Origin of the sequence: Rhizobium sp. CIAT894 (assembly GCF_000172795.2) — a bacterium.
Lineage (GTDB): Bacteria > Pseudomonadota > Alphaproteobacteria > Rhizobiales > Rhizobiaceae > Rhizobium.
Genome location: NZ_CP020949.1, coordinates 115344 through 173014, shown reverse-complemented (window position 1 = coordinate 173014; position 57671 = coordinate 115344). Strand labels below are relative to the sequence as shown.

The window sequence follows — 57671 nt, the reverse complement described above, 5'->3', positions numbered from 1 at the left end:
GCATCGGCCCGGACTGGACCGCCGAGGATGGCGAAATGCCTGCCGACGAGCCAGCCGCTCCGGCCCCGGCGACGGGTCCGGTGGAAACCGATCTCGACATGCCGCGTCTCGGCGAGACCATGGAAGAGGGCCGCGTTGCCAAATGGCTGAAGGCGCCGGGCGACAGCTTCGCGCGCGGTGAGGCGATTATCGAGATCGAGACGGACAAGACGATTGCCGAATTCCCGGCGCTGATGGATGGAACGCTTGTTTCCATTCTGCGGGGCGACGGGGAAATGGTCACAGTTGGAGAGCCCATCGCCCGCATTTCGATAGCGGCATCGGACGCTCGGGAGGCGAAACCAGCTGAGATCGAAGCCTCGGTCGTCGCGGCTGTCCCCGTTCCGGCACACGCCAATATTCGGCAGCGCGCGACTGGCGGACCGGTTCGTGCAACCCCCGTGGCACGTCGCCTAGCCCGCATCAACGGCGTGGATCTCCAGACCCTTGCGGGCACGGGGCGACGGGCGCGCGTGGAAAAAGCCGATGTGCTTGCAGCCTTGTCAGAAAGTCCACAGACAAGCGGCAAGTCGCTGGACGGTGTCCTGTTTGCCGACCTTCCACGCGGCCGCATGGCCTATCTCGATACGGGCAAATCGGGTGCGCGCACGGCCCTTCTGCTGCATGGGTTTGCGGGCGACCGCACGACTTGGGCAGCCATTGCCTCTGGCCTGAAGCGCGCCGGACATCGTGTGCTCATTCCCGACCTGCCCGGCCATGGGCTGACGGAGATTGCGGCCTCCACCGCGGTGGATCTATCCGCCGATCTCGCCGCGTTCCTCCAGCGCGTTGCACCGGCCGGGTCGATCGATATTGTCGCGCATTCGCTCGGGTGCGTGGCGGCCGTGGATTTCGCGGTGACGGCGCCGGATCGTGTCGGATCGCTGACGCTTCTCGCCCCTGCCGGTCTCGGGCCGGAGATCGATGGTGATTTCGTCCACGGCATGGCGCGGGCAACGGTTGCGGCGGAAGTGTCGCATCTCCTGCGGCGGCTGTCGGTCAACCCCGTGCCGCTTTCGGATGGCGCACTTGCAGTCCTTGCCGGGGATCTCGCCAAGGGGCGTCTGGCAGCGCTTGCCGCCGCTATTGCCGGTCCATCCGGGCAAAAGGTGGACAGCTTCGCCAAGCTCGAAAAGCTGGCAGCGAGCGTGGAAACCCGCGTCATCTTCGGTCTGGAAGACCGCATCATTCCGTGGCGGCATGTCACGTGCGTATCGCCGCGTGTCGCCATCCATCTCCTGTCCCGCTCCGGCCATATGCCGCAATGGGACCAGCCGAAGGATGTGCTTGATATCCTTCTTTCCGAAAGAGCATGAGGTCTATCGATGAGCACTGCAACAGACACTCTGAAAGACGCCCAGCGGCGGATTGGTACCTTTGCCAGGACCAGCCCAGAGTTATTCGGCGGCTTTGCCCGCATCAGCAAGGTGGCGACGACTGCAGGCGCATTCTCGTCGGCGCAGCGGGAACTGATCGCGGTCGCCATTGCCGTGTCGAAGGGGTGCGAGGATTGCATCGTCTATCACGTCGATGCCGCCATGAAGCACGGGGCAACCGAGGCGGAACTGGTGGAAGCGCTTGAGGTGGCTGTCGAAATGGGTGGCGGTCCGGCGGTGATGTATGGCGCAAAGGCGCTGGAAATCCTGCGGGCACTGCAATAGCGGAAGAGGTCTGCCGCTCTGGAGGGATCGGCGGGGGAGGAGAAGACAATGGCCTATTTTCTGACGGCTGATGGCGGCACCGAGAGCCTGCGCGCACGGGTTTACGATCTGTCCGGCACCTGCCTCGGCAGCGTCGCCGTTCCCTATGAGACGAAGTTTTCGAGCGGCGCGCGCGCCGAGCAGAATCCGGAGGACTGGTGGAGCGCCTTTGTCACCGCCTCCCGGCAGGCCATCACTGAGAGCCGGATCGATCCGGCGGCAATCGAATCGATCTGCCTTGCGACGACGAGTTGCACGGTGGTGGCGCTGGACCGTGACGGTCGGGCGCTGCGTCCCGCCATCATCTGGATGGATGTGCGCGCCAATGCGGAGGCCGATGCAGTGCTGGCCACCGGCGACGACGCGTTGATCACCAATGGTGGCGGCAAGGGACCGGTCTCGGCCGAATGGATGGTCCCTAAGGCTTTGTGGATCGCCCGCAACGAGCCGGAGATTTTCAAGGCGGCGCATACTATCTGCGAATATCAGGATTTTATGACGCTCCGGCTGACCGGCGAGCGGGCCGCCAGCCTCAACAACGTCGCCCTTCGCTGGCATTACCAGACAGATCGCGGCGGATGGGCGACATCGCTGGTCGAGGCCCTCGGCATACCCGAACTGATGCAAAAGTGGCCGCAGCGCGTGGTCGCTCCCGGCGAGGTGGTCGGTACGCTCAGCGCCAAGGCGGCCGATGCGCTCGGTCTGCCCGCGACCGTCAAGCTCGTACAGGGCGGTGCGGATGCGCTGATCGGCATGATCGGCCTTGGCGTGGCGCGGCCGGGGCAGCTTGCGCTGATCACCGGATCGTCGCATCTGCAATTCGGCGTCTCCGAGACACCGCTCAATGCACCGGGAATCTGGGGAAGTTATCCCGATTGCGTCTATCCCAAGCGCTACATCGTCGAAGGCGGTCAGACCTCGACAGGCTCGATCATCGCATGGCTCGGGCGCCTGATGAACGGCACGATGGATCTGGACGGGATGAACCGCAAGGCTGTCGCGCTGGAGCCCGGCTGCGACGGTCTCATCGTGCAGGATCACTTTCAGGGCAATCGCACGCCCTATACCGATCCGCTGTCGCGCGGCGCCATCGTCGGACTGACGCTTGCGCATGAACCGCATCAAATCTTCCGCGCGATCATGGAAGGAATCGGTTTCGGCACCCGCGCCATTCTCGATGCCATGGCTGATGCAGGCTATCGCGGCAGCGAGATCACGGTCGGCGGCGGGGCAGGTGCCTCTGATCTCTGGTTGCAGATCCATGCCGATACGGCCGGGCTCCCGGTCTGCGTACCGGCGTCGCGCGATGCGCCCTCCGTCGGCTCCGCGGTTCTGGCGGCGCATGGTGCTGGCCATTTCGCCACCATCGACGATGGGATCGCCGCCATGGTGAAACCCGGAAAACGCATTGAGCCGCGCCCGCGCGAGGCAGCGCTCTACAACGAGATCTACCAGCAATACCGGGCGCTTTATCCCGCCTTGAAATCCATTCGCGAGCTGAGGGGAACCACGACATGACGGGCGACGCGGATTTCAGGCTGGACGGCAAGGTTGCGGTGGTGACGGGTTCTGCCCGCGGTATCGGTCGTGCGGTGGCCGAACGCCTGGCGGCTGCTGGTGCGCATGTGGTGATTGCCGACCTTGATGATGCGGAAGCGGCTGTGACGAGTGCTGCCATCGAGCGGGCATGCGGCAAGGCGAGCGCCATTGCGCTCGATGTCACGGATCGCGATGAGATTGCCGAGGTGGTCGAGCGGCTCTACGCTGCACACGGCAGGATCGATATTCTCGTCAACAATGCGGGTATCGTACGCAACGCGCCGGCCGAGGAAATGAGCCTCGACGACTGGAAATCCGTCATCGACATCGATCTTGGCGGGGTCTTCAATTGCTCACAGGCCTTCGGGCGGCGCATGATTTCGGATGGACGCGGCGCGATCGTCAATATCTCGTCCATCTGCGGTGAGGTGACGGTCTATCCGCAGCCACAGGTCTCCTACAATGCGGCGAAGGCTGGGGTGAACCTCCTGACCAAATCGCTGGCGGTCGAATGGGCCAAGCAGGGCGTGCGCGTCAACGCTGTCGCTCCCGGCTATGTCGGCACCGAAATGACGCTCAAGGGCCGAAGCAATGAGGAATGGTTTGGCACCTGGATGCGCATGACGCCGATGGGTCGTCTCGGCGAACCGCGAGAAATCGCCAATGCCGTTCTTTTTCTGGCCGCCGACGCATCGAGTTACATCACCGGAACGGTGCTGACGGTCGATGGCGGATATACCGCGATGTAATCTGGAGGAGTTTGAAAAATGCATGAACAGACAAGAACGGTGCTGGTGACAGGCGCCAGCCGTGGTATCGGCAAGGCGATCGCCGTTGGCATGGCCAAGCGTGGCTATGATGTGGTGATCAACGATATCGAGCGGCAGAGGGACGCGCTGGCGGAGGTAGCAGTCGAGATCGAGAGCTTTGGACGCAGGGCACTAATCGTGTTTGCCGATGTCAGCAACAAAGCGGATGTTGGCCGGATGGCGGGGGAGGTCCGTGCGGCCTTCGGGCACCTCGACGCCGTCGTCAACAATGCCGGCATTCTGATTTCCGGCGATGTCGAAGGTCTCAAGGAAGAATACTGGGACAGCGTTATGGACGTGAACGCCAAAGGCACGTTCCTCGTCATCCAGTCCGTTCTACCCATGATGAAGGCCCGGAAATACGGCCGCATTGTCAACATAGCCTCGATCGGGGGCAAGCATGGCGCGCCGGAACAGGCGCATTACTCCGCATCAAAGGCAGCAGTGATGGGCTTCACCCGCGTTCTAGCGCAGGAGGTCGGTGTCGACGGCATCACGGCAAATTGCGTCTGCCCCGGCATCATCCTGACCGATATGGGTCGCGTCAATCTCGATGATCCGGCCGTGCGCAAAGGTTGGCAGGACAAAACCGCGATGCGCCGGATCGGAGATCCCGAGGACGTCGTCGGTGCGGTGGCATTTTTCGCATCCGGCGATGCCGCCTTCATCACCGGTCAGACACTCAACGTCGACGGCGGTATTGTATTGAGTTGACGGATGCCGCAAGACGACTGCTGCAAGACACCGCGCAGCCACTCTTGAGAATCGCTACCACTTGCGGCTTTGCGGACGTGAATGCCATGCGCAGGGTCTTCGCGAAGACCATCGGCGTAATCCCGAACGAATACAGAAGTCGTTTCCAGACATCGTCGACGCCATCAAAGGCCGCGCCGATCACCCACGTTCCAGGGCACTCGGGGAGCGAGCTCGCGATTGAGATTGCATTAGCTGCCGCCCACGGGAGGTCTCGCCAGACAAGGAGCGCGATCGATTCGAGCTTACGGGATGGAACAGGAAACAGTCCGAATAGCACGGTATAGCGCCCCATATTTGTCGGCGGCAGGCTTGGTGTACATCAGCCATTGTCAGGATAGACGGCGCGCTATAAATTTTGAAGCGCCGGGGAAACTAAAGTGGACAAGCGCAAATCGCGCTGCGGTGTCGCCGGGTGACGTCGCCCGCAACGACCGGCTAGATTTGGGGGCATAAGCGGTTTACACCACTTCCCTGCGCTACATTCGAACTCTTCCCGTTGTCGATCATCATGATGTCTTAGCTGTTCCTTGTGTAAGACGGGAATCGCAAGCGAACAAATGAGATTTCCTTAACTGGCATAAGGCAGATTGACGATGTTGGATCGATTTCAGCTTGAGGCACTTGCCGAAGTCCTTCGTAACACAAGCTTCGAGCGGGCGGCCAAAGTACCTTCGGATTACGCCTTCGGCAGTCTCGCAACATATTAGAGCGCTTGAGGAAGAGGTCGGCGCGGTCTTAATCGTCCGCGACCATCCGTGCCGGCCTACCTATGGCGCCTCCGAATTCTTCAGTGGTCGGTTTCTAGTTGCCGGTTGCACCATACAGCCGATACTCCTTAAAGGCTTGAACCGCCCTCCGCCTCGCATTCCTGCGCGGTGGAGGACATGCTTCGTGGGCGTGCCTCAGGCGGCGTTGAGTGTCTGTTCACAGCGCAGCAACATGCCGTAGAGATCGCGGGGTTCGTCGGGGTCGGCGAGGAGGTCGAGTTCGGTGAACATCTCGAACTGCGTGATCTTCTCCCGTACGTAGCGAAGGGCCGAGAAGTCTTCGATGGCGAAGCCGACGCTGTCGAACAGCGTGATCTGGTCGGCGCTTGTACGGCCGTTCACCTGCCCGGTCATCACCTGCCAAAGTTCGATGACAGGATGCTCGGCCGGCAACTGCTGGATTTCGCCTTCGATGCGGGTCTGTGGCGGATATTCCACAAAGATGTCCGAGCGCAGGAGGATATCCTTGCTGAGTTCCGTCTTGCCGGGGCAGTCGCCGCCTACGGCGTTGATATGGATGCCCGGGCCGACATGGTTATCCGACAGGATGGTCGCGCACTGCTTGTCTGCCGTCACGGTGGTGACGATGTCGGCCCCCTCAACGGCTTCTTCAACTGACGAGCAATGCTCGATCATGAAGCCGAGACCAGCGAGATTTCGGGCGCATTTCCGCGTTGCCGAGGGGTCGATGTCGTAGAGCCGAAGCTTATCGACCCCAAGGAGTGACTTAAACGCACGGGCTTGGAACTCGCTTTGCGCGCCATTGCCTATGATCGCCATCGTCCGGGCGTTCGGACGAGCCAGATATTTTGCGGCGACTGCGGACGTCGCTGCCGTGCGCAACGCGGTAAGGATTGTCATTTCAGTCAGCAGCATCGGGTAACCGTTACCGACATCAGACAACACGCCGAATGCTGTTACGGTCTGGCGGCCGTCGCGGGTGTTCTTCGGATGACCGTTCACATATTTAAAGCCGTAGAGCGTTCCATCGCTCGTCGGCATCAACTCGATGACGCCTTCTTCCGAATGGGAGGCAACACGAGGCGTCTTGTCGAAGACCGGCCACCGGCGGAAATCTTCCTCGATGACGGCCGCCAGTTCCACGAGGAACCGATCGATACCAACCTTAAGGACCAGCTTCATCATGTGATCGACGCTGACGAACGGGACGATGTTCAGTCTGTGCTCAGTGTTCATTTTGTCCTCCAAAAAAAGATCAGCGATCGTCAGCCTGCGAGGGTCGGGCGATCCATCACCCGCTTGCCCATCAGGCTGGCGACTAGATCGACGAGCAGTTTGGCGGTCTTGCCGCGTTCGTCGAGAAACGGATTGAGCTCGACGATGTCGAGGCTCGTCACGAGGTTGCTGTCATGGAGCATTTCCATGATCAGATGCGCTTCGCGGTAGGTCGCTCCGCCAGGCACTGTAGTGCCGACTGCGGGTGCGATGTCGGGCTCCAGGAAATCGACGTCAAAGCTCACATGCAGGAGGCCGTTGGCGGCCTTCACCTTTTCGATAAAGTTCCTGACGAGAACAGCGACGCCGTGTTCATCGATCACGCGCATGTCGTGGACCGTGATGCCGGTGCGCTTGATCGCGGCTTGCTCGGCTGAATCGACGCTTCGAATGCCAATCATGCAGACGTTTTCAGTGGGGACCGCATGCACCAGTGTGGGAAAATATCCGTCGAAACCAGCCTGGCCAGTGTAATAGGCGACCGGTGTTCCATGCAGATTACCGCTTGCTGTCGTCTCAAGGCTGTGGAAATCGGTATGGGCGTCGAGCCAGAGAACAAACAGCGGCCGGCCAAGCTCTGCAGCCCGGCGGGCAAGTCCTGGTACCGTACCGGCGGATATCGCGTGGTCGCCGCCCAAGAATATGGGCATGCCATTGGCGCTGTGTTCGTAGGCAGCAGACGACAGCGCCTCGACCCAGGCAACGGTCTCCCCAAGGTGATGTACTGCCGCATTGGGATGGGGCATCTCGTCGAAGGTTCGAGGTGTGAGGTTTCCGACGTCCTTTACGGTATGCCCCAGTTCTTCAAGCGCTGCGCGAAGGCCAGCGATTCGAAGAACGCTCGGCCCCATTTCACAGCCAAGCTGCCCCGCTCCAATTTGCAAGGGGGCGCCGATCAGCGTGCATTCCATGACTTACTCCCGTTTGACTTTGGGCAGAGTAACCGGCGAGACTGGCAGATTGAATATTGAAATTTGGCAGAACGTAATGCTATTCTGCTCAAGTTGATTGGCACATGGACCAAAGTGGCATGGATGACCTCGATCAAAAAATCGTAACACTCTTGCGCGGGAATGGACGGCGAAGCGTTTCGGATCTTGCTCTTGAGACCAGTGCATCGCGTGCGACGGTGCGAGCCAGGATAGAGCGGATGGAGCACGATGGAACCATCCTCGGCTATACGGTTATGCTTCGAGCAGATGCCCTTGAGGACGTTGTGCGGGGGGTCATGATGATCGAGATTGAGGGCCATGTAACGGATCGCGTGATCCGCACCCTCGGAGGTTTTCCGGAAATTTCGCAGATCCACACGACAAATGGCCGTTGGGACCTCTTGGTGGAACTGAGCGCCTCAAGTCTCACCGATTTCGACGCCGTGCTTCGCAAGATCCGGCTCGTTCCAGGCATCACTAACAGCGAGACGAATTTGCTGTTGTCGACGCCTCGATCCACAAGGGCGAAGCTTTAAAGACCTTTCGAGCCAAGCCGTCGAATTTCACGCTTATTGTGCCCACCCCGCATCAACACCTTAGCGAAGCTCAAGATTCCCGATGTTCACAACTCTATGGTCGATCAGGGCCTGACTTCGATCGCCCGGCACCGTCATCAGTGCAGGATCTGGCTTAGGAACAGGCGGGTGCGTTCGTGCTGGGGATTGTCGAAGAACTGAGCGGGGATGTTCTGTTCAACGATCCGGCCCTCGTCCATGAAGATCACGCGGTTTGCCACCTGGCGGGCAAAGCCCATTTCATGGGTCACGCAGATCATCGTCATCCCTTCTTCGGCGAGCGAGACCATGGTGTCGAGCACTTCTTTGACCATCTCAGGATCGAGCGCCGAGGTCGGCTCATCGAACAGCAGTATTTTCGGCTTCATGCACAGCGAGCGGGCAATCGCAACGCGCTGTTGCTGACCGCCCGAAAGCTGGCCTGGGTACTTGTTGGGCTGCTCGGGGATCTTGACGCGCTTCAGGAAGTGCATGGCGACCTCTTCAGCCTGCTTCTTTGGCATCTTGCGCACCCAGATTGGGGCCAGCGTGCAGTTTTCCAGGATGGTCAGGTGCGGGAAGAGGTTGAAGTGCTGGAACGCCATGCCGACTTCACGGCGCACTTCGTCAATCTTTTTTCGTTGGTGAGCTCGATGCCATCAACGACGATCGTACCCTTCTTGTGTTCTTCCAGCCGGTTGATGCAGCGGATCATCGTCGATTTTCCGGAACCGGACGGCCCGGCGATGACGATGCGTTCGCCAATTCCCACATCGAGATCGATATCCTTAAGTACGTGAAATTGTCCGTACCATTTGTTCACCTCCACCAGGCGAACGGCGTGTCTCTGTGCGTACATCATTTCAAGACCTTATAATGCTGCCACAGCTACACGAGCTGTGATCCGTTGTATTCGTTGCGGGAGCACTTCAAGATCCATGTTGGACATGCCTCAACGCCCCGGAATGGCTGTTCGCGCTTCGATGAGCCTGAAGATTCGCCCGAAAACCGCACCGAGGACAAGATAGATGGTCCCGGCGATGAGGAAGGTCTCAAATGGCGCGTAGCTACGGGCGACAAAAACACGGGCCGATCCCGTCATCTCCATGACAGTCACGGCGCTGGCCAGAGTCGATCCCTTCATGACGAGAACGAGTTCGTTGCCAATAGCGGGGAGTACTGCGCGGTAGGCCTGCGGGAGGACGATTTTTACAAGAAGGACGCCATGACGGATGCCAAGCGCTTTCCCTGCCTCCCGTTGCCCTGATGGTAACTGTCGGATTGCACCGGCGAGCAGTTCCGCGGAATAGGCTGCGGAATTCAGGCCGATCGCTATAATCGCGCAGTAGATAGGGCTACGGAGGATTGGCCATAGGAAACTGTCACGGACGGCCTCGATCTGCCCCAATCCATAGTAGATGATAAACAATTGCACGAGCAGGGGGCTCCCGCGCACGAAAAACGTGTAGGTTGAAACAGCCAAGCGGAGCGGACGCCGTTCCGAGGTCAGACCAAGCGCAAACGGCAGGGCCAGAATTTGGCCGTGGCAAAAGCTGGCGACCGTGATCACCAGGGTGAGAAGGAAGCCGTCTTTCACGGCCATGAAGGCTGGTTCAAAAAGGTCCAGGGACAGCATATTTATCTCAAATGCGATGTGAGGCGGGACTCGTACGCCTTCAGCAGCAGGCTGGAGACCCCTGTGATCGAGACGTAAAGACCGGCTGCGGTGAGATAGAACGCGAGAGGCTGATGGGTCGCCCCCGCGGCAACTACCGATTTGCGCATGAGTTCCTCAAGCCCAACCACCGAAACCAACGCACTTTCCTTTAGAATGACGAGCCATTGGTTGCCCAGGCCGGGAAGGGCACGAGCCATCATTTGCGGCAGTATCACCAGGCGGAACGCCCGTGGCCGGCGGAAGCCTAGGGCAAGGGCTGCTTCCCACTGTCCTGCTGAAACGCTGAGCAGCGCGCCGCGCAGAATTTCTGTCAGATATGCGGCCGCGACAACGGAGAGGGCGGCGATCCCCGCGCTCATTGCGTCAACTTCGACGTAGCTTCCTGTGAGGTTCGTCAGAAGGACCGTGCCGCCGTAGAAGATAAGGAAGATGACCAGAAGCTCCGGGAGTCCCCGGATCAGGCTGACATAGCCCATGATTATGCGGCGGGTGACGCGGTTTCCGTAGATCGCCAGAGGGGCAAGCACCACGGCGATCAATGAGCCGGCAACCAAACTACCGACGGCGACGCCGAGCGTCATCAGCAGTCCCTGGAGGAGCTGCTCCTTGTACTGAAAGACTGCATCAAGCATTGACGATCCCTTTGGAGAGAACGGCCGCATGGTCACAAAGCGCGGCGAAGAACTCCGCAGAGAAGCCGATCATGTTTTCAAAATGCTCGACCAGGATGTTTTCATCCGGGGAATGCAGCATCGCGCCGTGATGAGTGAGCCCTGCGCCGAAGAGCGTTGCGCCGAACTTATGGACGAATGGATAGGCCAATCCTGATGCGGCTGAACTGGGCTGAATCACCGCGGGGCGATCAAACCACTTCTCAAGCAGCTTTGCACCGAATTCGACGGCAGGATGCGACGGATCGCTGCGAACCCCCAAGACCTCGGCGTCCAGGATGTTCAGCTCGAGATCCTCGAAGCCAGTCCGGTCAAGGTGCAGCCTAAGCAGCTCGGCGATCTTGATGGGCTCTTGGCCTGGAGCCAGGCGGAAATCCAGCTTCACAACCCCGGAGCACGGAAGCACTGTCTTGGCACCTTCGCCGCCATACCCTCCGTGGAAGCCGTTCACATTGAGGCATGGCTCGAAATTGAGATGCTCATAGAATGTCGATCCATCGATCCCACTCAAAAGTCTGCGGCCGCCGGTCTCCTCTTGCAGGTCTTCGAGGGCGAAGGGCGGCCAGGCTGCAAGCTTGGAACTGCGCGCGTCCGGCGCGAGTACAGCATCGTAAAATCCATCAATAAGAATTCGGCCCGCGGTATCGCGAAGGGATGAGACGGCCGCCGCCAGCCGCCACAGAGGATTGTCAAAGATCGCACCAAGACTGGAATGGAGGTCTGCTCTGGCAGTTCGGCAATGAAGCTCGACCGCCAGGATCCCCTTAAACCCCATCAGGATAATGGGGCGCCCTGTTTTGTCGACCTCGCCGAACTCCCACCAGCAAAGATCCGCCCGTGTGTCGGGAAACCTCTTTTCGATGAACCCAAGGAGCGACGGGCTTCCGATCTCTTCTTCGCCTTCCACGATCCAGATGATCTTGAAAGGCAACGGTTCCATATGCTTGGCGCGGAAGGCCCGCCATCCGGCAAGGCGACTGACAAACTCGCCCTTGTCATCGGCCGCGCCGCGCCCGTATAGGCGCCCGTCGCGCTCAACAAGATGGAACGGCTTTGCTGTCCATAAGTCGATCGGGTCTTCAGGTTGCACATCGTAGTGGTTGTAGATAACGAGGGTGAAAGGGCCGTCGCCGATTTCTCCGACTACGAAGGGACCGACGCCTCCCGAATGCTGCTCAGTCTGAAAACCGGCTGAGGACAGCAGCTCTTCAATCTGTTGCGCACAACGCTCGAGTCCTTCTCCTCGTGCACTTACGGATGGAATGGCGACAAGGTCGGACAAATCCTTCCTTGCCGCAGCTACGATTTCGGGGGATGGGCGCATTTTAACTCCTGCTTGGGAGGCGACTTATCGCCTCCCTCTGGTCGTCACTTCTTGGAGAGGTCGTAACGAAACCATTTTTCGGCAATGGACTTGATCGTTCCGTCTTGCAGCATTGACTGCACCGCGCCATCGATCTTTCCTTTGAGCTCGGTCTTACCCTTGCCCATGGCCACGCCTTGACCCTTGCCAAACTCTGAAAAATCTGCGCTCGTTAAGAGCGGGCCGGCGTAGATCAGCTTGTCCGCACCACGGTCCTTCACGAGCGGCTCCCAAGCGGAACGCTCCATCAGGCCAGCATCGATACGGCCCGCGATCAGGTCGTCCGCTATCTGATCCGGACGGTCATAGACGCGGATATCGGCATCCGGGAAGTTTGCGCGGATAACCTGCTCATGGGTCGTGCCGGTCTGGACGCCGATCGCAGCCTTTGCTAGGGCGCCTTGCAGGTCCGATGCGGACTTGGCATCAGCCGTTTTGCTTCCGGCGGCGGCGACGATGGAATTCGGCGCGTCTGCATAGGCGGCAGAAAAGTCGACCTTCTGGGAGCGTTCGTCGTTAATCGAGACGCCCGAAATCACCAGATCGAACTTGCCAACCTGGAGGCCCGGCAGAAGGCCGTCATATGCCTGGTTCTGCCAAGCGCACGTGGCGGCGATGCGTTTGCAGATTTCGTCGCCGACGTCCTTGTCGAAGCCGACGATTTGTCCGCTGGCATCGACCGACTCCCACGGGGGATAGTCGGCACTGGTGCCAATGCGAAGATCCTCGGCCGATGCGGCAGTGGCAAGGAATGCGAAGCCAAGTGCGATAGTCATTCGTTTCATGAGATTCCCCTTTTGTGGAAACGAAAACATCCTCCGCTTTGCAGGGCGGATGGAATTGTTTGAAGTGGATTGGATCGAGCGGCCGATATGGCGCTTTCCTTGACGAAGAGCGAAACTCTGCCGTCAGGATTGCGGCGAGGTCATCGGCATTAGCGACAATCAGGTCATAGAGCTTTGGCAGAACGGCCGCGCGCTACTTGCCGGTCTTTGGCCTAAAGCTCTGGGTCTGTAGGGGGCGTCGATGGAGCGGGCTGTCTCCGCGCGGTTCATATCCGGCAGAGTGGCGATAACATCGCCATTCGACCGGTTGGTGACCTCCCAAGTCTTGCCGCTGTCGCTCTTCAACCCATTCTCCGATCAACGCCTTATCGGCGGCCAGCGACGGGTCCTAGAGCTTGGAAAGCAGTTCGTCAGAAATGGTCATGGGTGCGGCTTCCGCAGCGCATTCGCGCTATGTGTCTTCGATAATGGCATCGCTTCGAAGAACACGCCGTCTTCGATTGCGATCGGGAGGAGGAAGCGAATGACGTTGCCAAAGACGTCGCAGTTCAAGAGATCAGGGCCTGCCCATTGCCTTCTCGCGCACCTTGTTGGTGAAATCGGCATTCGGAGTAGCTTGCGGCCTCATCAGTTAGGCGTACCGTTAGCATCAGTTCTTCGACCAATGGGCGCCCACAGATCTACGTGTACGGCCCCTGTTAGCTAATCGCGTTGGACGGCTCTCGCGTTGATTATGCCAACCCCAGTGTTCCGTCGGACTAGGATCGAAGTCAGCCCCTGATCACTCCCCGACGTCAGCTGGGATTCCACTAGGCGGCTCATGACCGTATTCAGTTTCGTACTCGTACGAATCACAGAACAGCTTTCCGTTGCGACCCCAGTCTTCTCGGCTTATTTCGGTGAAGGTAAAGTTGATTGTTTCCGGACGACATTTGGCGATCCTAGAAAACTCTCGCGTTAGCACTTCGGCCAACTCTCGCTTCTGTTCCAATGTCCGGCCGGGAAACCAATCAACACGAATGAATGGCATTTGGATCTCCTTTTCCGCGAGGACGATTTGCCCCTCACGGTGCGATGTCGCCAAGAGGGTAAATTCATCATGGTTCGTTACCCGAATGGTTCCCCCATTCCTAATCGGATTTCGCATTTCCGCATTATTCGATTTTCCTATGCATATCGGCAGCTGCCGTATTCGAACTTCATGGGGGTCCCCAAGAGGGTGATGTGGCACGGAGAAAGCGCGGCGGAAATAGTCGCGAAACGCATTCATTGCGGGATAGAATTCCGTCCTCCTGCGCCAGGCAAGAGCGATGTCCATCGATCGGGACAATCTTTTCGATCAGCTCGCCTTCAAGCGACCAAGCCCGACGGATCATGTCGGACAGGATCGTGACTCCCTGTCCATTTGCAACCATGGACCTGATAGCTTTCGTCGATGATGTTATAAACTTCACTCTCGGCCGGTGGGGAGTCTGACTCCAGTACTGAAGCGTGTATGCGCTGCTTCATCGACCGACAGCATTATGTACGGTTCATCCGCGATCTCCTTTAACTCGACATTGTCGCGAGAGAGGAGGCGATGTTTCGAAGAAAGCCACAACCTACGCTTTGAGCTTAGATGCGTTTCCGCAGCCAAGTCCGGATTGACGTTGTTTGAGGTCAGAAAGACCGCGATGTCATAGCGGTTGGCCAGCAGTCCTTCTTCGATAGGCTCTCGTGCCATCTCAAAAAGACGGATTTCAAGCTTGGGAAGCATTCGCGACACCCGGTCGATGTGGTAGGGCAGGGAAAAGCCGAGAACTGTGTAAGTCGCCGCGACATTGAGGGCTGCGTCCGAGTCTGCTGAGGGAGCGCGAACAGACATCGCCTCCTCCTTCCCCCCAGCGTCAACTCCACACCTTGTCCTGTGGGACGAAAAGTTCAATCCCCACTGCCTGCTCAAGATCCTTAATGGCCGCCGTGATCCGCCGACGAGTTTTTTCGCTCTCATTTCAACAAAATTGGGCCTAAACGTTGTGAAATACCTGTTTCCGTAACCGCTTGGAGGTATTCCCGCTATCTGAAATCCAGATATCCTCGATCAAATAATTGAATTTCCTTATTTTATTATTTGCGCTACCTTTACCCTGGGCGAAGTATGCGCCCGATTAAGCATTAGATCCCTCTGACGGAAATGGCTGTTCGGCTCGAGACCCACGGTTTTCGGCGGGCCGATCCCTGCGCTGACAGGGACCGAGGACGTTCAAAGTGCAATCGCGGATGTTACTTCGTGCCAGTGAATGGCATCGTGCGAGAGCTAATAATGCTGCATCGACCTGAGTAGCACGGCCGCAGGTCGTACACGGCTTTGCAGCCAGAACCTGATGGTCGGTAGGTGGATGTCCATGCGAGTTTCTCTTCGTCACTTTCGATTCTTCGTAGCGGTTGCCGAAACCGGGCAAGTGTCGAAGGCGGCAGCGGCACTTTTCACATCACAGCCCTCGGTTACAGAAGCGATCAAAACGCTCGAGAGCGACATGGGAGTAAAGCTATTCGACCGCAGTTCGAAGGGCGTCACGCTCACCTATGAGGGAGGGATCTTTCTGCAACATGCGCGGAACGTGCTCGCCGCCGCAGTCAATGCGATGTTGGCGCCTCAACTGGTGCAAAGGGACATGGCCGGCGAGTTGACGCTGGCGTGCACTCACACTGTGACAGGCTACTTCGCAACACCTTTGCTCTCACGGTTCCGTCGGATTTTTCCGGAGATCAAAGTCAACCTTGTTGAATTCAAGCGCGCCGAGATCGAGCGGAGGATCCTGGAGGGTGATATTGATCTGGCGATATGCCTGCTTTCCCCGCTCGAAAGCGGTGATCAGATTGAGACCGAATTGTTGGTCCGATCTAAAAGACGGCTTTGGTTGCCGGCAAATCATGGGCTGCTTGACAACAAGAGCATCTCGTTGCGCGATGTCCAGATGGAGCGGTATATCATGCTTGCAATCGACGACGCGGAAGAGACCACGTTGGCGTATTTCAGGGATGCTGGTCTAGAGCCAAATGTCGTATTTCGTACAACCTCCATGGAGGCGATCCGCAATCTTGTGGCGGAGGGCTTTGGCGTTACGATCCTGTCTGACATGGTCTATCGACCTTGGTCGCTTGACGGCGTCCGGCTAGCTGCAGCGTCGATCTCCGGCGAGGTGCCGAGTATGGACATTGGGCTTGCCTGGAGTAGGAATTCGGGTTTAAGCCGCGACGCAAAACTGTTCGTTGATGTGTGCCGTTCGGGCTCGGGCGTCCTCGCTGGAACTGTCTACGACGAGCCACTTTGATCATTTCTCGCGAAGCGGCCTAGTCATTATCAGAAATCCTGAATTTCAATATCCTGCAATATGATTATCAACCGGCTACCGCTGCCTGTACCCTTGTATTTTCAAACTATCCGAGGAGGAAAAGGCATGAGCCCGAGAACAATCGACATCAGCTGCGACATGGGTGAGGGCTTCGGACCCTGGCAGCTCGGTTCCACGAGCGACGAGCAACTGATGAAGCTCATCAGCTCTGCAAACATCGCCACTGGCTTTCACGCCGGCGATCCGAACCTCATGGATCTTTCCATTCGCCGGGCGTTAGACAACGAGGTTCAGATTGGCGCACATCCTGGTTTCCGCGATTTGCAAGGCTTTGGTCGTCGCAAGATCGAAGCCAGCGCGGAGGAAATGGTCAATGACATCATCTACCAGATCGGCGCATTGCGAGAGTTTGCCCGCTTGCATGGTGCGCCGCTTCAGCATGTAAAACCGCATGGCGCGCTCTACATGGCGCTTGCGGCAAACGACGTTGCCTCGGCTTTGTTCGTGGGCATCATGCGCCGCGCCGCCCCCGACACGTTCATTTATTGTATGGGCGCTTCCGAAACGTACAAATCTGCTTTGCGAGCCGGTCACCCGGTCATCCGGGAATTCTATGCCGACCGCGAATATGATACGACGGGCAAGATTGTTTTCACACGCAAGCCAGACGACTACAAACCACAGAAGGCCGCCGAACGGGTGATCCGTGCCTGCCTTGAAGGAAAGGTTCGCCCTGTTGATGGGACCGATATCGAGATCGCCTTCGAATCCATCTGCGTGCATTCGGATACGCCCGGCTCGGTCGAGCTCTTGATTGCGATCCGGGAAGCGCTGATCGCAAATAACATTGGGATTGCCCCCCCATCGGTTGCCGTCGCCCGAGGTGCTGCATAGCAGCAATATCATCTATCTAGTCACCACACCAAGTGAAGCGATGGGGTCGGTAATTGCCGGCCCCTTTGTCTTACCGTCTGTAAAATTGCAGCGGTCCACTCCGCAGTACCATCTCGGTTGTTGGGTAGAGCAAAATCGAACAACCAACTCCCCGGCGAACCTGCACGGGCGGGTGAATCGATCATTTGCGGCTCCAGGTCTTGCGGATGGCCGCGATCAGGCACTTCGATGCCTTGGGTAGTGAGCGATCGGCAGCAAAGAGAGGGTTACGGCACGCGCCATGCCGGCGGGGCCTCGGCCCCGCCTTATCGTGGAATAATAAACCAACCCCCGCAGTGTGAAGGACTGGATGGCTTCCACAAGGGAAAACCTGCCGTTATGCCAGTTCCTCATCCTTGACGTGGGCGATAGGCTGAAGCAGCGAAAAATCAAACTGAGTAAGGCCCGCACGCCCCTTCACCTTATTGGGCCAATCAGGGTTCGCCAAAGCTGCCTTGCCCAAGGCCACGATGTCGGCACCTTCTTCCATGACCTTTTGGGCATCGGCAAGCTGGGTCACACTTCCGTTTGCGATGATCGGAACTCCTTTGGCGTAACGTCGAGCAAGCTTGACCAGGCTGTCGTCGCCGCCCTCGAATGCAGGCTTCCAAGCTTCGAATTCCGTGACGTGGATGTAGGCAGCTCCGGCATCTGCAAGCGCGCCGAAAACCGCTTCCGCCCCGGCCTCTTTTTCCGTCCACTTGTGAGTGAAGTCATTGACCTTGCCTTGCGAGATACGCACGCCAACCGGTTTTTCCCCACTCACACTCTTCACTTCCTTGAGCACCGCAAGCGTAAGGTTCAGGCGCTGCCGGATATCGCCACCCCAGCGATCTGCTCGCTTATTGGTGTACTCGGTGAAAAACTGGTCGAGGAGGTAGCCGTTTGCCCCGTGGATCTCTATCCCATCGAAGCCCGAGACCGTCAGCGCGCGGCGAGCCGCTTGGCCGAAGCCGGCGATCGCGTCCGCAATATCCTCTTCGGTCGCCTCCAACGGGATCGGGTACTGGCCGACGCCCCGATAGAAGCCCATCTGCTCGCCCTTCGGCAGCTCGGCGGAAGGGCCGAGCGTCTTATCCTTGAAAATGTTTGCCTGACTGAGAGCGCCGGCATGCATGAGCTGCGCGAATATCTTCGCGCCATGCTCGTGAACAGCCGAGACGACTGGTTTCCAGGCCTGGGCCTGCTCGTCGTCAGAAATGCCCGGCTGGTAGGCGTAGCCCTGTGAGTACAGCCGATCCGGGTAAATGCCCTCTGACATGAGAAGACCGAAACCACCCTTCGCAAACCGCCGGTAATAGGCGACCATCCGCTGCGTCGCTAGGCCGTTCTCAGTCGCGCTCACCCGCGTCATCGGGGCCACCGCAAGCCGATTGGCAAGCTCGACACTCTTAATATCAAAACTCGTGAAAATGGTCTCAGCGCTCATTCTTTCTCGACTCCTTAAGTGAGATGATTTAATCCCCACAGTGCAGGCATTTGGAGGGACTATCGGCTAAAGACCCTGGGTCGGGTAGTCGCTATGAAGGTTGAACCGCCTTAACGATTTTGGATATACCGATGAACCTTGATGACGTTGCGGTTTTCGTTGAAGTCGCCGAAGGCAACAACCTCTCCTCTGCGGCTAAACGGCTCGGAATTTCCACCATGACCGCATCACGCAGGCTCGCTGCGCTGGAGAGCGAATTGGGCGCCAGGCTAGTTCATCGTACGACTCGGTCGGTTTCTCTGACGTTGGAAGGGGAGAAGTTTACGTCCTATGCACGGCAGATGATTGAGGCCCAAACTTCGGCTCGCGACGAATTCTGCACAACTTCTATTGCAAAGGGTGTCTTGAGGATCACCGCACCGGTCGTCTTTGGCCAATCGGTGGTGATGCCGATCATCCCGAAACTGCTCGAGCGTCATCCCCAACTCGGCGTTGACTTCACCTTGAGTGACGACATAGTCAACATCGTTGCCTTGGGGATTGATCTCGCGCTTCGGATCTCCCCCATGCGTGATTCAAATCTCATCGCTCGGAGACTGACGGATAATCCCCGCATGCTCTGCGCGGCCCCGTCCTACCTTGCGAAACGAGGGGTCCCCAAAACGCTCGATGATCTCCAAGAGCACAACTGTCTGCACCTACACCTCGTGCAGAAATGGCAATTTGAGAAAGGCGGCGAAATCCAGGCGTTCAGGCCGCGGGGAACGTTTGCCACCAGCAGCGTCGCTGCGGTCCTTGACGCCTGCGTCAGAGGGTTAGGAATCGCGTTGCTTTCATATTGGGACATCCGGTCTCAGCTTCAGTTGGGTAGCTTGGTCCAGCTCGAACTGAACGACGCGAAAGCCGAGCAGCTTGCGGTGTGGGCAGTGTTTCCCACAAACCAGCATGTGCCAGTTCGCGTGCGTGAATTCCTAGCGTTACTGGAACCGGTATTAAGGGAGGATGCGGCGCCATATCATTGAAGTGGTCGAGACCGAGGTCCCAACCACTGTCAATGCAAGAACACACACATCGCTTTAACCGATCAGTGGGCTGATTAGAGGCGGAGGCTCAGGCTGCGTCGAGACCGCTGGCAACATTCGTCTTCGGTTGGAAGGCGATCTTGAACCGGCCGATGAGAGCGAGGAGGTTGTCGGCCTCGCTTGACAAATACCGCGTCGCAGCACTGGTCTGTTCGACCATCGCTGCGTTTTTCTGTGTCATCAGATCCATTTGGTTGACTGCCGAATTGACCTCGCCAAGCGCTTTCGACTGGTCTCTGGCTGCAATGGCGATCTGGCCAACCTGTTCCGAGACGGTCACGATTTTGGACGATATGTCGGACAAGACGACCCCTGTCTGCTTCACCAAGTACGAGCCTGAGGACACTTCCTCGCTGGACCTGTCGATCAATGCCTTAATCTCGCGCGCGGCATCCGCCGAACGCTGGGCAAGCTCCCGCACCTCCTGGGCCACGACCGCGAAGCCCTTTCCGGCCTCGCCTGCGCGCGCTGCCTCGATCCCGGCGTTCAAGGCAAGGAGATTGGTTTGAAACGCAATGTCGTCGATGACATCAATTATCTGAACGATCTTGCCCGACGCGTTTTCGATGCGTGCCATCGCAGAAACGGCGCTCTCAACAACCGTGAAGGACGCGTCCGCTGATAGCTTGGTTTCGACAACGATACGGTTCGCCTCCGCAGCTCGTTCGGCGGAAGAGCGAACGGTGGTGGCGATCTGGTCCACAGCCGCAGCCGTTTGCTCGAGCGCCACAGCCTGTTGCTCTGTGCGCTTGGACAGTTCGTCGGACGATTTGCTTATTTCAGCGGCGTTGCCTTGTATAGAGAGGCTGTTGTTGCGGATATTCCCCATGACCTGCTGAAGCTGGCCGAGCGAGGAGTTGAAATCGCTCCTTAGTTGCTCAAGCCGACCATCGAACGGAGTCTGGATAAGTTCGGAAATGTCGCCGCTCGAAAGCCGTCCGAGGCCCGACGCGAGCGCCGCGACAGCAAAGTCTATTTGATTTGCAATCCTCTGCTTCTCTTCATCGTTGTGGCGTCGCATGTCCTCTGCGGACGCCCGCTCCACTTCGCTTTGCTGTTCGATCTCAATCTTTGCCACAGCGTTTTGTTTAAATATCCCCAAAGCACGAGCCATCTCACCGAGTTCATCAACGCGCTCTTCGCCGGCAATGGCGGTATCGAGCTTTCCATCCGCGAGCTTTCGCATGGCCGATGTAATTTGGAGTATGGGGCCTTTGAACGTCATCACGAGTCCGATGCCCGCGAAAACCGCGATCAGAACCCCAAGGAGAGACGCACTCATCGAAATACCGTTTGCCTTGAAACGCTCTTCTCCCGCTGAGCGCTTCTGCGTTTCCGCAAAGGCGTTGAGTTGTTTCCAAATCGTATCGATCTCCGCGGCTGCAGAACCAAAGTCCCGATGACGCTCTTCCGAAATCGTCGCGAATTGACGGCTGTTTGCTTCAATGTCGTTGAGGATTGGGATCAGTTCGGCTTTCACATTCATTCGATCGGCGATAAGCTGCGAAGATGATCCGATCGCTAGATCGATCGTGTATTTCCGTGCGTTCTCGATATCGCGTAGAACAGTCTCGAGGTTCTCAGGGGAGGGACTGAGGATGAACTTGGCTAGGACGATCTGGATGTCGTATCCAGAATTGATAAGCTTGCGGCTGTAAGCGGCGAGGCCGTTCACCTTTACGATAGACCCGTTCAGCTGAGACAGTTCCTGCGTCGATTCCTTTACTTTTCGCGACGCCGCGACTGAGAACTGAAACTTGAACTGGCGCAAGCCGACAATGTCGCTATCAAGTCGGCTTTCCTCCTGATCGGCGAGAGGCTCGTTATCTGCCGCCGCGGCAATGCGATCAATGGCGACGAAGAACCCGTCGACCTTAGACTTATCTCCGTCAGCCAGTCCATCGCGAACAAGCTTCTCAAGTACACGCAACTCTTTGACGTGTTCCCGGATAACGGCCTGCTTCGTCAGAGCATCATTCGCCTTGGTGTACTGTGTTGCTATGGCATCGATCATAGGCAGGCCCGTATTGAGCTGTTCTGCCGCGCGCAGTTTCTTCATCGAGCTTCGCTGACGCTCTGCCGTCTCGCCTTGAACCTGTGACGTGGCCCGCGAAAGATCGGCCTGCTTCTTGCCCAACGAAACAAGACCGGATTGCAACTGCGCCTCAAGACCGACTTCCGTCTGATGTAGTGTCCAGAGATCGCCCATCTGGGAGGAGACCCGCTGAACCGCGGCCATGGCTTCCTGCAATTGCTGGCGATCCCCAGCATCCGCGCCGGCCTCCATTGCGACCAGCATGTTATGTTGATCCGCTAGTTTTTGAACGACGGCGTCACGCTTTTGCACGGTAGCCTGGGCCAGGAACGCCTCCATGTCCGAAGAGACGTCACGGAAGCCGGAAAGCGACTGGAGCAATTTGTCCGACGTATCCATCTGTCCCTGCAGCAGACCGGATACATATAGCCCGGTCACGCCGACGGCTGCGATACTGATCACGAACGGACATATGAAGATCAGAACCTTGGTCTGAATCCTGAAACGCCGTAAAAGCCTATCGAAACTCATGGCAAACATTATTACCCCTTCTGGAAACCGGTCATGTCCGGGCTGTATTGTTACGGCGTTTTGACCCGCGGGGAACGACCGTCACGATCCGCGGACGATGCCTTCGATGCCGAGAGCGGCTGAGAGCAATGTCTCGTCCTGTCCCCTCGAGCCTGAAATCAGGAAACCCACAGGCATGCCCGCCTCGCCCGTGCCACATGGGATCGATATGCCGCACCAATCGAGAAAGCTGCCGAGTGAGGTGTTCCGCAGCGTTTTCCCGTTCATGGCGAAAAAGGCGTCTTCGTCCTTTTCCAGTCCTTCGAGCGGTGGCGCGACATGCGCCACGGTTGGAAAAGCAACGAGCCTGGAGCCGATCTGAGCCTCGACTTCCCCAGTCATGCGTCTGCGCGCTGCGAGAAGCGCGACATAGTCTGGCATCGTGATCTTTTGACCGGCCAGTGCTCGTTTGACGACTCGACGATCGATCAACCTAGCGTCTGGACCGATGATGCGCGCCTCATGAAAGGCGTAGGCCTCGGCGGTCACGAGTGACCCGTACTGTGCCATAGTGTCTAGTAGTTCCGTTAGAGCCGGAATGGGCTCTCGCACGATTTTAGCGCCCGCGACGCTGAGGCGATCGAGAGCCAGTTCGAAGGCCTTGACGACGTCCCCACCGGCTCCGTCAAAGACTACATTTGTGGGAATGACGATTTCGAGCGCCGATGCGGGGCAGGGCGCACCGACGGATGGCGTCGCGCCGCGCATTGCAGCATCGATCCACCAAGCATCCTGAACAGATCTAGCCAATGGACCGAGCGAGTCCAAGCTGTCCGCAAGCGGATAGATCCCTTGCATCGGGTAACGGCCACGGCTCGCCTTGTAACCAATGAGACCATTGAAGGCGGCGGGTATTCGAACGGAACCGCTCGTATCCGAGCCGATAGAGACCGGCACCAGCCCCGCCGCGACCGCGACCGCGGAGCCCGACGATGACCCGCCGGGAATCCGATCGACGTCGCGACTGAGCGGGTTTAGCGGCGTGCCGAAATGGGGGTTTAGCCCTAATCCGGAGAAAGCAAGCTCGCTCATGTTCACCCGGCCGGTCGACACCATGCCGGTAAGGGCCAATCGGGCGACCACGGCCGCATCTGCCGCAGCTGGTGCATGGTCCCGCCGCAGGAGCTTGGATCCTGCCGAAGTGATCGTCCCCTCCAGATCGAAGAGATCCTTCCAGGCAACCGGAACGCCTTCAAGGAGACCGAGCGACCGGCCGTCGCGAAGCCGCTTGGAAGACTCCTTCGCCTCACGGATTGCCCGTTCGCTTGTAACCTCGATGAAAACTGCGTCATCTGGGAAACTAGCGATGCTTTCCAGAATTTGCTCGATGACCGTGACCGGATCGGTATGACCGCTTTGGATGAGAACGGAAAGCTGGGCAATCGACATTGAACCGTAGGATTGAACCATATTCTATCTTCCGCGCTTCACGAGGCCATGAACCGTGTCCAGCGACGGACCAGGTAGTTATGCTCGTCCATGGTGGTATTCCACACTGCGATCGCGTTTGCTCGTTGCAGATAAGCGCCGCCGCTTCGCACGGCGCCAGCCTTGACGCGGGTGACGCCGTCTGGCCCGGGCAGGTCGACTTCAGCCGGTAGCCCTTCGTACCAATAATTCCACTCGGCCTCCGTCATATGCTGGCGGGACCGTTCGGGGGTGGAAATATAGTAGCCTTGCCGCGCGACGACAGCGCCCGGCCAGCCGGAAATCCACCAGTTCAGGTACTCATAGGCTGCGTCCAGCGTCCGACCGGAAAGGTGCTTGGCGAGACACAGGCCGCCATGCCATGCACGGTACCCCTCTGCGGGATTCGCAAGTTCCGCCGAAACGCCGACCAAGTTAAGGCGGCTGATGCCCGGCGACCACATGGACTGGATTTTGGTGTCGCCTGCAATCATAAGGCTTGCAGCCTCCTCGGCAGTCCTCCAGAACGAACAGAAGAATCCCGCCTTCTTGCGATCCTCAAGAATGTCCATAAGGCGGTCTATTTCGGCAATGGTCATGTTGCCGATGTTTTCGAAGGTCATAAGGCCAGCGGATTGTGCCGCAAGGGCGGCATCGAATATTCCGATCGCGGGCTCGTTTACGAGCGCGACGCTTCCGTGCCACCGCGGATCGAGAAGCTGTGCCCACGAGCTCATCTGATTGGCGTGTGACATGTCGCTTCGATAGGCGAAGCTGTCGAAGTTATGGGTTGTCGGCAGCATTGAGATGCTGTCCGAGGGCCGATCCGAAAGGGCAAAGCCGGGCTGGACGTAAAGTTTCTTGACCGGAGCATCCCCTTGACCGATCCGAGCGTTCGGGCCGATGCGCCCGGCCTTAGTCAGGTCGGTGACCTCGTCCCACAATGGAATGCGGGACAAATCGATCGGCTGCACCGCGCGCCAGTACCAGACGATGTCGAGGTTATGGAAGCACTGGTCATATATATCGTAGGTATCCGGCTCGAGAGCAGCTGTGTGCTGCGCCGTGATGAAATCCTGATTGTTGAATTCGATGTCCATCCCGAGATCGCATTGAGCGCCCAAACGCAACTGATCGAGGAGTGAGATCTCGGTTCCCAAGATCCGAAGTTTGATGCGCCCGCCGGTGTGGACCGCAGGTGCGCTTAGTTCGTTTGATGTATCCGTTCTCATACCAGGCTCGGTTCCCATTCTTGGCTCGGCGTCGCGTCCGCAATATTGTGGAAAGTCTTGAACGATTGTTCAATGGCGGAGCAATCGATACCGTCGACGATGAAGACGATACGCGAGCGCTGCTCCCTGTCGGACCAGGACCGCATGTGGACCGGGGGATGGACCAGGTGCTGCACGGCGTGGATCGCCACGGGAAATTCCTCGCCTTCGATATTGAGGATGCCCTTGACCCTCAGGATGCGGTCGCCATGGCGGTTGAGGAGCATTGTGAGCCATACGCCGAAGGTCGTCCAATCGACAGCTCCGTCGAAGACGAGGACGAAGGACCGGATACGGTCTGCATGGCCGAGGGCCGTGGGGCCAACCCAACCCTCATCGCAATAGAAGCCGCCGGGCGACTGTAGCGCGTCCGACCGCGTAAGCGTTGTCGGATCCATCAGAATGCCGATGGCGAGGTCTCCATCCACACTCTGCAAGATTGGCGCGTCTGGATTGATGCTTCGAACCATTTCCTTGACGAGTTCGGTCTGCGCCGGGTCGCTGATGTCAGTCTTGGTCAAGACAACAACATCCGCGATCGCCACCTGGCGAACGGATTCACGATAGCCAACCAACTGCGCGTCAGCATTTACCACATCGACTGTGGTAACGACGCCTGAGGCCTTGAAATGATGCCTGAGGACCGGATCTGCCTTAAGAGTCGATAGCACGGGGAAGGGGTCAGCGAGGCCGGTGCTCTCGATGACAATCCGGTCGAAGGGAGGAACCACCCCGCGCTCCCGTTTCGAGTGGAGGTCGCGGATCGCCTCTGACAGTTCGCCGCGCACGGTGCAGCACAAACAGCCCGATTGCAGGAGTACCATCGTCTCGTCGATCCGTTCCAGCAGATAGTGGTCGAGACCGACCTCGCCAAACTCGTTGATGAGCACCGCGCAGCCAGCAAGTGCCGGATCGGTCAGAAGACGTTTCAGCAAAGTCGTCTTGCCGGAGCCGAGGAAGCCGGTGAGCAAAGTCACCGGCGTGAATGCAGGAAAGGGCTCACCCACGGGATTCGGCCTTTATTCTAGTGATGAGCACGCTGTCCAGAGGGTCGATGGGACGGCCGGCGAGCCGTTCGGCCGCCGGCCAGAGATGTCCCAGATCATCGATGATTTCTGTCTTTCCGGTCCGTGTCGAGAGAAGATATTTTGTCCCCTGCCAATCGGAAATCGTAAGCGCGAAATGACCCAGAATCCGGTTTGCGATGACGACGCGGCGAGCGCGCTCGCGCCGCCGATCGATCCCGTTCGCGGCACGGGTATAGACGCCAGGCCGCGCCACGGCATCCGCCCAATGTTCGTTGCCTCCCAGAATACCGCAGAGCGAGCACATCCTGCCGTCCTTACTTGGCGCGCGGGAAACGGGCCGCGAAATCGTCGGCGATTTCGTTCATCGTTACAAATTTCACGCCCGGATGTTTGCTCATGTGGGCAAACAACCGTTCCAGCATCATCAGCACCTGCGGCCGTCCTGCCACGTCTGGGTGGATGGTGATCGGGAACACAGCATAGTCCATCTCGCGATAGACCCAGTCGAACTGGTCGCGCCACATTTGCTCGATGTCGTGCGGATTGACAAACCCATGGCTGTTGGGCGATTTCTTGATAAACATCATCGGCGGCAGATCGTCGAGATACCAGGACGCCGGGATTTCGATCAAGTCGGTCTCATGTCCGCGCTTCAGCGGGATCATCCAGTCGTCAGGCTTCTTCGAATAGTCGATCTTCGTCCAGCTGTCGCCAACTCGGACGTAATAGGGGGTGAAGTCGTTGTGCATCAGGGAATGGTCATACTTGATGCCGCGTTCCAGAAGCAATTCGTTGGTGACGTTGGAAAACTCCCACCATGGCGCCACGTAGCCGGTTGGCCGCTTGCCGGAGAGCTTGGTAACCAGCTCGATGCACTTGTCGAGAACCTGGATTTCCTGCTCCCGGGTCATGGCGATCGGGTTCTCATGGGTATAACCGTGAATGCCGATTTCATGGCCGGCATCGGCGACGGCCTGCATCTGCTCGGGAAATGTCTCGATGGAATGGCCAGGGATGAACCATGTAGTCTTGATGCCGAAACGCTCGAAGAGCTTCAGCAGGCGAGGGCTGCCCACTTCACCGGCGAAGAGGCCCCGCGAAATATCGTCCGGCGAATCCTCGCCACCATAGGAACCTAGCCAGCCGGCCACGGCATCCACATCGACCCCAAAGCTGCAGAATATTTCTTTTGCCATGTGATAGTTCTCCTTTATCCTTTTGCTATTTCTCAGTGCGCGGGTATTACGGTCGCCTCACTCCGTCGCCATGAGAGAATGACGTCTGCCCCGACCGAGAACTTCCCGGGAGGATACTTGTCTGTATGAGCCTCCAATGCCACCGACCTGCCGTCGGGCAGCTTGGCCCCTAATTGCGACACGTGACCAACGACATCGAAGCTCGTTACAATCGCGCCGACGGCATTGCCTTGGAAACGCTCGTCGCGACGCGCGCATTCCGGGTCGTTTGGCTTGAAAACATCAATGGATTCGGCCGGGATCACGACGCTTGCCGCCGCTCCGTCGACGAGGGTCCCATTCGAATTGCCGGCGAGCACGCCGAAAGGTGTCTCGACCATGACAGAGCCTTCCTCCCGACCTTTGACGGTGCCCTGAAAGATCGTGTTTCGCCCGATGAATTGCGCTACGAACGGCGTGTTCGGCCGAGTGTAAAGCTCGTGTGGCGGGCTGATTTGCTCGACACGGCCCTGGTTCATGACGACGATACGGTCGGACAATGCCAGCGCCTCCGACTGGGCATGAGTGACGAAGATGAAAGTGATGCCGAGTGTCTTCTGAAGCAGCTTCAGCTCGTTCTGGATCGCCTTGCGCAGATTGGCGTCAAGCGCACCCAGCGGCTCATCCAAGAGCAGGATATGCGGTTCGACAACGAGGCCACGGGCAAGCGCGATGCGCTGGCGCTGGCCTCCAGACAACTTGTCCGGCTTGCGCTCGGCAATATCCTCCAGCCCTAGCGTTGCGAGGATCCGATCTACCTTGGCGTCGCGTTCGCCTTTCGCCATCCCCTTGACCTCCAGGCCATAGCCGACATTGCGGCGCACGGTCATATGCGGGAAAAGCGCATAGTTTTGGAAAATCATCGACGTCGGACGATTTTGCGGCGAAACATCATTCATCCGCACGCCCTTGATCATCATATCGCCGGAAGAGATGCCTTCAAAACCTGCGATCATCCTCAAGGTCGTCGTCTTGCCGCAACCGGACGGTCCGAGGAACGCGATGAACTCGCCTTTTTGAACAGCCAGGTTGAAATCTATGACAGCCGGCGTTCCGTTATCATAGACTTTACCGACGCGCGTAAGCTCTAGGTCATAGCTCATGTGTGTAACTCCGGGTTTTGATGGAAAGAGCAGGCAGCCGAAGCTGCCTGCCTAGGTGGCGCCTTGCGTCGCCGGCCGTTGGGCGTCAATGGCGCGGGGGAAACACCGGTCAGGCGCTGAGGAACTCGTCCCACTTCTGGATGAGGTGGTCGTATTCGTCCGGCCATTGGTGCCAGTAAGCTACGTTCGCAGCGCGGGTCTCCAGAGAGCCGCCGTCTCGCAGATCGCCCTCCTTGATTCCGCGCTCGGCTGCTCCAACCCAGGGTTTGCCCTCGTACCAGAAGGCGTATTTTTCCGGCGCCATAACTTTCTTGATGTTCGTCGACGGTGAATAGTATCCCTGCTCGGAAACGGCGATGCCGGGCTCGCCGGAGAGCCAGTAGTCGGCGTAGGCGATGACGGCCTCCTTGTTAGGAGTTCCCGCGATCATCGAGGGACCGATGGCCCAAGCGCGGTAGCCCTCTTTCGGGATAGCGTATTTAGCCGGCTTGCCCTGTGCCTTCACGGCCATGACGGCCGGCTGCCAGGCATCGCAAACCACCATTTCGCCCGACGCCATGAGATTGACGAGCTCGCCGAAATCGCCCCAAAGCGCGCGGAACTGACCTTCCTTCTTCTTCGAGATAAGGAATTTGGCAGCCTCGTCGATTTCGTCGACGCTGGCATTCCCCGGGTTGACCACGTTAGAGAGGCCGAGAGTGTTCATGGCGAGGATGGCCTGGCCAAATGCGATGAGAGGATCGGTGTTCAGCCCCGACTTGCCTTTCCACTTTGGGTCGAAGATGGCAGCCCAGGTATTGGCCTCTTCGTCGGAAACGACGTCGGGATTATAGCCGATCGAATCGTAATTGTAGACCACCGGCACCATATTCAGGCTTGTCTGGCTCTCGTCGGACCAGATCTGGCCGACGATCTGGGAACGACGTTCCCATTTTTCGTTCGGCTTTGTGAACACGTCACGGATACTTGCCCAGTTTTTGATGTCGGAGGCCGCAATCGGTTCGACGTTGTTCGTCATAACGATCGAAGGCAGGCGCTCTGCAATGATCTCCCAGCAGTCGTAGTCCTTCGAACCAGACAGGATCTTGGTCTGGGCGTCGGGGAAAGTCGCTGCCGTTCCGGATGTAGAACCGACGCCGGAAGCCTTCTTGAAATCAGCCAGGATACGCTCTTGAACCGTCACCGAAAGACCGATGGTGCGGAGTTGTTGACTACTGATATCGGCCGCCTGCGCAAAAGCGGTGCGCGATGACAGAAACGGCGTTCCGCCTCCGATAGCAAGCGCCGCGACGCCCGCTGACCGTTTCAAAAGGGAGCGGCGATTTATTTCCATTTTGGACATGTCTCTTCTCCAGTTTGTGTTTTGTTCCCCAGAGCTCCGTTGCGACGAAGCTTGCCGGTATGCTTGCCCCACCCCTGATCTTTTAAGATCAAAGGACCTGAGCGATCAGTATCGGCCCACGAGGAGGCCTCCATCCACAACCAGTGTCTGACCGGTCATGTATCTTGCGTTATCCGAAGCCAGAAATGTGATGACATCCGCGATATCCTCGGGCGTTCCGAGCCGCCCCATCGGAATGAATTCGGCGGCTTTTTCAGCGCCTGCCGGACCCAGCGAATTTTCCTCCGACAACAGCTGCGCCGTGCGGATATATCCAGGCGCGATGCCGTTCACCCGCACACCGTCGCGGGCCAGCTCGACGGCCAGGCCCCGAACGAGACCGATGACGCCGGACTTGGCGGCGGAATAATGCACATGCTCGTCCCACCCATAGGCAACGCCCATGATCGACGAGAGCGCGACAATGCTGCCGGATTTTCGCGCCCGCATGCTAGGCGCCGCTGCCCGCACCAGCCGGAAAATGCCCTTTAGGTCGATGTCGAAGGTCAGGTCCCACTTTTCGTCGGTGATATCCGAAAGCGCCGTGCGGTGCGCAATACCGGCATTGGCGACGATAACGTCGATACCGCCATGGCGGGCTTCGATATCGGCAACCAGGGCGTCCGTCGCCTGCGTGGAACGGACGTCGTAGAGCGCGAACTCGGCAGACCCGCCTGCGGCCACGATCGCCTGCGCCGTCTCTGTTCCCTTTTGCTCGAGAATGTCGGTGACGACGACGTGGTCGCCCCGCGCTGCAAGAGCTTTGGCCGTCGCCTGCCCGATGCCAATCCCGGCGCCGGTGACGATGGAAATTCGTTTCGATAATTGTGTCATTTTCGCTTCCCTCATAGCATCACATCGCCTGAATTAGGCCCGAGCGTCTGACCGACAAACAGGCTCGCGGCCTTCGACGCCAGAAAGGCGACGGTCTCGGCAACTTCCTCGGGCTCGCCGAACCTTCCGAGCGGCAGTTCGGCCTTCTTGGCCGCACGCCAGTCGTCCGAAAGCTCCATCACGAGCGGCGTGTTGATCGGACCGGGTGCGACCGCATTGACGCGCACGCCGCGCTTGGAAACCTCTCGGGCCAGAGCCTTGGTCATGCCAATGATGGCAGCCTTGGCGCCAGAATAATGGGCAAGCTCGATGCCGCCGATCTGGCCGAGCTGCGATGCGACGTTGACGATCACGCCCTCGCCGCGCTTCAGCATTGCTGGCAGCACCGCCTTGGTCATCAGGAAGGTGCCGCGCACGTGCACGGCGAACATCCGGTCGAAATCCTTGACCTCGAGATTTTCAAACAGCGCCTGATGGGCAATGCCAGCATTGTTGACGAGCAGATGCGTTTCTCCATGGGCGGCCAGAGCGGCCTCATGGATGGCAGCGGCATCGGTCTCGGAGGATACGTCACCCGCAACGGCTGCCGCCGTTCCGCCCACAGCCTGGATTTCACGCACGACCAGTTCTGCCCTCTCAAGCGAAAGATCGTTGACCGTCACCGCATATCCGTCGGCGGCAAGCTTTTGTGCAATCGCACGGCCAATACCGGAGCCGGCGCCGGTGACGATGGCGGAACGCGTTTCCTCCACCATCACGCTTCCTCCTGGATCGCCATCTGCTTGGCGCGGCGCACGGACAGCGTCATCAGCGCGGCATAGGTACCCAGCAACGCGAAGGAGAACAGCGTTGTCAGCACACCGAAGGCAAAGACGTTCGGATGAACTTCAACCGAGAAGGTGCCATAGATGGCGAGCGGCAGCGTCAGGTCACGGCCAGACGCAAACAGCGTGCGCGAGAATTCGTCGTAAGACAGTGTGAAGGCAAACAGCATGGCCGACAGCACGCCCGGAAAGATCAGCGGGAAGGTGATCTTGCGGAATGTCCGGGCTGGCGAGACGCCGAGCGACCAGGCCGCCTCTTCGACACTTGGATCGAAGCGGTTGAAGATCGCCAGCATTACCAGAAAGGCGAATGGGAAGGTGTAGACCACATGTAGCACGAAGGCCGTGCCCCACCAGTGGCGGTCGATCCCGAACGAATTGGCGACCAGCGCCATGCCGAGGCCGACGAGAACGCCCGGCACCATCATGCCAAGGACGATCAGATAGAAGACAAAACCGGAGCCCTTGAACTTGCGGCGGAATGCCTGGGCTGCCGAAACGCCGAGAACCGTCGACACGATCATCGTCATCACCGCCAGTGCCATCGAGCGGAACAGCGCCTCGTTGATTGGCAATGGCGAGATGCGCGATGGTGGGGTCAGGCCAAATAGATGTTTGTACCAATAGGTCGACCATTCGATGATCGGAAATTGCGGGCCGCCCTCCGGCCCCGTCTGGAACGACAGGATCGCCAGAACCACAAGCGGACCGTAGAGGAAGACGAGAAAGAGCGCGGTATAGGTGCCCAGACCGAATTTGATGCCGGATGCGTTCATGATCAAAGCTCCTTCCTGAGGTCGACAACCCGGAGGAGGGCTGCAACGACCGCCCCCATGATGATCGTCAGCACCACGCCGGCGACCGCCGCAAAAGCCCATTTCAGCGAGCCGACCTGGGTGACGATGATATTGCCGAGCAGGTTGACCTTGCGGCCCGATAGTGCGGCAGAAGTTGCGAATTCGCCGAGAACCATGACCGAGACGAAGATGCTACCCACGACCACGCCCGGCATGGAGAGCGGCAGGATGATCGTGCGGAAGATGCGGCCGAAGCTCGCGCCGAGATCCTGCGCGGCCTCGATCACCGATGGATCGATACGGCCGAGCATGAAGGCGATCGGCCCGACCATGAAGACGCAGTAGATCTGCGTCATGCCGATGATCACCGACAGTTCGGAAAACAACAGAACCTCGATCGGGTGCTGCACGATGCCAATCTTCATGAGGATCATGTTGATGGCGCCTTCCTTGCCAAGCATTGGCCGCCAGGCGAGGACCCGGATGAGGAACGAGGTCCAGAAGGGAATGACGCACAAGACCAGCAAGCCAGTGGACAGTGTCTTGTTCTTCACGAAAAGACCGACGAAGAGCGCAGCAGGGTAGCCCACCACGATGGTCGCTACCAGCACGGTGAGCCAGATGCGTATCGTCGTCCAGAGTGCACTCAAATATGTTTCGCTTGTAAAAAACGTGGCCCAGCTCTTCAAGGTGAGCGTCGGCTCAATCTTGAACGTTGTCTGCGTCCAGAAGGATACGTAGACCATCATGAGGATTGGCAAGACAAGGAACAGCATCATCCAGATGACGCCTGGCGCAAGCAGCCAAAGTTCTCTGCGGGAGACGCGAGCGGCAGGAACGCTCAGAGGGGTTGTGTAGGAAATCACGGCCATCGTTCTCGGCTTTCGGTTATAGTGAGTGCAACCAGCATGCAGGCTGGCGCGGCGGTCGGTCAGGCATAGACAAGCGCATCCTTCCGCTTCCACACGAGGTTGTAACGACCCTGCGGCTCGTATATTTTTGGCGCAGAATGGCTGAGATGCGTCTCGACTTCGAAGATCTTTCCATCGTCAAGACTGAAAAACGACGTGATCGAGGATCCCGTGTATTCACTGGCGACGAACGTGCCCTCGACCTTGACCTCGTCGTCCGCAGCGGTTGTCGAGATAGGCTTAATGGCGATGCGGTCGTAACGGATTGCATAGCCAGGCGTAGAAGACCGGTGCACAGCGCCCGAAACGGCCAGTTTGCCGACGCCGCTGGCGAAGCTCTCGCCTTCCAGCTGCCCCGGGAAAAGGTTGTAACAGTTGAGGAAGCGCGCCACAGCGGGGGAGTTGGGTTGATTGTAGATCATGTCCGCATCGCCCTGCTGGACGATCCGCTTATCGTCTAGGACAAGAACGATATCGCCCATCGCCAGGGCTTCAGTCTCGCTGCCGGTGACATGGAGAAATGTGACGCCGCAACGCTCGCGGATAGCTTTGAGTTCGGTGCGCATGCGTGAGCGGAGATTTGCGTCCAGCGCACCCAGCGGCTCGTCAAGCAACACCATCTTAGGCTCGGTGATCAGAGTACGCGCAAGTGCAACACGCTGTTTCTGGCCGCCTGAAATCTGCGTTACCGCACGATCTTCAAGGCCGGTCAGGCCGACCAACGCGATGATCTCTCGAACTTTTCGCTGCGCAACATTGGTGTCGGTAACCGGATTATTCAGACGATTGACCAGCCCGAAGCCAATATTGTCCCTCACTGTCATATGGGGGAACAGCGCGAAGTTTTGGAAAACGAAGCCGATGTCGCGCTCATGTGGAGGCGCAGTACCCACATCTTTTCCCAAGAAATGGATGCTGCCGCTTTCCGGTAGCTCAAATCCGGCGATCACGCGCAGCAAGGTCGTCTTGCCCGACCCGGAGGGGCCGAGGAGAGACACGTAGCTGTCGTTCGGCAGGCGCAGATCGACGGAATTTAGCGCAACTGTGTCGCCATAGGTTTTCACAACCTTTGTCAGGGTAAGGACAGAAGACACGGACCTCTCCAATACGGAACCGCGGCGATCCTCGCCCTCCATACTGCCCGTGCGGGCAAGCGGAGTCGTTCGCGCCTTGGGCCAGGCGCAGCAAGGATAGGGACAGCGGATCAAAGTTTTAGCGTTCACCCATTGGGCGCTTCTTGACCGCGCCTCTTGATATTCAAGATGACATAAATGATTTTTGTATTCAATAGGCTTTTTAGAAAATGTGCGTAGGCCGGAATGGAAGCCTTCTTCAGAGCACGGGCACATTACCCCGATCGCGGCTCCCTTCGGGATTTGGGGGATAATTGCCGGGCAACGCCGAGCACCTCGGTAGTTCGTCGGAAAAGCAAAAAACCAAAAAGCTCAGGCACTTTTGAGTTCGCGTGTCCGAGGCGGACGGCGCGGGGCGCGCGCCATCTGCATTTCGAAAGTTTGTATGCAAAAGACGTTTTCTTATGGCATAGTTGTATCTCGCAAATTTGATTAGGGTGGTCAGTGTGGCCTCAGGACTTCCATTTATGATTCGTATTCCACCAGAGCAAAAAACCCATCGCCGCTACGAGATAGCCGAGCACTTCCTCCGCGAGAACATCGAAGGTGGTCGTCTGCCGACAGGCTTTGTGCTGCTCGAAGGGCCGATTGCGGAAATCCTGCAAATCTCCCGGGCGCCTGTTCAACGGGCGCTTGCCAAGCTTGAGGCGGACAAACTGGTCCACCGCTTCAACGGCCGCGGCTTTCTCGTGGGATCACAGGACATGGGGGTTGCGCCCAATCGCAGCGATATCAAAGCGCTCGGCCTCATTATTCCGCAACATGTAGACGAGGCGTTGCAAAGCCGATCCTCGTGGGAACGCATATACAACACCGTGGAACACGATGTTGCCGGATGTGTCGTGTTTGGTCTCTATAGAATAGTGGAGATTGAACTGGCCGATCATTTCAAGGTGAGCCGTACGGTTGTCCGAGATGTGCTGAGCCGCTTGCAGGAACGCGGTCTGGTCCGTAAAAACCAGAGTTCGCATTGGATCGCTGGACCGCTGACTGCGCAGTCAATCAAGGATCATTTCAGTCTGCGGCGAATGTTGGAGCCTTCTGCCCTTATCGCCGGAGCCGCTCACATCTCGAACGCTAAAATTTGTGAGCTCTTCGTGCGCATGACAAATCTGGAGGCGACAGCGCAGGAGGGCCACTCCGACAAACTCGAAGAACTGCAAAGGCAGATGATTGACCTTTGCGTACTCGCGACGCCGCATGAACGTATGCGCGAACTCATTCGCAACAATCTACTGCCAGTGACAGCGGCGGAACGATTGCTCCGTCATCTTGGACTGCCGGACGATCCGACCACGATCACCGAGATGCGGCTCGTCGTAGAGCTTCTCATGCGCGGCGCCGTCGCCGCGGCTGCTGCAATGCTGGAGGCCCACCTCGACGCTTCGATGAAGAGGATGATAGCACAGTTGAAAATCGTCGCGGTGCTACCCACGCCGACCGCGACAGCCGATTACCTGACACGGCTGGGTGATGTTACTGCGAATCCAGTACCTGGCCGACTATCCGGCCCGGACACTGATCCACACCACAGTTAGGCAACACAAGATCCTATGAACAAGCGGATGCTTTCGCCGTTTGAAAGGGCGTGCATTCGGTAGGTTTGTCAAAGGTAGGACCCTCGAAGAGATCGCGGTGCTTAAGGGCAAAGACAAGCGACTACATTGACCGCTTCTTAGAACGTGCTCGCCCCCACCGCGTTGATTATCGGAAATCTTGATGCCGACCCATGCAAACGCAGTCAGTCGCTCCCACCGAGCGACGGGCTTGAGCGTGCAGGTTTCGTAGAGGGCGCTCCTGGAGTTCCGAACGCCTGTTGAAAATAGCTACGGAATGCTTGCATTGCAGGAGTAAGAGCACGTCCAGCGCGCCAGCCCAGACCGATATCCATCGCTGGGATCTGATCTTGTACCGTGATAGTTTCGATCCGGCGTCCCTCGAGAGACCATGGCCTGTGGACCATATCGGAAAGAATTGCGACGCCTTGATTGTTGGCGACCATGGATCGAACTGCCTCCACCGACGATGTTCGCAAGATTACGTTAGGCTGATAAGGAGTTTTGCTCCAATACTTCAGCGCAGATTGGGCGGCTTCGTCAACCGTAAGCATGATGTAGGGTTCTTGGGCGACCTCTTGGAGGCCGACGGCATCGTATTTCAACAGGTGATGTTGAGCGGGTACCCAGAGACGCCGCACGGAGCCAACGAGCGTCTCCGTTGTTATGAGCGGGTTCATAATGTTTGACGTCAAAAGAACCGACATGTCGTATCGGTTGGTAAGCAGGCCCTCTTCGATCGCGTCGCGATTCATCTCGTACAGTTGAACTCGAATCTTCGGGAATAGCCTTCGCATGCGCTCGATATGCAGCGGGAGGAAGTAGCCGATAACAGTGTAAGTCGCTGCCACCACGAGTTCGCCCTGAATATCGCTATCGATGAAATTGAGATGCATCGCCTCGTCGATCTTAGATAGAATCTCGTAGGCGTGTGACAGAAACTGGCGGCCCGACGCCGTAAGCTCCATTCCCTGTGTCGTGCGGCTGAACAACGGGACACCGACGCTACTCTCGAGATCCTTTATAGCCGCTGTTATCGCCGACTGAGAGATGTTTTGATTGACAGCGGCTTGGGAGACTTGGCCGTACTCTGCCGTCGCTATGAAGTATTTTAGCTGACGAATACTAAGCGCCATGCCGTTCTCCCCTACTCAGTTTTTCACATTTTGCGTCGCAAAAATCAGATATTTGCGCGCACAAACTACCGCTATACGCCCACGGAAACCAATCGATATTGATATCTAGTTGAATCAACAGAATATTACAAAAAGCCCTGCGGCGATCTGCAATATCTGATTTTCCGATTCCTTATCTCAGAAAAATCTATTTTTCAAGGATAGGCACGTGGCGTATTATCTGCCTTGCGAGCCAAAACCTTAGGAGAGAGGGGCGCGGCCCCGAAGAGGAATATTACTTTGAAAAATTCCGTTGATATCAATTGCGATATGGGAGAGGCCTTTGGCCGCTGGAGGATCGGTGACACCACCGACAGCCATCTAATCCCTCACATCAGCTCGGCAAACATTGCTGCAGGCTTTCACGCAGGCGACCCGAACCTGATCGACGACACTGTCAAGCTCGCTACGGAGCACGGCGTGGCAGTCGGTGCGCATCCTGGCTATAACGACCTCCAGGGTTTTGGTCGTCGCAAAATCTCTGGAAGCAATAAAGAGCTTGTCAACGATATCATTTATCAGGTTGGCGCTGTTCGTGAATTCTGCCGCCGAAACGGCACGAGCATCAACCATGTCAAACCGCATGGCGCTCTCTACATGGAGCTAGCAGCGAACGCTGAACTATCCGACGCTTTCATTCAGTATATGCGTGTTGCGGCCCCAAATGTCCCGGTGTTCTGCATGGGAATTTCGGCTACCTATAAGACAGCGAAATTCCTTGGCCATCCCGTAGTCCGCGAATTCTATGCAGATCGTGACTACGATGAAAGCGGATCGATCGTCTTCGCTCGGGATGTCGGTCGACCGGACCCCAAGGCGATTGCTCAGAAGGTCTTGCGTGCTTGCGTCGAGGGTAGGGTCAGAACCGTCAGGGGCAGCGATATCGATATCGAATTCGAGTCCATTTGCTTCCATTCGGACACACTCGGAGCCTTGGACATTGTCAAGGAAATGAGAGACGCTCTCATCTCGGCCGGGATCCAAATCACGCCGGCCGTCCAGGCGGCGGTAATTCAGTAAAAAAAAAGGGGAACTTTATGAGCAAGCTCGAAATCAGGTCACCGCTTCCGGGTACTTTCTACCGCACCTCTTCGCCGGATGCCGCTCCGTTCAAGGCCGATGGTGACGCCGTTTCAGAAAGTGATGTCGTGGGCGTGATCGAAGTCATGAAGACATTCCATGAGATTACTGCCGGGGTCTCGGGGAAGAATATCGTCTTCCTCTGCGACAATGAAGAGCCCGTCATGGCGGGCCAAGTCATTGCGGAGGTCGAGGGATGACAATCAAGTCCGTTTTGGTGGCCAACCGCGGCGAGATCGCGGTTCGGATCATAAAGGCCGCACAGAGCCTGGGGGTTCGCACTGTCCAGGTACACTCTGCGGCTGACGTGGACATGCTCGCTGTGAAACTGGCCGACGAAGCCGTTAACATCGGTTCACCCGCGCCGAAGAAGTCCTATCTGAATATCGAAGCTGTCATTTCCGCGGCGAAGGCGGCTGGAGTTGACGCCATACACCCCGGATATGGTTTTTTGTCCGAAAACGGTGACTTCGCCGACGCGGTCGTTGCCGCCGGCATGATCTTCGTCGGACCGAGTGGAGACGCAATCCGCCTCCTCGGGGACAAGGTGGCAGCCCGTGAAGTCGCCGCTCGCGCCGGAGTGCCTACCGTTCCGGGTAGCGGAGGACGCGTCGCAGATCTCACGCAAGCGCATGAAATCGCTGCGCGGACCGGTTTTCCCGTCATGATCAAGGCAGCCGCAGGCGGCGGCGGTCGCGGCATTCGCATCGTGGATAGCCTTGCCGAACTGGACAAGCAGTTTCCCCTTGCATCAGCCGAGGCGGCTGCCGCATTCGGTGACGGCGGCCTATATATGGAAAAGGTCATCACGAAGGCGCGCCACGTCGAAGTTCAAATCTTCGGTGATGGTGAGAACTTCGTCCACTTCTACGAGCGGGAATGCTCGCTGCAGCGACGCCGTCAAAAGGTTTGGGAAGAGGCTCCGGCTTTCCAACTGCCTCAGGTGGTTCGTCAAAAGCTATGCGAAAGCGCCGTGGCGCTGGCTCGCGAGGTGAAATACAAAGGCGCAGGAACCGTCGAGTACCTCTATGATGATAGTACGCGAGAGTTTTACTTCATTGAGGTCAACACCCGCATCCAGGTCGAGCATCCCGTTACGGAAATGATCACCGGATTCGACCTTGTGCAGGAAATGCTCAAGGTTGCGGGCGGGGCCAAGTTATCTGTAACGCAGGACGATATCCGCCCGCACGGGCACGCAATTGAATGCCGCATCAACGCCGAAGACCCACTCAAGGACTTCGCGCCATCCCCGGGAACCATTTCCCGCTTGGAGGTCCCGGAGCAAGAAGGCGTCCGCTTCGATACAATGCTATACGAGGGGTACACGATTCCGCCCTTTTATGACTCGCTCCTTGGCAAGCTAATTGTGTGGGGCGAAACGAGGTCCGAGTGCCTCAAGCGTCTGCGCCATGCATTAGACGGTCTGAAGATCGAAGGTGTGCCAACGACGGTTCCGTTGCATCAGGCGCTTGCACAGTCGGCAGCGGTACAAACCGGCGCATTTCATACCCGTTTCCTGGAAGGCTGGCTCGATACCGATTTCGCCTGCAAGGATAAAGTTAGACCGGAGGTCGCGTGATGACATCGGCTCGATACACTTTCGGCGGAGATGAGCACTTGTTCGTCGAATGCAGCGAAGAGATGTCGCTCGAAGCCTTCTTCAAGAGCCTGTCGATGGCGACAGGCGTGCGGGAAAGCAAGATCAATGGCGTCACCGAAATATGCCCTGCGAACGCTTCGTTCCAGGTGAAGTTCAATCCGGATATTATCAAGCCGGACGATATCCTCAGGGAAGTGCAGAAAATCGAAGGGGCGGCCGAAAAAGCCGAGCCAGTCTTGAGGACTCGCATCGTCGAGATCCCCGTGTTCTACAACGATCCCTGGACGCACGAAACGCTTATGCGGTTCCGCGAACGCCACCAGGAGCCAGAAGGCACGGATCTAGACTATGCCGCCAAGATCAACGGCTATTCCGACGTGGAGGGCTTTATCGCCGCGCATCACGGCTCGCCCTGGTTCGTTTCCATGGTCGGCTTTGTTGCGGGACTTCCGTTTATGTACCAGATGGTCGAGCGGCAGCGTCAGATCGAGGTTCCGAAGTACCTGCGGCCTCGAACCGACACGCCTCGTCTGACTGTCGGCCATGGTGGTTGTTTTGGGGCAATTTACTCGGTTCGCGGTGCCGGCGGTTATCAGATGTTCGGCATCACTCCCATGCCGATCTTCGATGCCTCGCAGACGACGAGCTATCTCCGTGAGTTCATGGTGTTCTTCCGGCCGGGTGACATTGTTAAGTTCAAGCCGATCGACCGGGAGGAGTATGAGAAGACGGTGGATGAGGTCGACAACGGTCGCTTCTCGCCCAAGAGCCGCGACGTGAGTTTCGACCTTCGTGAGTTTCAGAAAGACATCGACGGATACAACAAGACGTTGGAGGGACTTCTCCATGGCCATTAAGGTTATTCATCATGGTGTTGCGACTAGCGTCCAGGACATGGGGCGTCCCGGATATTTCCATCTTGGAATCCCGATGGGTGGCGCTATGGATCGCTATGCAATGCGCGCGGCCAACCTCCTCGTAGGAAACGACGAGGGAGCCGCGGGCTTGGAAGCGGTGTTCATGGGCCCTAAACTGGAGTTCACGGAAGACGCTCTCGTTGCGGTCACCGGAGGCGACATGCCCGCTAAAGTCGATGGCGAAGTGGTTCCGGGCTGGACTTCGTTCAGAATCAAGGCAGGCCAGGTTCTCTCCTTCGACTTTCTCAAGGCAGGTGCGCGCATCTACATCGCTGTTGTAGGCGGCATCGACGTCCCTGTCGCCTTGGGCAGCCGATCTACCTACCCGATCGGTGCCTTGGGTGGTTACAAGGGTAGAGCGCTCGCTCCAGGTGACGAACTGCCAGTGGGCAGCGGCTCTTTCGCAATGGAAGGGCGTTCGGTGGCGGAGAGCCTGCGGCGTAAACTGTCTTCGCCCGCCGAACTCCGTGTACTGCCGGGACTGTACTGGGACCGTCTCACTGACGCGGCAAAGGAAAACTTCTTCGCCGATACCTGGAAGGTCGCGCCCGAAGCCGATCGGATGGGCTACCGCTTCAAAGGCGGTCGGAAGGTCGAGTTTGTCGATCGTAAGCAGTCTTTCGGTGCCGGGTCTGATCCGTCGAACATCGTTGATAGCTGCTATCCCTACGGTTCAATCCAAATTCCCAGCGGGACGGAGCCGATCATTCTCCACCGTGACGCCGTTTCGGGCGGTGGGTACTTCATGGTCGGAACCGTTATTTCTGCCGACATGGACCTAATCGCCCAAATGCAGCCTCATACCCCCACACGGTTTGTCGAAGTGAATATGGAGCAAGCCCTCGCCGCTCGTAAGGACCGCGCGGCACTGCTCGATCGACTCCGATCAAGCTTTAACTGAAACCCACACCAATCAAAAAGGGAACTAAAATGCCTAGCAAACTGGGAATGCATCTTGCTGCCTGCACCGCAGCCATCATAGGTCTGGCTTCCGCCGCGCATGCCGATACATGGTACCCGTACCTGGCCCAAAAGATCGAGCCTGCTTTTGCCGCTGACGGCAAGTCCGTCGACGTTGACTATATTCCGCTGGAAAAGGCGGAGAAGGCTTGGAACGTCTGCGTTTCCTTCCCGCACATGAAGGACGCCTATTGGCTCGGCGTCGACTATGGCGTCGTCGAGCAAGCCAAGGACCTCGGTATCAAGCTGAACGTCGTTGAGGCAGGCGGCTACACCGAACTGGCAAAGCAGATTTCGCAGATCGAGGACTGCGTAGCGGGCGGTGCTCAAGCGGTCGTCATCGGCGCGATCTCGTTCGACGGCCTCAACAATCTCGTCAATGAAATCACCAAAAAAGGCATTCCGGTCATCGACGTCATCAACGGGATCTCCTCTCCCAACGTGACCGCTAAGTCGCTCGTATCCTTCTACACCATGGGGTATGAGACCGGTTCCTACCTTGCAAAGAAACACCCCGCTGGCGGGGATCCAGTGAAAGTCGGCTGGTTCCCTGGCCCGGCAGGCGCTGGGTGGGTTGAAGCTGCCAACAAGGGCTTCCTCGAAGCGGTAAAGGGCTCCTCGCTGCAGATTCTGGATCCTAAATTTGGGGACACGGGCAAGGAGGTGCAGCTGAAACTCGTTGAAGACGTTCTTCAGGCGGAGCCGGATGTCAAATACATCGCTGGCACGGCGGTCACCGCGGAAGCTGCTCAGGGCCTTATTCGTGAGCGTGGCCTCAAGGGGCAAGTCGAACTCCTTTCCTTCTACATGACTCCGGGAGTCTTCGAAGGCATTAAACGCGGCCTGATTGCAGCCTCTCCGGCGGACTCCATGGTCATCCAGGGGCGCGTTGCCGTAGACCAAGCGGTGCGAGCTCTGGAGAAAAAAGAGCTAGTCAAGCACGTCGGACCCAAGATCTTTGTTGTGGACTCGAGCAACATCTCTCAGGTCCGTAAAGATACCATCCTCCCACCTGATGGTTTCAAGCCGCAGTTTAACGTGGACTGAGCTTTGAACGTAAAGGGCGCTCCGGCAAATCCTGCCGGAGCTCGCAAGGAGGAATGGCCATGAACGTATCGGTATCGCCTTTAGTCGAGATGAAGCACGTCACGCGGACGTTTCCGGGGGTGACGGCACTCGACGGCGTCAATTTTAACCTCTTGCCGGGCGAGGTCCACGTTCTGTTCGGCGAGAACGGCGCTGGCAAGTCCACGTTGATCTCGATCCTCTCTGGTGTCTACCCGCAGACCTCCGGAAGCGTAAAACTGGCCGGGCAGGACTTGGCTTTCTCTTCCGTCGCGGATGCGAAGAGGAGCGGTGTCTCCGCCGTATTCCAGGAGTTTTCCCTGGTGCCGACGCTGAGCGTCGCCAAGAACATCTTCCTCGGCAACGAGCCGATGATCGGACCCTTCATTGACCGCAGTCGCATGGATCGCGACGCACGCAAGCTGTTCGAGGACCTCGGCTTCAACATCGACGTAAAAGCCTCCGTCGTGTCGCTGTCGCGCGCTGAACAGCAGATGACAGAGATCGCGAAGGCTATCCATTCGAACGCTCGCGTCCTCATCCTCGACGAGCCAACTGCGTCGTTGACCGAGCGCGAGACCGAAACGCTGTTCCGCATCATCAACGAAGCGAAAGCGAGGGGCGTGGGTGTCGTCTACATCTCTCACCGCATCCAGGAGTTCTCGGTCATCGCCGATCGCGTCACGGTGCTGCGTGACGGCAAGCTCATCGGGACCGTGGCGATGGGCGACACGACGGCCGAGAAGCTCATCGAGATGATGACCGGCCGCGCCATCGGACAAATCTATCCGACCATCGCGCGCGCGGCGCAGCCGAAGACCGTTATGTCGATCCGCAACCTCAGGGCTGCCGGTGTCAACGGTGTCGACATCGACGTCAGAGGGGGCGAAATCCTCGGGGTCGCTGGACTGGTGGGTAGCGGCAAGTCGCGCGCCTTCCGCGCCGCCCTGGGTCTTGCCTCTACCTACACGGGCAAGGTCGAATTGAACGGAGGAGACTTCTCAGGTGAACCCACCCGCCGGTTCCTGCGCAACGGCGTGTTCTACCTACCACCGGATCGCAAGAACGAGGGGTTGATGTTGAGCGCGACGGCGCGCAACAACATCAACCTCGGCCTTCTCTTCCGCGACGAGGTCACGACACCCTTCGGCATCTCCAAGAAGCGCCAGAATGTTCTTTCGTCCGGTATCGGCCGCAAGGTCGACTTGACGGACGCCTATATGGAAAGGCCAATCGCCAACCTGTCGGGCGGCAACCAGCAGAAGGCGCTGTTCGGCAAAGGCTTCGGCCAGGACTATCAAGTCTATATCTTCGACGAACCGACGGTTGGCGTCGACATGGGCACGCGCGCCGCGCTGTACCGCCTTATCAAGGAACTGGCGGAAGCCGGAAAGGCCGTGGTGATCATCTCTTCGGACCTGCCCGAGGCAATGCATCTCGCCCATCGCCTAGTCGTCTTCGCCAACGGCAAGATCACCGCCGAATTCGAAGGCGAGCACATCGTCGAAAGCCATGTGCTCAACGCCTTCTTCAAGCATGATGCCGCGTAAGGCCTATCCGGCGTTATAACACGGAACATCGGGCGCGCCTTAGCAGAGAACTCGGACATTCGCTCATCGAAACATGCCTACAATGAAAAGGGGAGCCACAATGGGCTACAAGGTTGAACCAATAAAAGCGGATGAAGCGCCCGCGCCTTCGCTACTTGCACCACTTAGAAGTTTGTTCCTGCGGGCTGGCGTTTTGCCTTTCTTTCTAGTTGCCGCGATCGTGATATTTTCCTTCGCGTCGGCCCAGTTCCTCACAGTTCAGAACCTCACTAACGTTGCGCGTCAGTCTGTCTATCTGGTGCTCGTATCACTGGGGCAAATGCTAGTGCTCGTTACGGGAGGTTTTGACCTTTCCGTAGGTACGGCTATAGCACTCACGTCCGTGGTATCGGCCTCCACAATGGTTGCGGCCGTCGCGGTTTTCCCGGACAGTGTATGGCTCGTTATCGCACTAGGGCTTTGCGCGGGGTTCTGTGCAGCGGCGGTCGTTGGTCTGCTTAACGGCCTCGGGATTTCCGTTTTCGGCGTCTCCCCGTTTATCATGACACTGGGTGTCCAGTCCGTAGGCGCTGGAATAGCGTTGTTCATCACGGGTGGCGTACCAATCGGAAACCTCCCGTTCGAGTTTGCCGACTTTTTCGGTTTTGGACGAGTATTCGGGGTTCCTGTTCCCGTGTTGATTGCGCTTGTGGCTATCGCGGTTATGTGGATCGTCATGAATAGGCTGCGCATCGGCGCCGAAGTGTACGCCGTTGGCGGAAATATCAAGGCTGCACACCTGTCCGGCATCAACACCGCAAAAACGCTGTTCCTCTCATACTTGGCGTGTTCGCTCTTGGCGTCCCTGGCGGGTATCCTCCTCACGGCGCGAGTTGAAAGCGGTGAGACGAATCTAGGCGGCTCGATCGGCCTCGAGTCGATTGCCGCCTGCGTCATCGCGGGTGTCTCTCTTCGCGGGGGTATCGGCCGGGTGGAAAACGTCGTGCTTGGTGCCTTTTTCATCGTTCTGGTCCAGAATGGCATGAACGTGATGCAGATCGGCTCTTACATGCAAATGGTCTTGCTGGGCAGCCTCCTCATACTCGCGGTTATTATCGATCAGCTTCGCTATCGAATGCTGCTCGTGCGTCGCTAGCGGCCTCTTTTTCTGGCTGTGCAGACTGCGGGTCGCAGTCGCCTTCTGCGACCCGGGTGAAGCCCAGAAAGGAGTGATCGATTGGTGGCTCGCTCATCACCTCCCGGCTCGGCGACACTCGCTGGGCTGGAAAGCGGGGCTACCGCCTGATTAAGATTGTGGTCTTGTTCCCAAGGCGAGGGATATCGCCCGCTAGTCACACATGCTCGAAGGATTAATAAGATGAAGCCTCCAGCAAAGCGCAAGCTCCACATTCCCAGGTCCCTCGCACAGGCGTCAGATGCCTATGCGCGCTATCTAGCTGTAGCGGCTTCAAGATCAGCCAACAGAACGCGGCTTCTGCCGAGCGCCGCCACTTTCTCCCTTACAGAGGAACTAGCGCGCCCTGAGACAGGCCAATAGCAGATTTAAAGTTTCGCCCGCTGCGAAGAACCGCAGTTCGATCCGTGTCGTAGCTTGAACGCCGCCAACGTTCGATGAGCGTTGGCGACCTCAAAAGCAATAACCCGTAGGCGCCGCGATTAACTTCACGGCGACGGGGAACCTATGCCCAAAAGGAATTGATATGGCATTCTTTGACGCTCTTACCGCGCGCCTCGGCTCACAAGAACTCCTCCGCGACCGAGCGTATGTGAACGGGAAATGGATTGGCAGCGAGAGCGGCCTACAATTCGAAGTGGTGAACCCCGCCACGGGAGAAAGACTGGCATTGTTGCCGGATATGGGCGCACTCGAGACAGCAGCGGCGATCGACGTTGCTCACGAGGCCCAGCCACTCTGGGCGGCACGCCCCGCGAAAGAGCGCGCGGGACTGCTTCGGGAGTGGTTTGACTTAATCGTAGCAAACGCGGACGAACTAGCGGCGATCCTTACCTCCGAGATGGGGAAGCCACTTGTCGAAGCGCGCGGCGAGATCCTCTATGCTGCGTCTTACGTCGAGTGGTATGCGGAAGAGGCCAAGCGCGTCTACGGAGAGACGATACCTGCGTCGTCGCAGGATAAGCGCTTGCTTGTCATCAAGCAGCCAGTTGGAGTTGTAGGCACCATCACGCCTTGGAATTTTCCGGCGGCCATGATCGCAAGGAAGGTCGCGCCGGCCCTTGCCGTCGGCTGCACGGTAGTCTCGAAGCCCGCTCCTCAAACTCCGTTGACCGCTATCGCGCTCGCTGTGTTAGCTCAGAAGGCAGGTTTTCCAAATGGCGTGTTCAATATCGTTCTCGGCATCGACGGGTCGGCAATCGGAAAAGAACTCTGCTTCAATCCCAAAGTCCGGAAGATTTCGTTCACGGGCTCGACCGAAGTCGGTCGGATTCTGATGCGGCAGTGCTCTGATCAGATCAAGAAAGTTAGTCTCGAACTCGGCGGAAATGCTCCATTTATCGTGTTCGACGATGCCGACATCGATGCGGCCGTCGAGGGCGCGATGGCGTCAAAATACCGAAACGCCGGTCAAACATGCGTCTGCGCGAACAGGATCTACGTGCAGTCCGGCGTGTATGAACACTTCGCTGAAAAGCTTGCAGGGCGCGTCGCCTCCCTTTCCGTTGGAAATGGGTTTGACGCCGAAGTGACAATCGGGCCGCTCATCGAAGAGGCCGCGATAACGAAGGTTGAGGCGCACATCGCTGACGCTCTGTCAAAGGGCGCAACTCTAGTGACTGGCGGTCGACGCATCCCAGGAAACGGAACCTTCTTTGAGCCGACGATACTGAAGGATGTCGATCGGCGTATGACCGTCGCCCGTGAGGAAACGTTTGGACCTGTAGCTCCGCTTTTCCGGTTCGAGACCGTCGAAGACGTGATCCAGCAGGCCAACGATACCGAGTTCGGCCTAGCTGCATACTTCTACTCACGAGACCTGCGGAACGTCTGGCGCGTCGCCGAGGCGCTTGAGTACGGGATGGTCGGTGTGAACACCGGTCTTATTTCGTCCGAAGCCGCACCGTTCGGTGGCGTCAAACAGTCAGGGATCGGTCGTGAAGGTTCGTCCCATGGCGCGGATGACTATTTGGAAATGAAATACGTCTGCATGGGCGGGTTGTGAACGCCGTTGCGATGAGGAGGAGAACGAGATGACAGACTTTCCCGAAGAGCTGCTACGAGGCTATCGTGGATTTCGCGCCGCGAAGTTTCCCCGCCACCGGGAGCGCTACGAGAGCCTCGCCAGCAAAGGCCAGTTCCCGGCAACATTGGTAATCGCCTGCTGTGATTCCCGCGCCGCTCCGGAAACAGTCTTCGGAAGCGGCCCCGGACAGATGTTCGTGGTGCGCAACGTGGCCAATATCGTTCCGCCTTGTAAGCCAGACGACGGCCACCACTCGACGTCCGCAGCGTTGGAGTTCGCCGTCCAATGCCTTGATGTAAAAAATATCGTAGTGATGGGGCATTGCAGCTGCGGTGGTATCGCAGCGGCGCTGAAGAGCACACACACACCGCTCTCGCCCGGCAATTTCATCGGGCAGTGGATCGAGATACTGCGCCCCATCATATCTGAAGTCGTCGACAATGCGACAGTAGCAACCAGCTCGCGACAGTCGGTCGCCGAGCGGAAGTCTGTCCTGCAATCGTTGAAAAACCTCCGTTCGTTTCCGTTCGTCAAAGCACGCGAGGAACTGGGCGAGTTGCGCCTGTTCGGTACCTGGTTCGACATCGGCGCGGGACAGCTTTGGGTGGCTGACGAGCATAGCGGTAGGTTTTCACCCCTAGACCTCGCACTTCCGCATGCAGAAAGCGCAGACAGCGAGGCTTTTCGTCATGGCATCGAAATCTCAAGAACGTTCGCGATCTGAGCGCGAAAATTACATTCAGTCGGAGGAAGTACGCATGGATTGCAATACCGATCTTCACCAGGCCGCTGAGCCTTCGGTCGAGAACTTGGTCTGGACGCTTGAGGAGGCGAGCCAGGTTTATGAGCTTCCGTTCATGGATTTGCTGTTTCAGGCCCAGACCGCGCATCGGGAGAATTTTGATCCAAATGCCATCCAGATGAGCCGTCTGCTCTCGATCAAGACAGGCGGATGTGCTGAAGACTGCGGCTATTGCAGCCAGTCTTCGAAATATCCGACGGGCCTGAAGGCCACGAAACTCATGGAAGTCGAGAAGGTCGTCGATGAGGCTCGCAAAGCGCGCGAGCAGGGAGCAACGAGATATTGCATGGGGGCGGCATGGAGAAGCCCTAAGGACCGCGACATGGATTCGATTGTCGCGATGGTGACGGAGGTCAAAGCCCTCGGGATGGAAACATGCATGACGCTCGGGATGCTCTCGCCGGAGCAGTCAGAGCGCCTCTCCCACGCGGGGCTCGACTACTACAACCATAACGTCGACACCTCGGAAGAGTACTACAGCAAAGTAATCACGACGCGGACCTTTGCAGACAGACTGGAGACGTTGGCTAACGTCCGGGAAGCGGGGATCAAGGTGTGTTCGGGCGGTATCCTTGGGTTAGGAGAGTCGGTCAACGATCGCATCTCCATGTTGGTGACCTTGGCAAATCTCCCAGTTCCGCCTGAAAGCGTCCCGATCAACATGTTGATTCCGATCCCTGGTTCGCGTCTCGCCAACTCCGGACGCGTCGATCCGATCGAGTTCGTGCGTATGATCGCGCTGGCAAGGATCATGATGCCGAATTCGGCAGTTCGCCTGTCTGCCGGACGGACCGAGATGAGCGATGAAACACAAGCGCTTTGCTTCTTAGCTGGGGCGAATTCCATTTTCGTCGGTGAAACCCTGCTTACCGCAGACAACCCGGGAGAAGATCACGATAACAAGCTTCTACAAAGGCTTGGTCTCAAACCTATGTCGCTCGTGTCTCCGAGCATCGGGAGTGCGCAATGCTAGAAGCGGCGGCCGAACAGCGCCGGACGCTCGAAGCCCTCATGAAAAAGGGGCGATACCGCGAGCTAGCGCCGAAGGTTGGATTGGACTTCACGTCCAACGATTATCTCGGTCTTGCAGCAAGTCCCCGCCTGAGAGGCGCAATTTCCTGGGCGATCGACCGCGGCGTTCCGGTCGGTTCGGGCGGATCACGTCTGTTGCGTGGCAACCATCCTGAACACGAGGCGCTTGAGCAGGAGGCCGCGAGGTTCTTCGGCGCGGATAGGGCGTTGTATTGGAGTAGCGGATTTGCGGCCAATGCCGCGCTCTTCTCCACGCTTCCACGCCGTGAAGACCTAGTCATTTACGATGAGCTCGTTCACGCCAGTGTGCATGAAGGCATTGCTTCGATCAAAGCGCAAAGCACCTCCGTACCCCACAATGACGCCGACGCCTTTTCCGATGCCATCCGCAGATGGCGTCTGAGCGGCGGAAAGGGGCGCGTTTGGATCGCAGTCGAGAGCCTTTACTCGATGGAGGGTGACCAGGCTCCTCTGACCGATCTGGCCGAAATAGCTAATCGCGAAGGGGCTTTCCTCATCATAGATGAGGCACATGCTACGGGAATCTACGGCGCTGGGGGCAGGGGGTTTTCGGCTAGCCTGGAAGGTCGTGAAAACGTCATCGTGCTTCACACTTGTGGGAAAGCCCTTGGGGTATCTGGGGCCATCGTGTGCGCCAGCCGGACAATTTGCGAATATCTCGTGAACCGGGCTCGTTCCTTTATCTACTCCACTGCTCCCTCTCCGCTCGCTGCTGCGGCGGTGCGAGAGGCGCTTAAGATCGTCTCTGATTCACCGCAGCGTCGCACCAAGCTTCAGGACTTGGCAACATTCGCGAACTCGACCGCGATCAAGGCAGGGTTTGCTGCCACGTCTTCGCAAATCATCCCCATCAAGATCGGCGCCAGTGGTCACGCAATGAGAGTGGCTGAGCAGATTAAGGCATCCGGCTTCGACGTCAGGGCTATCCGTCCGCCGACTGTTCCCGAGGGCACCGCCCGCTTGCGGGTTGCTATAACGCTACAGGTCGACAGAACGGCGGTTACCACACTGTTCGGCCTTATCCGAGAAGCGATGGAGCGGCAGCCATGAGTTCGCTCGTTGTAACAGGAACGGACACGGGAATGGGCAAGACCGTCTTCTGTGCCGCTCTTACGACGGCGCTCGGCGCACGGTATTGGAAACCCATCCAGTCAGGTCTAGGTGAACCGACAGATAGCCAGGTCGTCAGTGATTTGGGTGTCCCGTCGAGCATGGTTTTGCCGGAATTATATAAACTTAAAACGCCTGTTTCTCCGCATCTATCTGCCCGGATCGACGGCGTGGAAATCGATATAGAGGCGCTTGAAGTGCCTAATATCGGGGGACCACTGGTCATTGAAGGCGCAGGCGGTCTGCTGGTCCCAGTGACCGATGATGTGCTCTATGCCGACATTTTCGCGCGGTGGCGACGGCCGACCGTGCTTTGTGCTCGAACTGAGCTCGGCACGATAAATCACACCCTACTGAGTATCGAGGCTATGCGGACCAGGGCGATCCCCATCGCAGGCGTCGCATTCATCGGCACTCACAGTGAAGATACGGAAGCCACGATTTGTAGGTTTGGTCGCGTTGTCAGGCTGGGTAGGTTGCCGACGGTCGAGCCAATGACGCCACGCGATCTCGACCAAGCCTTCCTGCAAAACTTTGACGTCAGCTATTTCCGGAGACTACTCGATGACTAAATCGACAATCTGGCATCCATTTACACAGCATGCACTCGAAGCGCCAATGCGCCGGATTGTTCGCACCGACGGCGCGCATCTTGTGGATGAAGATGGGCGCGCCGTGCTTGATGCGATCTCGTCTTGGTGGGTCGTAACGCACGGCCACCGCCATCCTAAGATCATGCGCGCCATTCAAACCGCTATCGATACGCACGATCAGGTGATCTTTGCCGAGTTCACGCATGAACAGGCGGAGACGCTGGCCTCAGGGTTGATTGAGTTGGCTCCGGAAGGCCTGAAGCACGTTTTCTATTCCGACAGCGGCTCGACTGCTGTCGAGGCCGCACTGAAGATGGCGCTGGGTTTCTACTATAATCAAGGGCGTCCAAGGCACCGCATTTGCGTGCTCGAGCACAGCTATCACGGCGACACCATCGGCACGATGTCAGTGGGGGAGCGTGGCGTCTTCAACCTGGCGTATACTCCCCTCTTGTTCGAGGTCGAGAGGATTCCGTTTCCCCAACCGGGAGCGGAACAGGATAGCCTCGACGCTCTGGAAAAGATCTGTCGCGAAGGCGATGTGGCCGCGGTCCTTGTCGAGCCGTTGGTCCTTGGAGCGGGGGGAATGCGGGTGTATTCGTCCCGCGTTCTTTCAGAGATGAAGCGAATTGCCGAGAACAGCGACACTCTCGTCATCGCCGACGAGGTCATGACGGGATGGGGGAGAACTGGCCCCCTTTTTGCTTGCGACGCCGCAGGCGTTCGACCCGATATCCTTTGCACCTCGAAAGGGCTCACGGGCGGCGCTCTCGCGCTGGCGGCGACGTTGTGCAAAGCGGAAGTGTTTGATGCTCATTACTCGTCCGACCGCAAGAAGACGTTCTTCCATTCGAGTTCGTACACGGCCAATCCAATTGCCTGCGCCGCGGCGGTCGGAAACATCCAGGTCTGGCAATCCGAGCCCGTGGAGGATCGTATCGCCAATCTGACTTCTTCGCACAGAAAGAGCCTTGCCCGGTTCGCTAACGATGACAGGTTCGAGAACGTGCGACAGATCGGCACGATCGCTGCAATGGATCTGAAGGTTTCGGGGGATGGGTATCTCGCAGCTGTCGGACCGTCACTACGACGATTTTTTAGAGCGAGGGATTTGCTCATTCGTCCGTTGGGCAAAGTGATTTACCTCATGCCGCCCTATTGCGTTACGTCCGATGAGCTTGATCGTGCTTACGATGCCATCGATGAAGCGGCAGCCTTGGTTGCTGCAGGAAAACTCTAGAATGGCCCGCTCTTCACGCTTTCTGGGTTTCGGACACGCCGTTCCCGGGCGGCTCGTAACAAACGCCGAGATCGAGCATAGCCTTCAACTGGAGGAGGGCTGGATTCAACGTCGCACCGGTATCAGGTCACGGTGGTGGGCGTCGCCCAAAGACACGCTGACAGGGCTCGCCGTCGAAGCAAGCGAAGCCGCGATAAGAGATGCGGATATCGGGCGCGAGAGCATCGCTCTGACACTTCTCGCGACATCGACGCCCGACCATCTCTTGCCGCCGTCAGGCCCCTTGCTCGCTCATAGGCTTGGCCTAACGAACTCGGGTGCGGTCGACTTAGCCGGGGCCTGTGCGGGCTTCCTGTATGCTCTGGTTTTAGCCGACAGTTTTGTGCGGGCATACGACAAGCGGGTTCTGGTCGTCGCCGCGAACATTCTAAGCAGACGGATCAACCCGTGCGAGCGATCGACGTCGGTTCTGTTCGCAGACGCGGCAGGGGCCGTCATTCTCGGCCCTTGTGAAAATCCCGAACAAGGCGTCCTCGGTGCGGACCTGATCGCTGATGGCAGCCTCTATGACCTCATCACGATCCCGGCGGGTGGAAGCAACCTTCCCTTCGCATCCTCGCTGCCACCGGAAAGCACGCTTATGCGAATGCTGGATGGCCGCGAGGTTTTTACCCAAGCTGTGAAGATGATGACGGCGTGCTCAAACCGAGCCATGTCCCACGCAAAGGTGATGCCATCGGACTTGACCCGCTTCGTTCCCCACCAGGCAAACACGCGCATCTTCGAAGCCGTCTGCGGCAACCTCGATATCGACGTCACGCGGGTGGTGCGCTCGATAGAAGAATTCGGGAATTCTTCCGCTGCGACAATTCCGCTGTCGTTGTCACTTTCTAATGAGGTGAACCGGATAGCAGCTGGAGAAACGCTCTTGCTTGCGGCGGCTGGGGCGGGGATGACTGGCGGAGCGATGGTTTTTCGCACCTGAACTCGGCGAGGCGCTAACGCGGTGTCGCCAGCGGAAACTGGGGCAGGTAATGAGCGTCATACGCTCGCTTTGTTGCAGAGCCAACGTGGATGAGCCCAGGAGCCCGGGGTCGGTTATTAATACTATATCGTTTTGTAAGGAGGAACTGTGGTCTTGGGCGAAAACGGAGCGGTTGTCACGCCTGTTCGGGACAGTTTGATTGATGATCCAGCAAAGATCCTCGCTTATGCGGTCAAGTTCTTCGCGGAAGGTCCGGTCTCGCTTGCGACTCTAGTAGAAATCCGTGGTGGTGCGGCGCGGGCGCTCGGCGCACAGATTGCCGGCGGACGGCCGCTTCTGCGGTTATGTCCCAGGCGGGTGTGTCGAAGCGGCTGTTGCCGCGGAGGGCATAGACGCTGTTGCCAAGGGATGTGACCGAATCCAGGTTTTGCGACACCAAAAGCAAAAGTTCAACACGAGTTCAGCTCCGCCGTCCCCTTCGCAGCCTTCTCCTCCCATCACATATGACTTGGATGAAGCTTGGGCGGCGGCGTTCAACCCAAACTCTAACAGCAACGCAAGGCAATCCCAAACCGGAATGATCTTTTGGAGATGGCTTCCAAAACGCCGCCCGTATTCCGTTAGCCGCGCCAGCACGAAGTGGCCATAGCCGCCCGCTTTGGCGTCTCCCGTTACTCATGCTCTGCGTCTTGACGACGCGGCCAACCGGCGCGGCTGAGGACCGAATGGGACAGCCCGCGCTTTACGACCCGACTGCCCCTCGGATAGCGCTTACCGCTGCTAGGGTGGTCTTCATCCGCCCCGTGCTGACGAATTCCGGCCAGCTCGATAGGACAACCGCCGCGAAATCCGCCAGCGGGTCGATGTAGATCAGTTGCCCGAAGACGCCACGGGCCATATAGACGCCGCGCGCGATGTCCTCGATCCAAAATTGATTGTGATATGCGCCAGCGGGCAGAACTTCATAATAGATGCCACCGAAGAGGGTCGGATCAGCTCCAAACCGTGTGCCGGCGAGCCACTCATTCGAAACTATGCGTTTGCCGTCGATCTCGCCGCCGCGAAGATGCAGCAGGGCGAAACGAGCATAGTCGCGAAGAGTCGCATTGAACCCGCCGTCACCCAGAGAATATCCGGCAGCGTCCACTGTAAAATACGCGTCTTCTTCCGCACCCATTGGCGCCCACAGCTCACGGCTGACGAGGTCTGCAAGGGAAGTAGCGGTGGCGCGCTGTAAAACAAATGACAGGACATCTGTCTCGATCGAGCGATACCTGAACGAGGTACCGTGCGGGCACTCTAAATCCTTCAAAGACAGGATCAGGTCCCAGACGGATTTCGGCCAATTCGGGTTTCGATGATCCTTCCAGCCACTAGCAGCGTCCAGTTGTGCCATATGGGAATCGAGCGCGGTGTACGTCTCATCGAAGACCACGCCGCTGGTCATGTCGAGCACGTGCTGGACGGTCGCGCCCCGGTAGGCAGTCGCCTCTAGCTCAGGCAGGTAGTGCGTAAGGGGCGCGGCTGGGTTGACCACTCCGCGGTCGATCAGGATTCCCGCCACTGTGCCGACCACCGATTTGGCAACGGATTGCGACAGGTGCTGAGTACGCGGTGTCATGCCGTTCATGTAGCGCTCGGCGACAATCTTGCCGCCATGGAGCACGAGGAAACCATCGGCGTAGTTTGACTCAAGGAAGCTGCCAACGGTACAGGCTCGCCCCTCAGCCGCGAAGGTAATGGCCTCGATATCCCGCAGATCCGTCGGCAGCTTGCTTACCGGCCCCGCTCCGCGCCAGACCTGAGTGGTCGGCAGCAGGTCTCTGACGTGCTGGAATGTCCAGCGATTCCAGGGCGCGCGGTCCCAATCTTGCCGTGGAATGACAGGGTTGCCGGGGGCGGCCGGATCACGGAATGGCGAAACACTGTTCATGCATACTCTCGTTTGCGGTTTGAAATGGATCAATCGTCGCGGCGGAGATAGCTGCCGCCGACGAATTCTCCGAAGAGGGTGCCCATGTCGCTCATCATGGCGAAGTTGCGCTTAGCCTTGGGACCTAGTTTGGTGGCAACGGCGTCGATGAGGAGATTGAGCACGACACTGATACTTGCCGTAGAATCCCAGAAGGTTTTCACATGCGTATGCGCCTCGAAGACGAAGCGCGTGTATGCGAACGCCCAATGACTGAACTTGTCGGTGACGATGACCAGCGGCATGTCCATCGACTTCAGCTTCTCCACCAGCTTGATGCCGCGGGTCGCGTACGAGGCCGTGTCAATGAGGACGACGGCGCTCTGCTTCGGATCTGCATTGATGATCTCGCCGAACGTGCCCGAGGTGTTGTCGATGAAAATGACGTTGGGTCGCGCCCACAGCAGCCGGCTGGCAAAATCCATGGCCAGCCCCTTCGAGGCCTGGAAGCCGACCACATAGACAGTACGCGCCTTCACGAGCTGGTCTGCGGCCTCGTCCCAGACCTCGGTGGTAGTCAAGGCATAGGCTTTGACGATGGCGTCGAGCTCCAACCGCAGGCTTTCCTGCAGCTGCGGCTGCCGACTGTCGCGCATCTGGAAGCGGGCCAGGTAATCGTCCACTTCGCTGTCCTTCTCCGAGACCGCGACGCGCAACCGGTTCTTGAGATCGCGCAGGCTCTCGAAACCGAGGCCGCGAACGAACCGGGTGACCGTCATTTCGCTAACGCCCACCGCCTCAGCTATGCTGCTGCCGGTCTCGAACGGCAAAATCTCGATATTGTCTAGGATATAGCCCGCAAGGCTTTGCTCCGAGGGCGAGAAACCGGACATGCGTTCGCGAAGGATCGCTTCGATGTCGATCTTCTGCTCAACGCCGCTCGATCCCTTGGCATCCTTGCCGCTTCGTGCTTTCGCCACAGTGACAGACTCCTAAAAATTGCCGGCGTGAATGACCGGACGCCCCTGCCCCCAGACACCGGGACCGCTCTCCACGTCTTCCTCGATTTGCCGCGCGGTCGCAAGCAGAAGGTCCTCGCGTCCGAAACGGGCGACAAGCTGAATCCCGATCGGCAGACCGTCCCGGCTGCGTCCAACCGGCAAGGAGATCGCGGGCTGCCCCGTCGCATTGAACAACGCGGTAAAGGTCTCCTTCGGTGCAAGATCATTGAACACGCCTTCCACATCGATGCCCGCTCGATTGGGATTGAACGTGCCGATCGGTTCCGGCAGCATGGCGCTGGTCGGTGTCAGCAAGAGATCATTTCCGGCAAGGAAGCGCCCGACCTGCCGCGTCACCCGATCATAGACGGCAAGCGCCTCGATAAGCTGTGCACCGCTGATGGCGAGCCCCCATCGATAGAGAGCGTATACGCTTGTGCCAAGCGCCTCCTCGACCGAGCGGTTCATATGCCGCGCCATCGCCGGCATATGCGCGGCGGCGTCGGCGGCCCAGATGACCTTCTGCGCCTGGAGGAAGGCCGGATAATCGAAGTCCGGCGACGCTTCCTCCACGTGATGACCAAGCGACGCAAACCGCTCCGCCGCCGATCTTGTCGCGGCCAGAACCTCCGGGTCGATCTGCACCCCGGACCAGGAGCGCGTGCATAGGGCGATGCGCAGGCCGTGCGGCCTGTGCTTGATGGCGTCGAGATAGGTGCCCACAGGCGGTGCGATCTCATAACCGTCGCCTGCATCCGGGCCATGGCAAAGGTCGAGAAGGGTTGCAGTATCGCGCACGGAGCGTGTGAGCATAAAGGCCGTTGCCAGCCCCAGAAGCGGAGCGTTTCCATTCGGCGCGCCGGTAACGCGCCCACGTGAAGGTTTAAGACCGATCAAGCCGCAGAACGCCGCCGGATTGCGAATTGAACCACCGCCGTCGCTGCCCTGTGCAAAAGGTACGATTCCCGCAGCGACGGCCGCGGCCGCACCGCCGCTGGAGCCCGCGACGCCGCGCTGCGGATTCCAAGGATTGCGCGTTGCGCCATAGAGGGGCGATTCCGTCGCCGCCGGCACGCCGAATTCGGAACTTGACGTGCGGCCGACATTGTTTAGGCCACCGGCGCGCAACCGTGTCCAGTAGACGGCGTCATGGCCGGCGCGGAAACCTCGCGCGAGACGGCTGCCGAACTCGGCCGGGCGGCCCGCCTCGATCGGGAAGTCCTTGGTGAGGGTGGCAATACCGCCGAAGGGGGTGGCGGACGCCGCCTCCGGCAGGGTCTCGAGCGCGTCCGGATAGAGTTCGATGACGGCGTTCAGCGCCGGGTTCACGGCCGCGACGGCCTGTTCGACGCACCGGCCGAGCTCCTTCGGAGTGACCTCGCCTTTCGCCAGCAGGCGGGCGAGGCCGGTTCCATCATGGGCTGCATATTCATCAAGGCGCATGGGTCGCTACCGGTTGTGAAGGGGAGATTGTCCGGACCAACGGCAGCTGGGCCAGCGAACCGACCAGCGCCTGCGTATAAGGATCCTGCGGTGTGGACAGAACCTGCTGCGCCACACCCTGCTCGACGACACGCCCAGCCTTGAAGACATAGACGCGCTGACAAAGGCTGCTCACCACGGCGAGATCATGCGAAATGTAGAGCAGCGTCAGCGAGCGTTCCCGCTGGAGCCGCACGAGCAGTTCCAGGATCTGCGCCTGCGTCGTGACATCGAGCGCCGAGGTGATCTC

General features: G+C 58.2%; 53 protein-coding genes and 4 pseudogenes (2 of these 57 cut by a window edge). 28 read left to right on the top strand and 29 right to left on the bottom strand.

The genetic code is table 11. From position 1 onward, the window contains the following. The 7 genes and pseudogenes from RHEC894_RS23525 to RHEC894_RS33485 all read left to right on the top strand — a co-directional run. Positions 1–1355, top strand: the 3' portion of a protein-coding gene (locus RHEC894_RS23525; RefSeq protein ID WP_085739414.1) for an acetoin dehydrogenase dihydrolipoyllysine-residue acetyltransferase subunit. 238 nt of this gene lie to the left of the window's left edge; only the last 1355 of its 1593 coding nucleotides appear in the window; its start codon lies beyond the left edge, outside the window; its stop codon occupies positions 1353–1355. Positions 1356–1364: 9 nt separating this feature from the next. Then, positions 1365–1700 (top strand): carboxymuconolactone decarboxylase family protein, encoded by a 336-nt coding sequence (locus tag RHEC894_RS23520; RefSeq protein WP_010062968.1) that lies wholly within the window; start codon positions 1365–1367, stop codon positions 1698–1700. Positions 1701–1748: 48 nt separating this feature from the next. Then, positions 1749–3257, top strand: a complete 1509-nt coding sequence (locus RHEC894_RS23515; RefSeq protein WP_085739413.1) for an FGGY-family carbohydrate kinase — start codon at positions 1749–1751, stop codon at positions 3255–3257. Beyond that, a complete protein-coding gene (locus RHEC894_RS23510) occupies positions 3254–4027 on the top strand; it encodes an SDR family oxidoreductase (RefSeq protein WP_085739412.1) in 774 nt (257 codons plus the stop codon). Before RHEC894_RS23515 ends, RHEC894_RS23510 begins: the two co-directional genes overlap by 4 nt. Before the next feature lie 18 nt (positions 4028–4045). Beyond that, the gene (locus RHEC894_RS23505) at positions 4046–4801 is read left to right on the top strand and encodes an SDR family NAD(P)-dependent oxidoreductase (RefSeq protein ID WP_085739411.1); all 756 of its coding nucleotides are present in this window, start codon (positions 4046–4048) and stop codon (positions 4799–4801) included. Next, positions 4801–5127, top strand: a pseudogene (locus RHEC894_RS33925) (helix-turn-helix domain-containing protein); the annotation flags it as partial. The gene RHEC894_RS23505 and the pseudogene RHEC894_RS33925, both read left to right, overlap by 1 nt. Before the next feature lie 309 nt (positions 5128–5436). After that, a pseudogene (locus tag RHEC894_RS33485) lies at positions 5437–5611 on the top strand (LysR family transcriptional regulator); the annotation flags it as partial. Positions 5612–5745: 134 nt separating this feature from the next. Here RHEC894_RS33485 and ocd read toward each other — a convergent pair. Both ocd and rocF read right to left on the bottom strand, forming a co-directional pair. After that, positions 5746–6807 (bottom strand): ornithine cyclodeaminase, encoded by a 1062-nt coding sequence (gene ocd, locus RHEC894_RS23490; protein ID WP_085739410.1) that lies wholly within the window; start codon positions 6805–6807, stop codon positions 5746–5748. A gap of 29 nt (positions 6808–6836) precedes the next feature. Further along, positions 6837–7757, bottom strand: coding sequence for an arginase (rocF, locus tag RHEC894_RS23485; RefSeq protein WP_085739409.1), 921 nt, complete (start codon positions 7755–7757; stop codon positions 6837–6839). 119 nt (positions 7758–7876) lie between these two features. Here rocF and RHEC894_RS23480 point away from each other — a divergent pair, with 119 nt between their 5' ends. Beyond that, entirely contained in the window at positions 7877–8314 is a 438-nt protein-coding gene (locus tag RHEC894_RS23480; RefSeq protein ID WP_085739504.1) for an Lrp/AsnC family transcriptional regulator, read from the top strand. Between the two features lie 137 nt (positions 8315–8451). Here the strand turns inward: RHEC894_RS23480 and RHEC894_RS23475 are convergent. From RHEC894_RS23475 to RHEC894_RS33805, 8 genes and pseudogenes are all read right to left on the bottom strand, one after another. Then, positions 8452–9194 (bottom strand): annotated as a pseudogene (locus RHEC894_RS23475) (amino acid ABC transporter ATP-binding protein). Between the two features lie 90 nt (positions 9195–9284). Beyond that, positions 9285–9968 carry an ABC transporter permease subunit gene (locus tag RHEC894_RS23470; protein ID WP_085739408.1) on the bottom strand — a complete coding sequence of 228 codons (684 nt, stop codon included), beginning with the start codon at positions 9966–9968 and terminating at the stop codon, positions 9285–9287. Between the two features lie 2 nt (positions 9969–9970). Next, positions 9971–10642 carry an ABC transporter permease subunit gene (locus tag RHEC894_RS23465; RefSeq protein WP_010068436.1) on the bottom strand — a complete coding sequence of 224 codons (672 nt, stop codon included), beginning with the start codon at positions 10640–10642 and terminating at the stop codon, positions 9971–9973. Then, positions 10635–12005, bottom strand: a complete 1371-nt coding sequence (locus RHEC894_RS23460; RefSeq protein WP_085739407.1) for a M20/M25/M40 family metallo-hydrolase — start codon at positions 12003–12005, stop codon at positions 10635–10637. The genes RHEC894_RS23465 and RHEC894_RS23460 overlap by 8 nt, the downstream gene beginning before the upstream one ends. A 44-nt stretch (positions 12006–12049) precedes the next feature. After that, entirely contained in the window at positions 12050–12829 is a 780-nt protein-coding gene (locus tag RHEC894_RS23455; RefSeq protein WP_085739406.1) for a transporter substrate-binding domain-containing protein, read from the bottom strand. Positions 12830–13610: 781 nt separating this feature from the next. Further along, the gene (locus RHEC894_RS33480; protein ID WP_245339534.1) at positions 13611–14147 is read right to left on the bottom strand and encodes a tautomerase family protein; all 537 of its coding nucleotides are present in this window, start codon (positions 14145–14147) and stop codon (positions 13611–13613) included. Beyond that, the gene (locus RHEC894_RS33810) at positions 14029–14283 is read right to left on the bottom strand and encodes a hypothetical protein (protein WP_277545250.1); all 255 of its coding nucleotides are present in this window, start codon (positions 14281–14283) and stop codon (positions 14029–14031) included. Before RHEC894_RS33810 ends, RHEC894_RS33480 begins: the two co-directional genes overlap by 119 nt. Beyond that, positions 14280–14693 (bottom strand): LysR substrate-binding domain-containing protein, encoded by a 414-nt coding sequence (locus tag RHEC894_RS33805; protein ID WP_277545251.1) that lies wholly within the window; start codon positions 14691–14693, stop codon positions 14280–14282. The genes RHEC894_RS33810 and RHEC894_RS33805 overlap by 4 nt, the downstream gene beginning before the upstream one ends. A 520-nt stretch (positions 14694–15213) precedes the next feature. Between RHEC894_RS33805 and RHEC894_RS23435 the strand changes: the two genes are divergently transcribed. Then, positions 15214–16143, top strand: coding sequence for a LysR family transcriptional regulator (locus tag RHEC894_RS23435; RefSeq protein ID WP_164517714.1), 930 nt, complete (start codon positions 15214–15216; stop codon positions 16141–16143). A gap of 126 nt (positions 16144–16269) precedes the next feature. Next, on the top strand, positions 16270–17058 hold the full coding sequence (locus RHEC894_RS23430) for a 5-oxoprolinase subunit PxpA (protein WP_085739404.1): 789 nt from the start codon (positions 16270–16272) through the stop codon (positions 17056–17058). Between the two features lie 376 nt (positions 17059–17434). On the opposite strand, the gene RHEC894_RS23425 is transcribed toward RHEC894_RS23430, so the two are convergent. Beyond that, a complete protein-coding gene (locus tag RHEC894_RS23425; RefSeq protein ID WP_085739403.1) occupies positions 17435–18526 on the bottom strand; it encodes an NADH:flavin oxidoreductase in 1092 nt (363 codons plus the stop codon). A gap of 131 nt (positions 18527–18657) precedes the next feature. On the opposite strand from RHEC894_RS23425, the gene RHEC894_RS23420 reads away from it, so the two are divergent. Continuing rightward, a complete protein-coding gene (locus tag RHEC894_RS23420; RefSeq protein ID WP_085739402.1) occupies positions 18658–19548 on the top strand; it encodes a LysR family transcriptional regulator in 891 nt (296 codons plus the stop codon). Positions 19549–19636: 88 nt separating this feature from the next. On the opposite strand, the gene RHEC894_RS23415 is transcribed toward RHEC894_RS23420, so the two are convergent. From RHEC894_RS23415 to RHEC894_RS23355, 13 genes are all read right to left on the bottom strand, one after another. Then, positions 19637–22183, bottom strand: a complete 2547-nt coding sequence (locus tag RHEC894_RS23415) for a methyl-accepting chemotaxis protein (RefSeq protein ID WP_245339533.1) — start codon at positions 22181–22183, stop codon at positions 19637–19639. A gap of 72 nt (positions 22184–22255) precedes the next feature. Further along, positions 22256–23623, bottom strand: coding sequence for an amidase (locus RHEC894_RS23410; protein WP_085739401.1), 1368 nt, complete (start codon positions 23621–23623; stop codon positions 22256–22258). A gap of 17 nt (positions 23624–23640) precedes the next feature. Next, positions 23641–24852 (bottom strand): extracellular solute-binding protein, encoded by a 1212-nt coding sequence (locus RHEC894_RS23405; protein WP_085739400.1) that lies wholly within the window; start codon positions 24850–24852, stop codon positions 23641–23643. Next, a complete protein-coding gene (locus RHEC894_RS23400) occupies positions 24849–25898 on the bottom strand; it encodes a GTP-binding protein (RefSeq protein ID WP_085739399.1) in 1050 nt (349 codons plus the stop codon). The genes RHEC894_RS23405 and RHEC894_RS23400 overlap by 4 nt, the downstream gene beginning before the upstream one ends. Further along, the gene (locus RHEC894_RS23395; RefSeq protein WP_085739398.1) at positions 25891–26223 is read right to left on the bottom strand and encodes a hypothetical protein; all 333 of its coding nucleotides are present in this window, start codon (positions 26221–26223) and stop codon (positions 25891–25893) included. Before RHEC894_RS23395 ends, RHEC894_RS23400 begins: the two co-directional genes overlap by 8 nt. Positions 26224–26233: 10 nt before the next feature. Beyond that, on the bottom strand, positions 26234–27115 hold the full coding sequence (locus RHEC894_RS23390) for a polysaccharide deacetylase (RefSeq protein WP_085739397.1): 882 nt from the start codon (positions 27113–27115) through the stop codon (positions 26234–26236). A 32-nt stretch (positions 27116–27147) separates the two neighbouring features. Then, a complete protein-coding gene (locus RHEC894_RS23385; RefSeq protein WP_085739396.1) occupies positions 27148–28257 on the bottom strand; it encodes an ABC transporter ATP-binding protein in 1110 nt (369 codons plus the stop codon). A gap of 109 nt (positions 28258–28366) precedes the next feature. Further along, a complete protein-coding gene (locus RHEC894_RS23380) occupies positions 28367–29599 on the bottom strand; it encodes an extracellular solute-binding protein (RefSeq protein ID WP_085739395.1) in 1233 nt (410 codons plus the stop codon). A gap of 105 nt (positions 29600–29704) precedes the next feature. Then, a complete protein-coding gene (locus tag RHEC894_RS23375; protein ID WP_085739501.1) occupies positions 29705–30472 on the bottom strand; it encodes an SDR family NAD(P)-dependent oxidoreductase in 768 nt (255 codons plus the stop codon). Positions 30473–30483: 11 nt separating this feature from the next. Then, a complete protein-coding gene (locus RHEC894_RS23370) occupies positions 30484–31227 on the bottom strand; it encodes a glucose 1-dehydrogenase (RefSeq protein ID WP_085739394.1) in 744 nt (247 codons plus the stop codon). Then, positions 31227–32072, bottom strand: coding sequence for an ABC transporter permease (locus RHEC894_RS23365; protein ID WP_085739393.1), 846 nt, complete (start codon positions 32070–32072; stop codon positions 31227–31229). Before RHEC894_RS23365 ends, RHEC894_RS23370 begins: the two co-directional genes overlap by 1 nt. Before the next feature lie 2 nt (positions 32073–32074). Continuing rightward, positions 32075–32965 (bottom strand): ABC transporter permease, encoded by an 891-nt coding sequence (locus RHEC894_RS23360; RefSeq protein ID WP_085739392.1) that lies wholly within the window; start codon positions 32963–32965, stop codon positions 32075–32077. A gap of 59 nt (positions 32966–33024) precedes the next feature. Continuing rightward, a complete protein-coding gene (locus RHEC894_RS23355; protein ID WP_085739391.1) occupies positions 33025–34098 on the bottom strand; it encodes an ABC transporter ATP-binding protein in 1074 nt (357 codons plus the stop codon). Positions 34099–34604: 506 nt separating this feature from the next. Between RHEC894_RS23355 and RHEC894_RS23350 the strand changes: the two genes are divergently transcribed. Continuing rightward, a complete protein-coding gene (locus RHEC894_RS23350) occupies positions 34605–35675 on the top strand; it encodes a GntR family transcriptional regulator (RefSeq protein WP_085739390.1) in 1071 nt (356 codons plus the stop codon). A gap of 203 nt (positions 35676–35878) precedes the next feature. Here RHEC894_RS23350 and RHEC894_RS23345 read toward each other — a convergent pair whose 3' ends face one another. Next, a complete protein-coding gene (locus tag RHEC894_RS23345) occupies positions 35879–36829 on the bottom strand; it encodes a LysR family transcriptional regulator (RefSeq protein ID WP_085739389.1) in 951 nt (316 codons plus the stop codon). Between the two features lie 279 nt (positions 36830–37108). On the opposite strand from RHEC894_RS23345, the gene RHEC894_RS23340 reads away from it, so the two are divergent. The 16 genes and pseudogenes from RHEC894_RS23340 to RHEC894_RS33475 form a co-directional block, all read left to right on the top strand. Then, positions 37109–37888 (top strand): 5-oxoprolinase subunit PxpA, encoded by a 780-nt coding sequence (locus RHEC894_RS23340; protein WP_085739388.1) that lies wholly within the window; start codon positions 37109–37111, stop codon positions 37886–37888. Positions 37889–37905: 17 nt separating this feature from the next. Further along, positions 37906–38148 (top strand): acetyl-CoA carboxylase, encoded by a 243-nt coding sequence (locus RHEC894_RS23335; RefSeq protein ID WP_085739387.1) that lies wholly within the window; start codon positions 37906–37908, stop codon positions 38146–38148. After that, complete coding sequence (locus RHEC894_RS23330) at positions 38145–39530, top strand: acetyl-CoA carboxylase biotin carboxylase subunit (RefSeq protein WP_085739386.1); 1386 nt, start codon at positions 38145–38147, stop codon at positions 39528–39530. Before RHEC894_RS23335 ends, RHEC894_RS23330 begins: the two co-directional genes overlap by 4 nt. Then, positions 39530–40408 carry a carboxyltransferase domain-containing protein gene (locus RHEC894_RS23325; RefSeq protein WP_085739385.1) on the top strand — a complete coding sequence of 293 codons (879 nt, stop codon included), beginning with the start codon at positions 39530–39532 and terminating at the stop codon, positions 40406–40408. The genes RHEC894_RS23330 and RHEC894_RS23325 overlap by 1 nt, the downstream gene beginning before the upstream one ends. Beyond that, a complete protein-coding gene (locus RHEC894_RS23320; protein WP_085739384.1) occupies positions 40398–41369 on the top strand; it encodes a biotin-dependent carboxyltransferase family protein in 972 nt (323 codons plus the stop codon). Before RHEC894_RS23325 ends, RHEC894_RS23320 begins: the two co-directional genes overlap by 11 nt. Positions 41370–41398: 29 nt before the next feature. Further along, positions 41399–42475 carry a TMAO reductase system periplasmic protein TorT gene (gene torT / locus RHEC894_RS23315; protein WP_085739383.1) on the top strand — a complete coding sequence of 359 codons (1077 nt, stop codon included), beginning with the start codon at positions 41399–41401 and terminating at the stop codon, positions 42473–42475. 59 nt (positions 42476–42534) lie between these two features. Continuing rightward, positions 42535–44043 carry a sugar ABC transporter ATP-binding protein gene (locus RHEC894_RS23310; protein WP_085739382.1) on the top strand — a complete coding sequence of 503 codons (1509 nt, stop codon included), beginning with the start codon at positions 42535–42537 and terminating at the stop codon, positions 44041–44043. Positions 44044–44143: 100 nt separating this feature from the next. Further along, positions 44144–45178, top strand: coding sequence for an ABC transporter permease (locus tag RHEC894_RS23305; RefSeq protein ID WP_085739381.1), 1035 nt, complete (start codon positions 44144–44146; stop codon positions 45176–45178). Between the two features lie 565 nt (positions 45179–45743). Beyond that, the gene (locus RHEC894_RS23300; RefSeq protein ID WP_085739380.1) at positions 45744–47222 is read left to right on the top strand and encodes an NAD-dependent succinate-semialdehyde dehydrogenase; all 1479 of its coding nucleotides are present in this window, start codon (positions 45744–45746) and stop codon (positions 47220–47222) included. A gap of 28 nt (positions 47223–47250) precedes the next feature. Beyond that, positions 47251–47967: a carbonic anhydrase gene (locus tag RHEC894_RS23295; protein ID WP_085739379.1), complete on the top strand. Its 717-nt coding sequence runs from the start codon at positions 47251–47253 to the stop codon at positions 47965–47967. 34 nt (positions 47968–48001) lie between these two features. After that, positions 48002–49018: a biotin synthase BioB gene (gene bioB / locus RHEC894_RS23290; RefSeq protein ID WP_085739378.1), complete on the top strand. Its 1017-nt coding sequence runs from the start codon at positions 48002–48004 to the stop codon at positions 49016–49018. Then, a complete protein-coding gene (locus tag RHEC894_RS23285; protein WP_085739377.1) occupies positions 49012–50148 on the top strand; it encodes an 8-amino-7-oxononanoate synthase in 1137 nt (378 codons plus the stop codon). Before bioB ends, RHEC894_RS23285 begins: the two co-directional genes overlap by 7 nt. After that, entirely contained in the window at positions 50145–50780 is a 636-nt protein-coding gene (bioD, locus tag RHEC894_RS23280; protein ID WP_010066100.1) for a dethiobiotin synthase, read from the top strand. Before RHEC894_RS23285 ends, bioD begins: the two co-directional genes overlap by 4 nt. Further along, positions 50773–52041, top strand: coding sequence for an adenosylmethionine--8-amino-7-oxononanoate transaminase (locus RHEC894_RS23275; protein ID WP_085739376.1), 1269 nt, complete (start codon positions 50773–50775; stop codon positions 52039–52041). Before bioD ends, RHEC894_RS23275 begins: the two co-directional genes overlap by 8 nt. Before the next feature lies 1 nt (position 52042). Then, positions 52043–53026, top strand: a complete 984-nt coding sequence (locus RHEC894_RS23270) for a beta-ketoacyl-ACP synthase III (RefSeq protein ID WP_085739375.1) — start codon at positions 52043–52045, stop codon at positions 53024–53026. A 147-nt stretch (positions 53027–53173) separates the two neighbouring features. After that, a pseudogene (locus tag RHEC894_RS33475) lies at positions 53174–53444 on the top strand (XdhC family protein); the annotation flags it as partial. A gap of 324 nt (positions 53445–53768) precedes the next feature. On the opposite strand, the gene RHEC894_RS23265 reads toward RHEC894_RS33475, so the two are convergent. The 4 genes in view from RHEC894_RS23265 to RHEC894_RS23250 are tightly spaced (at most 29 nt apart) and all read right to left on the bottom strand, a layout consistent with a single transcriptional unit that may run on beyond the window. After that, positions 53769–54959 (bottom strand): serine hydrolase, encoded by a 1191-nt coding sequence (locus RHEC894_RS23265; RefSeq protein ID WP_085739374.1) that lies wholly within the window; start codon positions 54957–54959, stop codon positions 53769–53771. A 29-nt stretch (positions 54960–54988) separates the two neighbouring features. Next, a complete protein-coding gene (locus RHEC894_RS23260; protein WP_085739373.1) occupies positions 54989–55918 on the bottom strand; it encodes a MurR/RpiR family transcriptional regulator in 930 nt (309 codons plus the stop codon). Positions 55919–55930: 12 nt separating this feature from the next. Next, complete coding sequence (locus RHEC894_RS23255; RefSeq protein WP_085739372.1) at positions 55931–57382, bottom strand: amidase; 1452 nt, start codon at positions 57380–57382, stop codon at positions 55931–55933. Continuing rightward, positions 57372–57671, bottom strand: partial view of an ABC transporter ATP-binding protein gene (locus RHEC894_RS23250; RefSeq protein WP_085739371.1) — the final stretch only. 1365 nt of this gene lie beyond the right edge of the window; the window shows 300 of its 1665 coding nt (coding positions 1366–1665); its start codon lies off the right edge, out of view; it ends in the stop codon at positions 57372–57374. Before RHEC894_RS23250 ends, RHEC894_RS23255 begins: the two co-directional genes overlap by 11 nt.

Bases quoted from the DNA above. Each gene is read 5' to 3' on its own strand.
- RHEC894_RS23520 (WP_010062968.1), top strand. From the start codon at position 1,365: ATGAGCACTGCAACAGACACTCTGAAAGACGCCCAGCGGCGGATTGGT.
- RHEC894_RS23515 (WP_085739413.1), top strand. From the start codon at position 1,749: ATGGCCTATTTTCTGACGGCTGATGGCGGCACCGAGAGCCTGCGCGCA.
- RHEC894_RS23510 (WP_085739412.1), top strand. From the start codon at position 3,254: ATGACGGGCGACGCGGATTTCAGGCTGGACGGCAAGGTTGCGGTGGTG.
- RHEC894_RS23505 (WP_085739411.1), top strand. From the start codon at position 4,046: ATGCATGAACAGACAAGAACGGTGCTGGTGACAGGCGCCAGCCGTGGT.
- ocd (WP_085739410.1), bottom strand. From the start codon at position 6,807: ATGAACACTGAGCACAGACTGAACATCGTCCCGTTCGTCAGCGTCGAT.
- rocF (WP_085739409.1), bottom strand. From the start codon at position 7,757: ATGGAATGCACGCTGATCGGCGCCCCCTTGCAAATTGGAGCGGGGCAG.
- RHEC894_RS23480 (WP_085739504.1), top strand. From the start codon at position 7,877: ATGGATGACCTCGATCAAAAAATCGTAACACTCTTGCGCGGGAATGGA.
- RHEC894_RS23470 (WP_085739408.1), bottom strand. From the start codon at position 9,968: ATGCTGTCCCTGGACCTTTTTGAACCAGCCTTCATGGCCGTGAAAGAC.
- RHEC894_RS23465 (WP_010068436.1), bottom strand. From the start codon at position 10,642: ATGCTTGATGCAGTCTTTCAGTACAAGGAGCAGCTCCTCCAGGGACTG.
- RHEC894_RS23460 (WP_085739407.1), bottom strand. From the start codon at position 12,005: ATGCGCCCATCCCCCGAAATCGTAGCTGCGGCAAGGAAGGATTTGTCC.
- RHEC894_RS23455 (WP_085739406.1), bottom strand. From the start codon at position 12,829: ATGAAACGAATGACTATCGCACTTGGCTTCGCATTCCTTGCCACTGCC.
- RHEC894_RS33480 (WP_245339534.1), bottom strand. From the start codon at position 14,147: ATGGACATCGCTCTTGCCTGGCGCAGGAGGACGGAATTCTATCCCGCA.
- RHEC894_RS33805 (WP_277545251.1), bottom strand. From the start codon at position 14,693: ATGTCTGTTCGCGCTCCCTCAGCAGACTCGGACGCAGCCCTCAATGTC.
- RHEC894_RS23435 (WP_164517714.1), top strand. From the start codon at position 15,214: ATGCGAGTTTCTCTTCGTCACTTTCGATTCTTCGTAGCGGTTGCCGAA.
- RHEC894_RS23430 (WP_085739404.1), top strand. From the start codon at position 16,270: ATGAGCCCGAGAACAATCGACATCAGCTGCGACATGGGTGAGGGCTTC.
- RHEC894_RS23425 (WP_085739403.1), bottom strand. From the start codon at position 18,526: ATGAGCGCTGAGACCATTTTCACGAGTTTTGATATTAAGAGTGTCGAG.
- RHEC894_RS23420 (WP_085739402.1), top strand. From the start codon at position 18,658: ATGAACCTTGATGACGTTGCGGTTTTCGTTGAAGTCGCCGAAGGCAAC.
- RHEC894_RS23415 (WP_245339533.1), bottom strand. From the start codon at position 22,183: ATGTTTGCCATGAGTTTCGATAGGCTTTTACGGCGTTTCAGGATTCAG.
- RHEC894_RS23410 (WP_085739401.1), bottom strand. From the start codon at position 23,623: ATGGTTCAATCCTACGGTTCAATGTCGATTGCCCAGCTTTCCGTTCTC.
- RHEC894_RS23405 (WP_085739400.1), bottom strand. From the start codon at position 24,852: ATGAGAACGGATACATCAAACGAACTAAGCGCACCTGCGGTCCACACC.
- RHEC894_RS23395 (WP_085739398.1), bottom strand. From the start codon at position 26,223: ATGTGCTCGCTCTGCGGTATTCTGGGAGGCAACGAACATTGGGCGGAT.
- RHEC894_RS23390 (WP_085739397.1), bottom strand. From the start codon at position 27,115: ATGGCAAAAGAAATATTCTGCAGCTTTGGGGTCGATGTGGATGCCGTG.
- RHEC894_RS23385 (WP_085739396.1), bottom strand. From the start codon at position 28,257: ATGAGCTATGACCTAGAGCTTACGCGCGTCGGTAAAGTCTATGATAAC.
- RHEC894_RS23380 (WP_085739395.1), bottom strand. From the start codon at position 29,599: ATGTCCAAAATGGAAATAAATCGCCGCTCCCTTTTGAAACGGTCAGCG.
- RHEC894_RS23375 (WP_085739501.1), bottom strand. From the start codon at position 30,472: ATGACACAATTATCGAAACGAATTTCCATCGTCACCGGCGCCGGGATT.
- RHEC894_RS23370 (WP_085739394.1), bottom strand. From the start codon at position 31,227: ATGGTGGAGGAAACGCGTTCCGCCATCGTCACCGGCGCCGGCTCCGGT.
- RHEC894_RS23365 (WP_085739393.1), bottom strand. From the start codon at position 32,072: ATGAACGCATCCGGCATCAAATTCGGTCTGGGCACCTATACCGCGCTC.
- RHEC894_RS23360 (WP_085739392.1), bottom strand. From the start codon at position 32,965: ATGGCCGTGATTTCCTACACAACCCCTCTGAGCGTTCCTGCCGCTCGC.
- RHEC894_RS23350 (WP_085739390.1), top strand. From the start codon at position 34,605: ATGATTCGTATTCCACCAGAGCAAAAAACCCATCGCCGCTACGAGATA.
- RHEC894_RS23345 (WP_085739389.1), bottom strand. From the start codon at position 36,829: ATGGCGCTTAGTATTCGTCAGCTAAAATACTTCATAGCGACGGCAGAG.
- RHEC894_RS23335 (WP_085739387.1), top strand. From the start codon at position 37,906: ATGAGCAAGCTCGAAATCAGGTCACCGCTTCCGGGTACTTTCTACCGC.
- RHEC894_RS23330 (WP_085739386.1), top strand. From the start codon at position 38,145: ATGACAATCAAGTCCGTTTTGGTGGCCAACCGCGGCGAGATCGCGGTT.
- RHEC894_RS23325 (WP_085739385.1), top strand. From the start codon at position 39,530: ATGACATCGGCTCGATACACTTTCGGCGGAGATGAGCACTTGTTCGTC.
- RHEC894_RS23320 (WP_085739384.1), top strand. From the start codon at position 40,398: ATGGCCATTAAGGTTATTCATCATGGTGTTGCGACTAGCGTCCAGGAC.
- torT (WP_085739383.1), top strand. From the start codon at position 41,399: ATGCCTAGCAAACTGGGAATGCATCTTGCTGCCTGCACCGCAGCCATC.
- RHEC894_RS23310 (WP_085739382.1), top strand. From the start codon at position 42,535: ATGAACGTATCGGTATCGCCTTTAGTCGAGATGAAGCACGTCACGCGG.
- RHEC894_RS23305 (WP_085739381.1), top strand. From the start codon at position 44,144: ATGGGCTACAAGGTTGAACCAATAAAAGCGGATGAAGCGCCCGCGCCT.
- RHEC894_RS23300 (WP_085739380.1), top strand. From the start codon at position 45,744: ATGGCATTCTTTGACGCTCTTACCGCGCGCCTCGGCTCACAAGAACTC.
- RHEC894_RS23295 (WP_085739379.1), top strand. From the start codon at position 47,251: ATGACAGACTTTCCCGAAGAGCTGCTACGAGGCTATCGTGGATTTCGC.
- bioB (WP_085739378.1), top strand. From the start codon at position 48,002: ATGGATTGCAATACCGATCTTCACCAGGCCGCTGAGCCTTCGGTCGAG.
- RHEC894_RS23285 (WP_085739377.1), top strand. From the start codon at position 49,012: ATGCTAGAAGCGGCGGCCGAACAGCGCCGGACGCTCGAAGCCCTCATG.
- bioD (WP_010066100.1), top strand. From the start codon at position 50,145: ATGAGTTCGCTCGTTGTAACAGGAACGGACACGGGAATGGGCAAGACC.
- RHEC894_RS23275 (WP_085739376.1), top strand. From the start codon at position 50,773: ATGACTAAATCGACAATCTGGCATCCATTTACACAGCATGCACTCGAA.
- RHEC894_RS23270 (WP_085739375.1), top strand. From the start codon at position 52,043: ATGGCCCGCTCTTCACGCTTTCTGGGTTTCGGACACGCCGTTCCCGGG.
- RHEC894_RS23265 (WP_085739374.1), bottom strand. From the start codon at position 54,959: ATGAACAGTGTTTCGCCATTCCGTGATCCGGCCGCCCCCGGCAACCCT.
- RHEC894_RS23255 (WP_085739372.1), bottom strand. From the start codon at position 57,382: ATGCGCCTTGATGAATATGCAGCCCATGATGGAACCGGCCTCGCCCGC.